The following is a 42,942-nucleotide window of genomic DNA, read 5'->3' as shown; positions in this document are numbered from 1 at the left end:
AAAATATAGTGATAAAATATAAAAAACACTCGAATGATCGATTTTCTTTTGTTGAAATTTCTCAAAAGTTAGCTTATAATTGATTTAATACAAAAACGCAAGAAAAGTCCAGAAATGATTTCGCCGTCATTGGACTTTTCAAAGGGTTCTTTGGATTCTTTTAATATGCATTTTTCAATTAAATATATAATAACACAACACATGTATTGTGTTCAAGTATTTTAATAGAAAATTTATTGTATATTCTTGGAATCCACCTGCGTAAATCAAGGGGGATTTTAAAATGTCAAAAGATAATATTTATAACAATCCAGAAATATTGCAATTTTTATTGTGGGAGCAATCAACCAAAGACACCATTGATTTTAAAAAGATATATGTAGATGTGGCTGGCGATCTAATAGCAGGGTTGTTATTAAGCCAATTAATTTATTGGTATCTGCCGAGCAAAGAAGGTACAACAAAGCTACGCGTTAAAAAAGATGGAGAATTGTGGCTTGCGAAAAGCAGGACCGATTGGTATGAAGAAATAAGGATATCTCCAAAACAATATGATAGAGCGATTAAGATTCTAAAGGAAAAAAACATAGTTGAAACACAGCTTTTCAAGTTTAGTGGATCACCAATGATCCATATAAAATTAAAACTTGATAACTTGATAATACTTAAAAACGAGATATTCAAAAATCAAGCTGAAAGCATTGTAAATACCCAATTTACCCAAAAGGTAAAAACGGTAGAAGGATTGGAAACACCCATTTTACCCAAAGGTGAAAATGGATATTCCCCAAAGGGTAAAATGGATATTCCCCAAAGGGTAAAATCTTTAACAGAGAGTACTACAAAAATTACTACAGAGATTACTCAGTCAGTCCCAGAAAATAAAATAGACGAACAGACAGACATAGAAAATACATATAATACAGTTATAGGAAAAATAGAAATAAATCTTTACAAAGAAGATGTGAGCGATTTATTAAAGAATACAATTAAAAAGTTACTGGAGCTTAACCAGTTAAAAATAAAAAATACTACACTTAATAGCCAACAGATTCATAAGCAGTTATTAAAATTAAATGTTAATATTTGCGATTATGCCCTAAATAAATTTAAGCAAGTACAATCAGAGCGAGAGATTAAAAATAGATTCAACTATTTCATGATTCTTTTGTTAAATGCTATAGAGGAATATAGTGCTAATAATATGCTTTAAAAGTTGTACAAGCTACGCAAGGGAATAAAAATAATTAAAGTAATAGTATTCCTTATTTAAATAAAAAAATACGCTTAAAATCAAAATAAAACGGTTTTAATTTTAAGATATTGTAGAAATACAATGTCTATTTTTCATGTCCTAAATATAATTTTAGCGCATGATAAAGCTCCTGGTCTTATTGATCCAGGAGCCATTTGAAATTATTCTTCAATTTCATAACCACCAAACATTTTAGGTGAAGCCAATTTCTTTTTGTACGTATCATAATAATATACACTCACAGCGCTATCTTTTTTAACTTTTTCACAATTATAGAGAACTGTTTGTACAGTGTTTGCTATTTGTTCAGCAAACCTTTCCTGCTCATGCTTAGGTGAATAATACCATGAATCACTAACTGTCACATATACAATAGACCAATCGTTGATAGTAGCAGGTTTTATATCGATAATTACACCTTCACTTTTTGAGATCATTTCATTTAAAGTATCTATGAACAATTTATCTAATTTTTCTTTTACTGCTGCTTCACTTGGATATGCAATGGTTATATTTTCAAGTTTCCCATATTTAAAATCATCATGAGCATCTTCTATTTGTATCCCTTCTGCTTTTTCTCCTTTTTCGCCATAAAATTCAAGAATGTTTGGAGGTTGCGGATGATCTTTTAAATCAAATCGCATAGATGCTATTCCACCAATATATCCAGTTGGCCAATCAGAAACATTAAATGTATGAGTAGCTTTTCCATCTTTAACTTCAATAAATTCGCTTAATGATTTAAAGTTATTCATATCGGCATTCATTAGCGAAGTCTCTAATAAAGTACCATTAGGAGCATTTGTCTCAATTGTTGCAATTACATTTTTTTCTTCTACTTTCAAACTCATAGTTGCTTTAAATTCTTTTAATGATTCTTCTTTAGATTCTTTCTTTACTTCTTCAACTTGTTTATTCTCTGGTTTTTCATTTGCAATGGCAGCATCTGTTTTAGATGGAGAAGAATCCATTGAAACACCTAAAATAAATAGACAAAGACTTAGGCCTAAACCTATTACAATAGGTTTTTTAGGCTTTTTCTTTATAAACCTATAAATCAAAACTACTAAACAAACTAAAAAACCTAAGACACCAATCATACCAATGAATGCATCCATATTTATCACCCTTCTTTACATTTTAGGTAGATTATAACACTTAAAACATACTAATTATGTAAAATATTGTCGATCATCTATTTTTTACTGCTTTTAATGTTTAAAATAATCCACATTTAAAAAACTTAAATTGGAATATTTTACATAAAGGAGATAGGAATATTTTGTCGAAACATGACCAAAAGTAAAAAGTGAGGTTGCTGATGGAAAAAATAAAAGTGCTAATTATAGATGATAATAAAGAGGCCTGTGAAATTTTAAAAGAGATAATATCCAGACAAGAGGATATGGAAGTAGTTGGTATAGCTAATAATGGAAAAGAAGCTATACAAATGATAATAGAAGTTGAACCAGATATCATGCTGCTTGACATAATAATGCCACACCTTGATGGCTTAGGAGTTTTGGGTAAATTAAATAAATCAAGACCAAAAATAATGGTGATTTCTTCATCAGGACAAGATAACGTTACCAGAGAAGCAATTAGGTTAGGAGCAGATTACTTTTTGATCAAACCTATAGATATTAATGAAACTGTTAATAGAATTAGGCAAATAATGAAATCTTCTGAATGTTCACTTAATGTTGAAGATAGTAGTATGCATAGATACAGAAATAATCAAAATGAATTTTTTGAAATAGAAATAAAAAAAATCTTTTTTGAATTAGGTATCCCAAGCCATTTAAAAGGTTTTTTGTATTTAAAAGAATCAATAGAAATGATTTTTATAAGAAAAGAACTAGACATCGAAATGAAAACAATATATGCATACCTGGCAAAAAAACATAGTTCAAACGCAGACAGAATTAGAAAAGATATTAGACATGCAATAGAATCAACATGGCTTCGAGGAAATAAAGATAATATTATCAAATACTTTTCTGAAAAACCTACAAACAAAGAATTTATATCAATAATAGTTCAAAAATTATATTTATAATCGAATAAAGTCGAATATAATAAATTTCAAAAGACCTTTTGGGGTCTTTTTTGTCGATATATGTATATATTTAGACAAAAAAGTACACTTTAGTACATTTTCAACATTATTATTAAAATTTTGTTTATAATAAAGGCATAGCAAAACACATGTGCATTTTAAAAAATCTGTATAATAAAAAAAGAATTGATTCTTAACGTAAAGAAATGTAAAATATTATCAAGAACATATGTTCGAAAATAAAACTCGAGTTTTCGCCACTACAACTTTGAGGGGGAAAAGGGAATGATCAAGGTAAAAAATGAAATGCTGAAAAAAATTAATCTAGATGATGATGAACAAGACTTATACGAAAAAATTTCTAAAATGATTGATAAATTTAAAAAAGCATCCTAAAATTATTCTTTAGGATGCTTTTTTGCTAACCGCGTTATTTCTAATGCTTGATCGACCATATCTAATATCCATTTTCTTTTCTCATCTGTAAGATCTTCATTTTCTTTAACAAATCCCTTATCAATAAATTTTTGCAAAATATTATCTGCCATTCTCTCTTTTTTAGATATTCCGTCTTCAATATGTCCAGCTGCTATCATAAGATCTTCATAAGTTATATTACTATGCGATGCATCAGCGAGCTTTTTTATAATTTCAGCAGAGGGGGCTTTATCTCTTTTAGCATTGATATAGTTTGATATATAAGCTCTACTGACTCCACAATCTTGATAATAATCTTCATTTGTTCTATTTCCTTTGGCTTTCAACAACATTTCACTAAATTTATGCTTATCAAACATAATATCTCTCCTACTCATTTTCAAATTCCATACATACTTTTAAAATATTAATTATAGTTTATCGTAAAAATATTTAACAATCAAATAAAATTAAATAAATTTTCGTAAATATATTGACGAGCCACCCAAGAAGTGGTAATCTATAAATGTAACGTAAATACATTTACGAAATACAGGAGGAATACATGAAACCTAATATACTTAAAATACAAAAATTAGTAGATGAAAAGTTTGAAGGAAACAAAACATCATTTGCCAGATCAATTGGTGTTAAACGCTCGCAAGTATCTGTTATTTTAAATGATGGAGTTGGTGCTGGAATAAAATTTTTTGGAGGTTTAATAAAGTATTGTGACGAACATAATTTGAATTTTAGAGAATATATTTTTTTGCAATAACAGTAAATAAATTTACGTTGCTTACTTTTAGTTTAACGTAGGTCATTGGGTAATACCATATATTGGTTAACCAAAATTAACATAAGGAGGGAATAAAGGTGAAAAGTAGAGTACCAGATTTGATGAAAGAATTCAGAGTAAAATCCGGATTATCTCAAACTCAAATGGCTCAAATAGGTGGGGTAAGCCAGTCGACTTATGCAAGGTATGAATCAAAACAAGCTAATATACCCACGGATGTAGTTCGACGAATTGCAGATCAATTGAATTTTCCTAGATTGGCAATAGAACACAATAATGAAAATAATTTAGGATTTTTCAAAACCTTGTATTTGGACAAAGTTGACGACCATTATTTAATAGTCCTGTATAGAATGGTCAAGGAGCTTAAAGAAGCAATAACAGCTACAGAAAAGATCATTGAACTTCTGTTAAATAAACAAGGAGAATTAACTGAAGAAGAACTTGAAGAACTCTATAAACAAGAACTTCAAGTAGCAGATGTTAGAACATGCATGAACATGCACTGGGCTTCATTAGCAAAATATTTTAGTCAGTTCAAAATAAAGGTGCTTGAAAAACTACAAGCTGCACGAATGAAAAAAAAGAAGTACTGCTCCTAGAGAGGATGATCCAATTTGAAAAAAACATAAAAAAATCTTTGAAGAGCTGGAGACTCAACAAAGATTACTTGTTAAAAACTTATATCTAAATTATACCACAAAGGAGGCGGTTTTAAAAGGTGAATCTAATTAAATTAGAACGATTTGGATACAGAAAAAGAACAAATTTCAAAATCGCAATAATTTTTCTAGTATTAGTATTTACAACTTTCTTAATAATTATACAAAAATTTTACCAGAGGTGATTATATGGCAAAAAAATATTATTGGCTAAAGCTTAAGGATAATTTTTTCGATAGAGAAGAAATTAAATTGGTTGAGAATATGCCTAATGGAGAAAAATACATTAATTTTTATTTAAAATTGTTGTTGAAGAGCATAGGAACAGAAGGGAAATTGATGTTTAGAAATACAATACCCTATACACCCGAAATGTTGTCAAGTATTACAAATACAGATATAGACACAGTTAAAGTCGCAACAGATTTATTTGTAAAACTAGGCTTAATGGACATTTTGGATGATGGAGCGTTATTCATGCTAGAAACTAAAAACATGATTGGTCATGAAACAGAATGGGCGAAGAAAAAAAGAGAGTACAGAGAAAAAAAAGAGGACAATGTCCTTAAATTGTCCGAGCCTAGTCCTCGCGATGTCCGACAAGAGATAGATATAGATATAGATATAGAGTTAGATAAAGATAAAGATAAAAACAATAAAAAAATAAAATATCATGATTTTGTTTTTATGACTGCAATCGAATACAAAAAATTAATTGAAGAATTTGGAGAAGAACTTATAAGCGAAAAAATAGAAGATCTCAATAACTGGAAAGGTGGGAAAGGAAAGAAAACAAAAAGTGATTATCTCACTATTAGATCATGGATTAAAAAAGATAAAAAGAAAGAAAAAGAAAAGCAGTTAGATCCATATGCTCAGTATCAAGTAACTAGTTAAGAGGTGAGGCTATGATTCAAAATTTAAATCTAGAACAATCAATACTTAGCTGTATGATACAAGATTATAATTGCGCTAAGGAAGGATTCATATTAACAGAAAATGATTTTGTTAGTAATACACACAAAGCAATATTTGAAGCAATCAAAGAAATGGTACAAGACAATAAACAAATTGATCACCTAACATTAGCTGAACATATGAACCAGAAAATCAATATCACGGAGCTAATAGCATTATCTAATGCAGAACCGACAACAACAAATTTTTTAAACTACATGAAACAGCTTAAAGGAGTTACAAATCGAAGGAGTTATTATTATCTGGCACAAGAAATAATGGAAAAAGCTAAAGCAGGAGAAGATGTTTCAGAATTTACGGAACAGGAAGTATTTAAGCTTAATGAAACGGTTGAATCAGCAGAGTTTACAGAAACAAAAGATATTGTCTTTGAAGTGCTGGATGGGATAGAAGAAAGATATAAAATCAATGGAATTAGTGGTGTTACAACAGGGTATAAGGCGCTAGATAGAATGACAGATGGACTGCAAAAGCAAGATTTGATTTACTTGGCAGCAAGACCAAGTATGGGTAAAACAGCATTAGCAGTTAATATTGGACAGAATGCAGCAGAAAAAGGAAACAAAGTTGCGATATTCAGTTTTGAAATGTCAAAAGAAGCATTAATAAAACGCATGGTAATGAGTGAAGCAATAGTAAGCGATGAAAAGATTCGCGGGAAATCCATGGGAGATAATGACTGGGGAAGATTAGCAAAAGCTACCAACATATTATACCGAAGAAATATCTTTATAAGCGATAAAGCAAATAGCACAGTAGCAGAAATGAAAAGCATGGCAAGAAAACTGAAAAGAAGAAAAGGATTAGATCTTATCATAATAGACTACCTACAAATGGTACGAGCAATAGAAGGCAGTAGCAGAAGAGAACAAGTTGAAAGCATATCAAGAAATCTTAAAAATTTAGCAAAAGAAATAGATGTACCAGTAATAGTTATAAGTTCTTTAAGCAGAGCAAACACACAAAGATCAAATAACAAACCAATCCTTTCTGATTTGAGAGAAACAGGACAAATTGAATATGATGCAGACATAGTAATGTTCATACATAGGGAAGAGTATTATGATCCATCTTCCGAGAACAGAGGTGAAGCTGAAATCATAATTGCAAAACAACGGAATGGCCCGGTAGGAATTGTAAAACTAGGTTGGGTGGCACCATGTACAAAGTTTATTGATTATGAGTCGTTAGAAAAGCATAGGAGGTCGTAATATGAACAAATGGCATATATATTCTGCTTTGAAAAATGGTTCGGATATAGTTTTAGGAGACTTAGAAAAAATGAGTGCTGAAGAAGTCAAAGAAGGTGTAATTGAGTACTTTCTAATGAGCAACAGGAGCGGATCGGAATGTGCGTAGAAGATTTTATAAGAGGAGGAACAGATGATGAAAGAAACAAGTGAAAATATAGAAAAAAGAGTTAGTAAAATTGAAAAAAAAATAGCTGAACTTGAAGGACGAGTTCAAGTTCAACCGAAAGAATTTGATACTGAAAGTTTTATACAGACTGTAAAAGTTAACCTACCACCATTTTTAAATAACATTGATGTTAGTGAAGGTTCTATAACAAATGATATTTTAAGAACTATTGCATATGCTCTTCAACAAGCTTCAAAGGAACTTTAATTGTAGATGTTTCATTAAGACCTGTAGCTGATGCTTCTACAATCAAGTAGTTAATATCATTTAGAACTTCTTTAGAAATACTATAAATTTTTTCAACAGTATGACCTAATCCGTTAGGATTTTCAAAAGTAGAATCAGAAAATTGATGTGAAACGATAGCATATGCTAGTTTCCCACATTCTTTTTCAAATTCAGTTTGATTTTTAGATGTAGGTAATAACTCAAATAACCCATATTTAATAATTGGTGTTTCATCTGTAAGTAAAACTTTGATGAACTTTTGATTAAAACATTCAAAACCTTCAACAGTTTCATTTAAAACTAAATCGCCTTCTAAAAAGTCAAATTTAATATCTTTTTTATAATCAGAGACTGCTAATCTTGGTTGAATATTTGAACAAATTGGATTTGTTGGGTTCCATTTCATATATATCACCTCCCTTTTAAAAGATTTTACCATATTAGGGATAAAAAGAAAAAATATAAACAAATAGGTGAGTTAGATGTGCGAGAAACGAGAATTAGAAAATCAAATATGCGTTAATGATTTCTTTAGCACGAATGAATGTTTAGAAATGATATCAGATTTATATTTTGATGGATACAAGCTTTTAGAAATGCTAGAAGCAGTAAAAGAAAATCTAGGGGGGAAGCACAATGGCAAGATTGCAAATAGGTAAAAATTATAGAGTTAAATCAAGTAGTAAGAAAAAAGAATTTGCAGGGCAATTGATCGGGAAGTATGAAAGATTCTATTTGTTTCAGACAGAACATTACAGAGAAGCTGTTTTAAAGTCAATGATAACAACAGGCGAATACACAGTTGAAGCGGTTAAAAGCAAAAAAACAAGAGCAGGGAAGAAGAAAGAATGTGCTTAAAAAATGAGAAAGCTAATCATTATTGGTAAAGATCAAGCGAGTGAATTAAGCTTTGAAGAAGTATATGAACGATATGAAAATCTAGTATATAAAAGAGCACAAACATATAGAAATTTTTACGATATTGATGATTTGAAGCAGACAGCAAGAATCGGTTTATGGAATGCATATAAAAAATATGATGTATCAACTGGAACTGCATTTGGAGCATTTGCAGATAAGGTAATTACAAATGAGTTACGGATGTTCAATAGAGTAAGGAACGTAAGATTTACAAGGAAAACAGCAAAAGTGAAAGGCTTAAGTAGCTTAGAAGAAAAACTTGATAATAGCGAAGTACAAACAGTAAGTGATTTGATAGTAGATCAAACTGATTTCACAGAGAAAATTATAGAAAAAGATATTGTTGTAAGAGCAATAGATAGAATTCAAAAGCTTTCTCCAAAGGAGCAATACATAATATTTAGCTACATAAAAGGGGTAAAGCAAAGAGTTATAGCAGAAAAAATCGGTGTAACACAAACAGCAGTAGCAAAAGTGATAAGCAGAAAATTGAAAGGGGCAAGTTAAAAAATGAAACTTAATGATTATCAAAAGAAAGCAATGAGAACAGATGTAAAACTAGAGGATGAAAAACAAAATATTCTTAATGCGGCAATGGGCATGAGCGGAGAAGCTGCGGAAACATTAGAACACATGAAAAAAGTATTGTTCCAAGGACATAAACTAGATAAAGCAAAGCTAATAGAAGAAACAGGAGACGTGTTCTGGTATGTAGCAAAAATGGCAGAAGCATTGGGCATAGATCTAAGTTGTATAGCATCTTATAACATAGCAAAGCTAGAAGCAAGGTATCCAAAAGGTTTTGAAGCTAAAAGATCTATAGACAGAGATGAAGAAAAATGAAGAAAATAATAAGTAGACAATGCTACAACTGCATTAATTTTGTAAAGAAAAAATGCGAAGGGAAAGAGAGCGTGATCCCATGTCTGCTATACAAGAAAATATAGAGTTTGATTGTTGCAGAAGAATGAAATACAACCCAATTTTCCATGAAAAGCATGGGAAGACACTAACAGATGAAGAACTTGAATATTTATGTAAGTTTTGGGAGTTTGATGAATTGAGTACAATGTCAATGGCCCTAGGGAAAACGGAAAGTACATTAGCAGCTAAAGTACATCAATTGAGGAAGTCGGGAAGATTCGAATATTATAAAAATCGTGGAAAGTATTACTAAAGTTAAGCACAAAAGTTGTAGTTAGCGACAATGAAAGAAGGTGAGGACATAATTCAAATATTAGAATTATTTGGCGGAATTGGAGCACCAAGAAAAGCCTTGATCAATTTAGGAATACCAATCAGATCGATAGATTATGTAGAAATAGATGAAAAAGCAGTAAGGAGCTACAATGCAATATTTAACAAAGATCTAAAATACAAAACGCAATCTGTGGTTGGTTGGAATCTTAAACCAGATATCCTTATTCACGGTTCTCCGTGTCAAGATTTTAGTATAGCAGGAAAACAAAAAGGAGCGGATCTAGGGAAAAGAACAAGATCTTCTTTGATGTGGGAAACTATAAATATTATAAAGCAGATGGGGGTTTGGAAACCTAAATTTGTTATATGGGAAAATGTTAAAAATGTACTATCGAAACATATGAGGCATAACTTCAATAAATACTTAGATGAAATGAATAATATGGGTTATACAAGTAATTTTGAAATATTAAACGCAATAGATTTTGGATTGCCGCAAAAAAGAGAAAGGGTATTTACAGTAAGTTGTTTGAGCGGAACGTTTTTTAACTTCAACATACTTGAAAAACAAAAAACACCTAACATAAGTGAGCTTTTAGAAGATACAGAAGAAGAAAAGTATATAGTGACTCAACCGAGTATGCTTAAAAAAATTAATATTAAAGATGGAGTTTTTGGTGGAAGGGTAGAAATTATAAAAGATTTCTGCAAGACAATTACTACAAAACAAATGAGATGCCCTAATAGTGGTGTAATTGATTTAGGGGATGGTAGATACAGATATCTAACTGAACTAGAGTGTTGGAGGTTACAAGGTTATTCGGATGAAGATTTTTATAATGCATTAAGTGTTCATCCAGGCAGAAAAGGTAAATTAAACGGAGCGTTATATAAGCAAGCAGGTAATTCAATTCCAATACCCATACTTGAATCAATATTTAAAGAATTAATTCAAAGTGAAATACATTTAAAAACCAAGTGTGGTTAAGGGTTAAGTTTGTGCAAAAGGAGAGATTGGAAATATGAAAATTGATATATTAGAAATTAATAATTTGCTAGATAAAGAAATTGAATTTGCTAAACAAGTAAATCCGCAAATGGCAATGGGGATGGCTCAAATTAAAAAAATAATTAATAAGTTAAATGCTGAAAAAGAAACAGGTAACGAAAAACAAGAGTTTGAGCTTGGTGATACTGCTTACATGATAGATGAAGATTACAAATGTTTTGAATCTACAGTATTTAGGATAACTCTTAATAGAAAAGGTATATATGATTATGACACGTATGATGCAGATTTTGGAGCAAGAGATATCGGGGAATGGGTGTTCAAATCTGAACAAGAAAGAGAAATGTATTTAAGGACAATGTTTAGTCATTAAGGGATTATTTAACGAATAGAGAGGAGAATTTACATGAGTGCAAATCCTTATAAAATTTTAGATAAAGTTGATGGAGATACAATAATTTATTGTGAATCAACAAAAGTCATGTTAGACCAGAATCTTGATTTAAAATTAATTTGGGAAACGAATGAAGGACAGTATTATCTGACATTAGACAGTATCTATGAGCAAGTAAAAAAGAAAATAGAAAGCAAAATGAAAGAAGCAGGATTGTCATTATCAAAGAAATATATTCCTTTTATTCGAGTGTCTTACGAAACTGGATTATGGGGTGTGATTTTTGAAATAGGCAACTACGGAGAATCACAATGGATAGTACATGGCATTACAAAAGGGTATGCATAAAATAGAATGTTAGGTTAAGTGAAAGGGGATAAAAATGAGTACAAAACTTTATGATATATCGAATTGGTGCAGGCAAGGGTCAGAATTAAAAAGCTACCCATATATAGGAGAAATAGATATTGATTTAAACATAGGTAAAGTTGTAAAAGTGGGAGAAAGTTATTTTTCTATAGGAGTTTTAAGCCACGTTGAGAAAAATGCAGGAGCAAGAGAAATTGAAATAGATTTTGAGCCAGAAGATAAAGACTACGAAAACAATCTTATTTGCCCTTATTGTGGATATGAGGATAAAGATTCTTGGGAGTTATCAGATGATGATGAAAAACATAGATGTGGCAGATGTGGTGCTATCGTATCATACGAGAGGGTGGTTACAGTAGAATACAATGCTTCTCCTGTAGAACCACCTGGCATTGTAACGGCAAATTGGATTTAAGATTAGTCGCTAAAATAAGATTTAGAGCGAAAGGATTGAGAAAATGTTGAATAATATTGTTGAAGGAATTGTGAAAAAAAATTCAAATAATCCTTTTTCAAAAAAACTTGAAGGATTAAAGATAGTAGCATCGTTAGATTATTGGGAAAATAAAAGCTTTATAGTGTATGGAACAAATGAAAACAAAGAATCTCAACCAGAATTTTTAAAATTAACACAGGCAATATATGAATTTAACAAAGAGGATATGGGACTAGAAAGTTTAGAAACTTTTAGAAAAGATTGGAAAGATGGATTAATTGATGGACATTATGTTATACCAAAAGAAGATCTAGAAATTACTGAGATATTAGTAAGGAGAGGTAAGGATGGAAATATTGACAAGGGCAGAAATAGATCAACTTAAAAAAGAAGATTTGACATGGGTTACTGGATATTTAAAAGAGAAAACTGTATTTGATGCAGATGCTATTCAAAAAAAATGGGAAAGAATGATTTTAACTTGCGATGAATTAGAGACTGAAAATGAATGGCTTAAAAAAACAAACAAAGCAGTAGATGATATGTACCAGAAACAACATGCACTAAATCGTGAGTTAATGCAAATATTGAGAAGAGTCTTGGATACAAAAGATAATATCACATATGAGGAAATTATGATGTTTTTAGACAAAGCAGAAAAGGCAAAGAAGGTGATGAAGTAATGGCTATAAATATGATGTGTATGAATAGCGAATGTAAATATTATTGGGAAGACATGTGTACAAGAAATGTAAATGAGGAAAGAATTTTTATTAATGCAGATGGTAAATGTGTAAGTTTTGAAAAAGGGAAAAGCGATTGGTACGAAGATGAAGAAAAAGCAGAGAAAGTGGAGAAAACGAGTGATAAAAAATTTAATTGTTATGATTGTATTTGGGCGACAGATAAATGCAAAATGAGTGGGAGCGATCAATACAATAAATTTTTAAAAGATATTGAAAAATGTAATTTTGTAGGAGAAGTTGATAATTCGTTAGGTTGTTCGTTTAACAAATTAAGTGATGATAATATTTAAATATACGCAAAATTGAGGGTTAGGAGGAAAAGAATGAAAGAAATAAATTTAGAAGAACGAATTGAAAAATTAGAAAAAAAGGTGGCTGAATTAGAGAAAAAAACTCAGCCAAAAGAAATATCAGAAGTAAGTACAAAAATTATTGATTGTCTGAAAGAAGCTTCTTTAAACTCGCTACTGTAATTTTTAAACTTAAATCCATAGATAATGTTGTTGTAAAAGCTGCTAAAGAGGTAATAAGTTCAATGGTATCAATTTTATTATTTTCGTTAGCATGCTTTTTCAATGCATTTAAAATAGATTCATTTAATTTTGGAGCTTCTTCTTTAAGAATTTCTTTTTTAACTTCATTAAAAACTTTTTCTATAGCTTCGTTGCTAATTGACATATTTTTACACCACCTTTCAAAATATTAATTCGATAAAAAGAAGAAGAATCCTTTAATAATACTTACATAAGAGAATTATAGGAGGTTAAATTGAAGATTTGTTTTCATAAATGGGAAGTGATCGAAGAGCAAAGATTATATAAATACTTAGAGTGTAAGAAATGCGGAAAAAGGGAAATAAAAGATTATAGCTTTGAAAATGGGTATCAGCCTATGAGGTATCCTAATTGGGAAAAGAAAAAACGTAACTAAATATAAGATTTGGGAGGAAAAATAAAATGGATATAATGCTTCAAAAATTGCAAATGGAAATGGCTATTAAAGAAATGGTTAAAATGATGCCAGAGCAGATACAACTTTGTAAATTAGTCGCAGAACAACAGAAAATTTATTTTGATGAGTTAGTGAAACAAGGATTTACAGAAAATCAAGCATTGGAAATAGTCAAAGTACATGGAATAGATACAGGTAGAATTTCAAAAATGAATGGGACACAAAATGAATAATTAAGCTAAAGCTTTACGACAAAAAAGAAAGGAGAATTTAATATGGATTATAAAAATGTTTTAGAAAATCAAATAAAAGAGTTAGAAAAATTAAATAGTAGATTGGTTGAAAGCTGTGAGAAGGAAGAAAAAGTTTGTGAAGTGGCCCGAACGATCATGGAGATAGCAAAAACTGCAAAGGACTTAATTTAAAAAAGTGAATAATGGGTAAAGGCAAAGGTTTAGGAGGAAAAACAAAATGAGATTAACTTTGAAAAAAGGCTTATGTGATAAAGACTATAAACTAAAAGATGGAATTGGATTAGATCCATTTAAGATAGCAGTTAATGCATTAGGAGAATATGAGGATAAAAATGAGGAAGAAGCAAAGAAAGCAATAATCGGATGTGGAAGTCGTGATAATTCGAATTTAGAAGTATTAAGAAATAAAGGAATAGGAACGAATCCACCACCAAATACACCTAGTCCAGGAGCACCAGGAAGTAGAAAAAGTGGAATGACTATAAAAGTAAGTGTAACAGATACTAAACCATTTGAACAAATACTAGATATTATAGGACAAATAATGCAAGACGAGAGAATAGACAAGAATATCAAACAAGAATACAAAAATAAGATTACGGAAATTATCCGTTAAAGCTTGAATTTGTTTGTCGGCTGGGGATCAAATACGTACTACATAAATACAAGGCTCTAGTGTATAACCCAGGTACACTAGGAGCCAAGGGAGGATTTTTAAGAATGAATTTACATATAGCAATTGGCAGATTAACAAAACCGGTAGAGTTGAGGTTTACACAAAGCGGAAAAGCAAAAGCAACAGGAACCATCGCAGTAGATAGAAGATTTCAAAAAGATAAAACAGATTTTATACCTGTAGAAGTTTGGGGAAACCCAGCTGAAAAATATTTTGCTCCATATGGACACAAAGGCAGATTAACAAGAGTTACAGGAGAATTACATATAGACAAATGGAAAGATGAAGAAGGGAACTGGAAAGAAAGATCATATATTGCAGCAAGCGAAGTGAAATTTTTAGATAAAGTTGAAGGGCAAGATGCATCGCCGATAGATCCAGATGGATTTCAAGTAGATGATGACGATTCAGATATTCCATTTTAAACCAATTGAAGTTGGAAATTGTGCATAAAACATGTGGAAATTAAATATTTATGCACGATTGAAACATAATTTCAAAACCATAATTACAAAAAACCCATAAAAACGTTGGAAATAAAAAGATAGAGCAATATTAGGGTTAAGTACCACAATAAGCATTTTGTTACATTCAACATAAAAAAGGGGGATTTCAGATGATTTGTGAAATGGGGGAAATTAGTAAAAAAAGCAAGGCAGATATAGTATATGAAATTTTGATTGCAGTTTTGGCATTAGTGGCTGTTATCACAAATATTATAGATTTTTCAAAAAACATAAATATGGAAGTGTTAAACAATGGAATTTTAATAGTATTTGCTACAGATTATTTTAGCAGAATGTTTTTTTCGAGAAATAAAAAAAAGTTTTTCAAAGAAAACATTTTAGATTTAATAGCAATAATACCTTTCAATTCATTATTTCGAGCGTTTAGAATTGTAAGATTAGTTAAAGTGGTAAGATTAACAAAAGCTATCAAAATTCTAAGAGTGTTTACATTTTCGAAAAAGTTTCACAACACTATAAAAAAATTTCTAAGAACAAATGGATTTATTTACATGATATATATAACAATATTTATCATATTTTTAGGATCAATTTTGTTATATATAGTTGAGAAAAACAACGTAGTAACAACTTATGAGGATGCAGTATGGCTTAGCTTTTGTTCAGCTTCATTGTTCGGTTACGAAGGAATTGAAACATTAAGTCTAGCAGGGAAAATAATAACAGGAACTTTAGTAATATCGGGTATATTTTTTACAGGAATGTTTACTGCAACATCGGCAACGTTTTTCATTAGAAAACAAAAAAATGCAAAAATCGAAGCAATTGAAAATAGAATAATAGATCTTTCAGATTTAAATATTCAACAATTTGATGAAGCTATGAATTATATAAAATACGTTAGAAGTAGATAAGTTCAACAGAGGGGGAAGCATATGACAGAAATACGTTGCAAAAAGTGCGGTAGAGTATTGTGCGAAGCAAATGGGAAAGTCAAAATAAGATGCAGGAAATGTGGAGAATGGAATTACATAGATACAGATACAGCGGACCAAGCGTCCCAGGGTAAATAAATCCCTGGGACTTTCTGCTTTGGGGTAGTACCAGCGAAGCTGTCATGAAGGGCAAAGTATATTACAAATAATGTAAATGAAATTTCCTTAGATGTATCACAAACACACTTCTGTTACTTTGATTTTAATTGAATGTATATGAGTATTTGCAATTATTTAAGGTGTTTTTTCTTAAATTAAAGTATGTATTTATATACACGATTAATAGATTTATACACCTTTCGACATGAAAACAGGATTCTCAATCCTAATAAAATTTAATGCATTTTCGATTGATTTGAATGATTTTTCATAGGAAATAGCTTAATTTGATTGATATTTCCAAAAAATTTCAAAATACTTTGCCCCTGGTGACAGCTTCGCTGGTATTACCCCGCTTTTTAAATTAAAAAAATGAGGAGATGAATACAATGAAAAATGAATATATAAGAAAAACAATAATTTGGTTAAAAATGTATAGTTCCTTAAAAATGTCAGTAGAAATTTTGGAAGAAGAATTAGAAGCACAAGAAGGAATCAAAAGAGGAGAAATATCAGCAATTGATTTTGGAAAAGAAAAAATTAGTCAATCGTATAAATTTAATAGTGTAGTGGAAGATGAAGCGATAGAAAATATAGATAGGATATATTTACTCATTAAACAAATAGAAACCACAAAGTTTACACTAAAAAAAATAGAAAAATCTATTTCTGTGTTATCAGAAAAAGAAAGGCAACTGATTGAATTAAAATACATCGATGATCAAAGACTGAGTTGGGGAGAAATTTCTAAAAAAATAGGATACTCAATAGATCATTGTCAAGGATACTTAAAAAAGCACACACTTGAAAAAATCAGTGTGGCAATATATGGATTGGATGCTTTAAGTGCAATAGAAAATGCAAGTTAACAGTTTTTTAACAGTTTTCTAAAGAAAAAGCATGTTATTATAGTAATATAGAAAAATACTTAAGACACCTATAAGCTTTGCAGGTGTCTTTTTTTATGCAAAAGAAAAGAGGTGAGAGTGTGATGGGAAAATATAAATTTAATACTAGATGGAATGAGGATGAACTTAAATGCGCATGCCTATTTGGAAATCCTGGTTGTGACAGATTCAAAACATGCGAGACATTAGAACTCACACTTAATCCATATGGAGACATAGAAGAATGCATGAAGGCTAGGAAATACAAAAGGAAAAAAGGTGCATTAAGGCAGATGAACAAAGATGGGTAAAAAAAGACCTGCTAATCCGATCAAAGACATAGAAAGAGTATTTGATATTCAAGATTACTTAAAATATAAAAATGAAAGGGACTACACATTATTTGCTTTAGGAATTGGAACAGGTTATAGGGCAGGAGATCTGATAGAGTTAAGAGTAAGAGATGTGAAAAAAGCATTAAGGATAGGATATTTTTTAATATTAGAAAATAAGAAAAAGAATACACAGAATATAAGAAAAGAAAACATTAAACCACGCGAAGCAAAAATACCAAAGAAGTTAGAGAAAATATTAAAAGACTACACAAAGGATAAAAAAGATTATGAGTTTATGTTTAAGTCTAGGAAAGGCACTGGATCTATTCAGGTTAAGCAAGTAAGCAGGATATTAAGTGAAGCAGGTGAAAAATTTGGATTATACAACATTACTGCTCATAGTATGAGAAAAACATATGCTTATACAATTTACCGAGAAAGTGGATTTGATATAGTTGCAGTGAAAGAAATGCTAGGTCATGCAACTATCGAAATAACAAAAAGATATCTAGGCTTGGATAGAGAATTATATGACAAATATAGTAACACACTAAATCAATTATTTAATTGATTTATTTTTTTTTAGGCAATGAATGTCTTATTTTAAGGGTACTAGACATTGATGGACAAGAAAATAAGAACTTATATAGTAGAAAAAAAATAAAGTGAATGTCTGATTCTATATATAAATAGGACATTCAAAGAGGAAAAAACGAACAATATAATTAATTAAATAAATAATATTCGTGTAAAAATAAGCAATTTTTAAGGTGGGTTTTTATGGCTAAGGAATTCGCAAAATCATTTTATAAAAGTAAAGCATGGAAGAAATGTAGAGAAGGATATATCAAAAGTGTATTTGGATTATGTGAAAGATGTAAGAGACCAGGGTATATAGTTCATCATAAAACAAAGTTAACACCAAACAACATTAATGATCTCTATTTAACTCTTAGCTGGGAGAACTTAGAATACTTGTGCCAAGATTGTCACAACAAGGAACACCATAGTAACCATAAAGAAATAACCAGAGAAGGATTAATGTTTGATGAAAAAGGTAATCTTATACAGTCCCCCCTATAAAAATTCAAGGGGTATAATCCCAAGAGACCGAAGTGGAACAACAAAAACACTGCGTGAGAAAAATTTGAAAAGGGGAGGGGGTACAAAAAATGCAGAAACCGAACAATAATTTAAGAGAAAATACAGTCAAGGTTTTGAAAGAAAAAGAAATTAAATCAGAAATAGCAAGAGTAAAAAAATTATATAAGAAATTACCAAAAGAAAAAACTAAGGTTTTAGAAGGGCTGATTAATGAAGCTGCATTTATGAAAATTACTCTCCAGGAGCTTAGAGAAAATATTCTTGAAAAAGGTACAACAGAATTATTTGAGCAAGGAGAACAGAAGTTCATAAGAAAAAATCCAATGGTAGAAATATATACAACTATGATCAGTAGATACTCAAATGTGATGAAGCAACTAATTGATTTATTTCCAGAAGAAGAAAAAAAACCAGAAGTTGATGCTCTAATGGATTTTGTGAAGAAGGGCATAAACAAATGACTTTCTTAGAAGAATACGGTACTAAAATTTTGGATAATAAAATAGTTTCTTGTCATAGGATTAAACAAGTTTATGAGATGTTACTTAATAAACTTTACAAAAAAACAGGTCCTTGGGTATTCGATGAAGAGTTAGCAAATAGACCTATTGATTTTATACAAACATTTTGCAAACAAGCGCAAGGACAATTGGGAGCTAGTTTAGAATTGCAATTATTTCAAAAAGCTAAATTTCAAGCGATCTTTGGATTTGTGCATCAAGACACTATGCTTAGACAATACAATGAAGTTTTAACAGTTGAAGGGCGTAAAAATGGAAAAACAACTGAAATGTCTGCAACAGAGATTCATTTATTAGTAGGAGATAACGAAGGTTCACCAGAAATATATAATATTGCTACTAAATTAGAACAGGCTAAAAAAGGGTTTAATGAAGCACATAAGATGATTAAGCAAAGTCCAAATTTAAATAAGCATATCAGAAAAAGACAATCTGATTTATATTTTGAATACAACATGGGCACAATTCAGTCGCTAGCAAGCAATAGTAACAGCCTTGACGGACTGAATGGGCATGGAATAATTATTGACGAGTTAGCAGCTATAAAAAATAGAGATATCTATGACTTGATGAAACAGTCAATGAGTGCTAGAAGGCAACCACTTTTATTTTGCATAACTACCAATGGATTTGTAAGAGATAATATTTTTGATGCACAATATGAATATGCTTGTGATATTTTAGATGGCAAAATAAAAAATGAACACTTTTTACCATTTATTTACGAATTAGATAATAAGGATGAATGGGACAAAGAAGATTGCTGGATAAAAGCAAACCCAGGACTTGGAACCATTAAGAATATAGATTTCTTAAGAGAGTGTGTAGCAAAAGCTAAAGATGATCCTAGTTTTAAGCCAACTGTGATGGTAAAAGATTTCAACATGAAAGAAAATTCAGCTAGTGCATGGTTAACATGGGATGAAGTTGAAAACAAACAGAAATTCAAATTTGAAGAAATGGGTTTTAGATATGGAATAGGCGGATTTGATGCTGCTGATACAATAGATTTAAATTCAGCTAAAGCTCTTTGTATGCGACCAGGAGATAATAAAATCTATTTAAAATCTATGTATTGGATGCCTGAAGAAGTTTTAGAAAAGATATCTCAAGATGGCAATAGGAAAGAAAGAGATAATGTTCCTTATTTATTATGGGAAAGACAAGGAATATTAAGAACTTATTCAGGAAACAAAGTAGACAAAATAGTATTCCTTGATTGGTTTAAAGAGTTAAGAGATGAAGAAGATTTATATATTTTGTATATAGGGTATGATCCTTGGCACATAGATGATTCATTATTAAGAGCATTCAAAGATGAATTTGGTAAAGATACAATGATTCCTGTAAGGCAAGGGGTTCATACTTTATCTGCTCCAATGAAAGAATTAAAAGCAGACTTAAAAGCCAATAAAATAGTTCACAATTGTAATCCGATAGATATGTGGTGTTTAAGTAATACTGAAATCAAAACAGATATTAATGGAAATATTCAGCCTATAAAAGGGGGAGATAATCGAAAGCGAATAGATGGTACTATCTCTTTAATAAATGGTTATATTGTTCTAAAGGATCACTATGACGAGTATTTTAACGTCATTTAAAGGAGGTGAAAATTTGGCAAAAAAAAAACGTAGTTTATTTAATTTGATTTTTGGAAATAACCATATACAACCAGGTGGGGAAGCTACACAACTCAAAATGCTTAACGGATATATGCCAGTGTTCAGTCAGTTTGGTAATGAAGCATATTCAAGTGATATAGTTAGAGCTGCGGTAGATGCTATTGCAAGAAATGGAGCCAAATTAGTTCCTAAACACATTAGGAAAACTAATGAAAATGTAACAGCAGTACATGACAATATAGAAAACTTACTTCAAATTCAACCGAATCCATTTATGGATGCTTATACATTTTATTATAAAGTCATTACTCAACTATACATACAGAATAACAGCTTTATTTATATTGATTATGGTGATTTAGGAAACATCAGAGGATTTTATCCAATAAATGCAAGCACAACTGAATTACTTGAGTATCAAGGTGAAATTTATGCAAAGTTTCATTTTCTTGGGGGACAAAAGATAACATTGGCTTATACAGAATTAATTCATTTAAGAAGGTTTTTTTATAAAAATGACTTTTATGGAGAACCCAACGATCATGCTTTATATCCAACCTTAGAATTAATCAATACCACAGATCAAGGTATTATAAATGCTGTAAAATCATCTGCGTTTTTAAGAGGTCTTTTAAAATTTACGACAACATTAAGACAAGAAGATATGACAAAGCAAAAAAACAAATTCATGGAAGAATACATGAATATTAACAATAGTGGTGGTGTTGCTGCTACAGACGCTAAAGCTGATTACATACCACTTAATAGTGAACCCAAACTAATAAATAGTCCACAAATGGATTTAATAGAACAGAAGGTTTATAAGTATTTTGGGGTTAGTAAAGAAATTGTTATGAGCAATTATGATGAAAACCAATGGAATGCTTTTTATGAATCAGTAATAGAACCTATTGCAATACAAATGAGTTTGCAATTCACTTCAAAAATATTTTCTCCAAGAGAGAAAGGGTTTGGAAATGAAATAATTTTTGAATCCAATAGACTTGCGTATGCTTCAAATAGAACTAAAACATTATTGATACAGCAGTTAATGCCGATGGGTGTTTTAAGTATTAATGAAGCAAGAGAAATACTTAATATGGCTCCTGTTGAAGATGGCGATAAACGAATTGTAAGTCTTAATTATGTATCAGCAGATAAAGCTGATAAATATCAAGGTGTGGAAGGAGATGATAACAATGACAATTGAAATAGTGAAGAATGATAAACTAAAAAGAGAAAACAGGGAATTTAGACAGTTTAAAGAATTTGAAATTAGAGCTTCTGATAGCAAAGGCGAAGGTGGTCAATCAAAAGAATTATATGTAGAAGGATATGCAGCAACATATAATGAACCTACTGTTCTTTGGGAGTACGATGGCATTGAATATAAAGAACAAATTGATGATAAAGCTTTTAATGAAGCTGATATGTCAGATGTAATATTTAATTATAATCATTCTGGCAAAGTAATGGCAAGAACAAGAAATAAGACCTTAGAATTAAAAACAGATTCTAAAGGTCTTTTTATTCGCGCAAAATTAGATGGAACAGAAGAAGGAAGAAAACTTTATGAAGAAATTAAAGGCGGTTATATAGATCGTATGAGTTTTGCTTTTACTGTACAAGAATCAAGTTATGATTCTGATAACCATATAAGGACCATTAGAAAAATTAAAAAAATATATGATGTTTCAGCGGTGGATATTCCCGCATATGATACAACTTCAATTTCTGCAAGGAGTTTCTTTGAACTGGAGAGAGAGAAGGAGCACAAGGTGTTGGAGAATGCTGAATTGCGTAAGAAATTGATACTCAAAACTTACTTATAATTTAAAGGAGGAAATAGTTATGTTTGAAAAAAGATTAAAAGAAATACAAAAAAGAAAGTTGGAAATTAGAGGGTTGCTTGAAAGCGGAGATACTGCAGTAAAGCTTGATGAATTAGAAACAGAGCTTAGAAATCTTGATTCAGAGGTAAAAGATATTGAAAGAAGAAAGGCTATTGCAGATGGAATCAACGCAGGAAATATTGATGCAAATCCAATTGTTCAACCAGTTATTCCACAACAAAGGAATTTTGGTGAAATGGAAAAAGACACTTTACTAGCTACGCCTGAATATAGAAGTGCATATTTAAAAAGACTGCAAGGAAAAGATTTGAATGAAGTTGAACAGAGAGCATTAACAACTAGTGTTGGTAGTGCTGGTGCAGCGGTTCCAACAACTACAATGAATATGATCATTGATAAGCTACGACAAACATCAGCTTTGTTTGATAAGATTAATGTATCGTATATGCCAGGTAATCTATCGTTAGTAATTTCAAATGCAAAAAATGCTGCTTCATGGAAGACAGAAGGTGCTGATGGTACTCCAGCCGATGATACAGTAGTAACTGTAAATCTAGCTGGTTATGAATTAATCAAATTGGTTGAAATATCAGCAGCGGCTGATGCTATGGCTATTGATGCTTTCGAAACTTATATAGCGGGCGAAATCGGCAGACAACTTTCAATTGCTATTGAAAATGCTATTGTGAATGGTAGTGGATCTGGAGAACCTACCGGAATACTTGGAGGAATTACTTGGGATACAACAAATTCTACTACTTGGGTTAATGGTGGCGCAGTAGGATATGACAATTTTATGGATGCGCTAGCACTATTACCAACCATGTATCACAACAACGCGGTATTTGTAATGAATAGAAAAATGTTATTTGGTGGAGTAAGAAAAATCAAAGATGATACCAAACAACCTATTTTCACTTACAACGCACAAGACAAAGCAGCCATGACAATATTAGGTTACCCAATCATTCTCGATGATTATGTTCCAGATGATACGATCGTGTTAGGAGATATGAATTACTATTACATGAACTTTAGCAAATCTCCTGAGATTGATTCAGACCGTTCAGCAGGATTTAGAAGTGGCAAAATAACTTATAGAGGGCTTGCTGTTGCAGACGGTAAACCAGCATTAGATGAAGCATTTGTTAAGATCAATGAAGCTGTAGCTTAAAAAAGAAGGGAATTTATTTCCTTCTTTTTTACATAAGAAAGGAAGTGAATAAATGCTACTAGATAAGATCAAAAATTCTTTAAGAGCAGATGGAACTGATCTAGATGAAGAGATACAAGATCTGATTGATGCAGCAAAAGCAGATTTGAAATTAAGTGGTGTATTAGAAAGTAAAATAATAGATACTGATCCATTGATAATTAGGGCAGTAACAGTTTATTGCAAAGCAAATTATAGTACTGATGGTAAAGAAGCTGAAAGATTCCAAGAAAGTTATGAGATGATTAAGACACATATGACTTTATCATGTGATTATACAGACACCATTACTGATGAAACGGTGGAGTAGAATATGAAAATTGGAGATTTAAGACATAGAATAGAGGTTTTCGGAAGAGGAAAAATAGAGAATGAACTAGGCGAAGTAGATTATATAGATATTAATATTAAAACTATTTGGGCAGCTATAATCCCACAAACTGCTAAACTTCAAACGCAACAAGCTGATACTATTCTTTCTAATACTACTCACAAAATTATAGTAAGATATGAATCAGGAAAAGATATTACACAGGATATGTATATTATGTTTAGAAAAAAAAGATTTGATATCAAGTATATATTAAATCCACATTTCAAGAATGAGCAGCTTGAGATATTCGCAGAAGAGGTGGCGGAGTAATGGCTGTAGAAGATGGGTTTAACCTAAAAGAATTAGATAGTTTTCAAAAGAAGTTACTCCAGAAAGCTCAAAAAGAATTCCCTAGAGAAACATATCAGTTTCTTAGAAAAGCAGGAACAAAAGGAAGGACTTGTGTAGCAAGAAAAGCAAGGAAGTTAGTTAAAAAGGATACAGGGAATTATCAAAAAGGCTGGAAACGCGGTAAAGCATATAAAAGACGTGGAGAAGGCTCTTATGAAGTACAGATAAGAAATTCAGCTCCCCATGCGCATTTAATTGAATATGGTCATGTTCAGGTAAGTGGTGGAAAAAAAGGAAAAGGTGGTAAAGAAGTAGGCTATACACATGGGAAGCATGTATTGGAAAAAGGGATAAAAGAATTTGAGAGCCAATATTTTGACATGTTAGAGAATTGGCTTGATGAGATGATGGAGAAAGGGTTGTGATATAATTGATAACCTTAAAAGATATAAAAATAGCTATCAATAGTCTTATATCTGCTAATTTTACAGCAGAAATAAATAGTAGGGATATTGAAGAAGGTTTTAAGAGACCTTCTTTTTTTGTTGAATTTGATAATTCTAAAAGGTCTCCTACTGGAGAAGAACAGATAAATAGAAAATTAACAGTGAGAACATACTTTTTTCCTTCTAATAGGTACAAACATAGTATTGAGATATTAGAAATACAAGAAAAATTAGAAGAAGTATTTGATATTAAATTAAAAGTGCTAGATAGATATTTCAATATTGACGAGGTTGAAACCGTTGTATCTGATGGGGTGTTACAGTTTTACTTTGACATTCAATATGAAGAAGGAAGAGATATTCCAGATGCAGATCTTATGGAAAATCTTTATATTAAGGAGGAATAATGATGGGTTTACCACAAATAAATATTGAATTTAGCGGTAAGGCAGTAACAGCTGTAGAAAGAAGTGCTAGGGGAATTGTGGCTATTATTCTTAAAGATGATACTGGAACATTTGAAACCAAAGAATATACAAGCATTGATGAAATAGAAGCAACTGATTGGATAGCTGATAACCTAGATTATATTAAGAAGACTTTTATGGGAACGCCTTCAAAAGTTATTTGCGAAAGATTAGACACTACAGCAGAAGATTACAATGTAGCACTCACAAGACTTGGGAGTAGAAAGTGGAATTATCTTACTATACCTGATTTAGCCAATGCAACAGATATAGAAACATGGATTAAAAGCAAGAGAGACAATGATAAAAAGACTTTCAAAGCTGTATTACCGAATGCATCAACAGCAGATCATGAAGGCATTATTAATTTTACAACATCTAATATCAAGGTAGGAGATAAGACTTATACAACGGCTGAATATTGTTGTAGAATAGCTGGCATATTGGCTGGATTACCGTTTACAAGGTCAGCTACTTACTATGCTCTACCTGAAATTGAAAGTATTACTGAAAGTGCTACGCCTGATGCAGATATTGATGCAGGACAATTAATTTTAGTTAATGATGGAGAGAAGATTAAGATAGGTAGAGGTGTCAATTCACTTGTATCTACTACAGTTAAAAAAACAGAAGACTTCCAAAAAATTAAAATTATTGAAGTCATGGATATGATTAAGGATGATATTAGAGATACTTTCAATAACTATTATGTAGGCAAGGTAAATAATATCTATGATAATCAAGTCTTATTCTTCACATCTGTTAATGCTTATTGCAAAGGGCTTGCAGGAGATGAAATACTTGATCCTAATTTCCAAAATAAAGCTGATGTTGATGTGGAAGCACAAAGGCTTGCGTGGGAAGGCGTAGGAACAGATACAAGTGGATTAAAAGACCAAGAAGTTAAAGAAAATTCTTTTAGATCTAATGTATATGCAAAGGCAAACATTAAAATTGTGGATGCTATGGAAGATCTAGAATTTAGTATTTCAATCTAGGAGGAATATAGATGGCTAAAATAAAAAGCAACAAACAGATAAATGGTACATTTGGAGCAGTATGGCTAGATGGTGAAAAACTTGCCGATATAGATAGCTTTGAAGCTAAAGTAACTATAAATTATGAAGATGTAAATATGGCTGAGGACCTTGCAACTCATAAAAAAATGACTGGATGGGCAGGAGAAGGAACTTTGGCACTTAAAAAAGTATATTCAACAGGTGCAAGTTTAGTAGGAGAAAAGTTAAAAGATGGACAAATGCCTACTTTTATTCTAGTAGGGAAGTTGGCTGATCCTGATGCATATGGTAGCGAGCGCGTGTCTTTAAGTGAAGTTACATTTAATGAATTTACACTTATGAAATTTGGACAAAAAGAACTGCAAACAGAAGAACTACCTTTTGCTTTCGCTGATTATGACTTGGTTGATCTAATAGAAAGGAGATAATTATGTCAAAGAAACTTCAAATCAAAGACCTTATAGAACAAAGAGAAAAATATGAGGTTAAAAAAGATATTAGAGAAGATATAATTCTTGAAAGAGATGGAGAGGAATTTACTATAACCATTAAAAAACCTACTAGAACTCTTTGTGTAGAGTGCATAAGCCTTGCACAAGATAAAAACCAGCAAGAACAAGCTGATATAAACATGGTATACAACATAGTAGTAGAGCCAAATCTTAAAGATACTAGCCTACACAAAGCTTATAATTGTGTAGAACCTATTGATATTGTAGAAAAGTTATTTGAAACTGGAGAAATTGCTCAAATAAGTGGATATGGCATGGAATTGGCTGGATACAATAACGAGGTAAAGGTGGTTAAAGACATAAAAAACTAATTAGTAGTGATGGAGAAATGTATTTTCTTCATTACTACTTACAAAAAGGTTTTAAATTAGAATATTTACTAAATTTAAATTGGTTAGAGAAAAAATTTATGATGGCAAGTAAGGAAAAATATATTGATGAAATCAAGGCGGGGACATAGTCCTTGCCTTTTTAGGTGGTGGAAAAGTGGCATCTAAAAGCATAAAAGCAATATTAACTCTAAAAGATAAAAATTTTACTTCAAACATGAAGAAAGCATCTGGTGGAGTTAATGGATTCAACAGAAGATTAAAACATAGTAGTAATCAAGTCAGAAGGTTTAAAAGAAACGTAACTTCAAGCTTTTCTAGTATTGCTAAAAGTGCAATAGGTTTAGCTGGTGTATATATAGGATTTAGAGCATTATCCAATGGTATTAGCGAGAGTGTTGAAGCTGCAAAGGCTCAGATAGATGCTGAAACAAAATTGATTGCAGTTATGAAAAACACTAAAGGCATGACAGAAAAAAATGCTAGAAGTGTCATGAAATATGCTAGCGAATTGCAAAATGTAGGAGTTATAGGTGATGAAGTAGCAATATCAGGAGTACAGCAATTAGCAACCTATCAATTGCAAGAAGCAACACTTAAAAAGTTGATGCCAGGCATGAATGATTTAATTGCTCAACAAAAAGGACTTAATGCTACACAGCAAGATTCAGTGACTATAGGTAATATGATCGGCAAAGTTATGAATGGTCAGGTAGGAGCATTAAGTAGGGCTGGTATTAATTTCACGAAAGCTCAAGAGAAAATTTTGAAGTATGGTACTGAAACACAAAAGGCGGCAACATTAGCCGAAGTTTTAGAAATGAATGTAGGTGGAGTAAACAAAGCCATTGCAGAAACAGATCAAGGGAAGATTCAACAGATGAAAAATGCATGGGGTGACTACAAGGAAGAAGTAGGAAAGAAAATTCTTCCACTACAAGCTAAATTAGCAAATTGGTTTTTTAAAAAGATACCTGGAATACAAGCCTTTGTTACAAGAGCTATAGATAAAGGAATACAGGCGTTTGGGAAAATCGGTAGTATCATAGATACTGTAAAAGAAAAAATGAAAGGCATAAAGCAATGGGGCGTAGATGCATGGACTAAAATCAAAGGGGTTATAGATGAAAATAGACCGACTTTAGACAAGGTGAAAGGCGTACTCAATGATATAGGTAAAAAGTTAACTGGTTTAAAAGAAAAATTTGTGAGTGCTTTTCAAAATGAAGGTATTAGTTGGTTTAAAGATACAGCACTTCCAGCTATAACCGAAGGAATATTGGGTGTAGTTGACAAAGCTACTGATTTATATAATTTTGTGAATGATAATTGGGGTACTTTAGAACCATTGATACTTGGTATAGCAGGAGCGATTGGAACATACAAATTGGCAATGCTTGCTTTAAAAGTACCAACATTGATTGCTACAGGATTAACTAATGGACTTGCTTTAGCACAAGGGGCATTGAATACAGTAATGGCTATAAGCCCTATTGGCTGGTTAGCTATTGGTATTGGAGCATTAATCGCAATTGGTGTGGCTCTATATAAAAATTGGGATACTATAAAAGAAAAGGCTGGGCAACTTTGGGAAGGAATTAAAGCTGCACTTAGTCCTATTGGTGATTTTTTTATAGGCATATGGGAGGGTGTAAAGACAGGGTTTAAGTCATTCATAAACTTTTTTATAGGTGGAATTAATAAAGTAATAAGTGGAGTAAATTCTATCAAAGTTGAAATTCCTGACTGGGTTCCTGAATTTGGCGGTAAAGAATTTGGTATAAGTATTCCTAAAATACCTAAGTTTGCACTTGGAACTTCATATTTTGATGGGGGTCTAGCAAGGATCAATGAGCGTGGAGGAGAAATTGTGAATCTTCCAAACGGCTCACAAGTTATACCAGCTGATAAATCAGAGAAAATAATCAATAACACACAAAATATATCTGGACTAGAAGGTTTGTTAAAATTGTTACAAGAAATTATTCAAGTATTAAGAGAAATAAAAAATAGAAAAAGTGGTGACATTGTTATAAACATAAACGGATCTAATATGACAGTAGATGAAGTGGCAAATCAATTAGTACCTAAAATTAAGCTAGCATTAGCAAATAGTTAAGGAGTGGTATGGTGGATATATTTCTAAGCATTAACAACAGGGAACAGGTCATTCAGCTTCCTATAATACCAGCATCTTTTCAGATTGAGTTTTCAAATAATAACGAAACCTTTAACACTGTATCTCAAGGTGATCTGAATATAATTGGAAATAAAGGACTTAAATCATTTACTTTAGAAACCTTCTTCCCTAACAAAGAATATGAGTTTGCTAAATCTAAAAAATATACTGGTGATGAATTTGTAGAGATAATATTGCAATGGGTTGACAGGAGAGTGCCTATAAGAGTTGTAATAATAAATAAAGATGGTGGAGAAATTGTTAATCTTGCTATGACGATTGATAGTTTTAATTATGGATATGACAAAGCAGGAGATGTTGTATATTCACTAACACTTAAGGAATTTAGGTTTGTGGGGGTGAATTAAGTGCATGAGGTAGTATTATATAATGTTGATGGCACAGTCAAGAATATCTCAGGTATGGTAGGTTCTCTTAGTTGGTCCAGCAGTGAGGATACTCTCGGAGTTCAATTAGACTTTGATATAGCTTATAATGATATAATTTATTTCCCTAAGGATGTATTAGATATTGGAAATATAGTAGTGCTTATAAATAATGGTTTAGAAATATTTAGAGGCGTTATAATTACAGAAGAAATAAATGGGGAATTTTCAAGACATTACATAGCTTTTGATTATGCCTTCTATCTTAACAAATCTAAGGGCATATATCAGTTTAATAAAGTTTCAGCTTCTAATGCCATTACTCAGCTTCTAAATGATTTTAGTGTACCAATAGGAAATATAACAAGTATGTCAACTGTAGTTAGTTACATATATCATGATAAAGTTATAAGTGACATTATAAAAGACATACTGCAACAGGCAATCAATGAAACTGGACAAAAATATCGACTTGAAATGAGAGCAGGAAAGTTGTATATAGAAAAGCAAACAGATTTAGTTATCCAGGCTACTTTTAAATTAGCTGATAATCTTTCTACTAACGATATTACAAGTGCTATAAGCAATCCTACAAGGCGAAGGTCAATAGAAGAAATGAAAAATAGCATAATCGTAGTGGCTAACAATAAAGATTCAATGAGAGTTGCAGGTGAAGAAAAAGACGATAATTCTGTAAAACAATACGGACTTCTCCAAGATGTACAAAGTATCGATGAAAAAGATATTGCTCAGGCAAGGAGCATTGCTCAAACACTTCTAAAAGATTTAAATAGAATATTTGAAGATAATAGTATAGAAACAATAGGAAATGATGAAGTAAGATCTGGAAGGATACTTAATATTGTGGAACCTATCACAGGCATGAACGGTCAATATAGAATTAAATCCTGTACCCATAGTCTTAGCAATGGTATCCATAAAATGACACTAAATTTAGGGGGAATATAGTTGGATGGAGTAACCGAACTGGCTAAATTGTTTAAAGATAGGGAGAATAAAATCTATATGGGGCCACAAGTAGGAGAAGTAATATCTCCACCACCTAATATACAAGTTAAATTAGGAGAAAAAATAATACTTACAAAAGATAATCTTGTGATAGCAGCTCATGTTTTGTATGAATACAGCAGAGAGATTAACATCAATGGCAATATATCCACTACTGATGAAAGTGGATCCATTACATTGAAATTGAGCACACCACAAACATACACAGTAGTTACTGGGAAAGAAAACGCAAAAACAACCATTACAGGAACTATGACATATACAGACACATTGAAAAAAGGCGATAAAGTTATATTAATACCTGCTACAAATGAACAATTGTATTTCCTTGTAGATAAGGCGGTGGTATTATAATGTTTCCAGATATAGCTAATACAGAAATTGATACGCAAAAAAGTGCAGAGACTACAAATTTAGGTAAGTCTTTTTTATTTGACTTTGATAAGGGAGATTTCATACTCCAGGATGGCAGATTAGTTAATGTAGAGGATATTGAAGCTCTAAAGGTATGGATAGAGAAAGTTTTAAGGACTGAAAAATTTAGGTTTGAGATATACAAAAATGTAGATTATGGTGTGGCATTAGAGGACCTAATAGGGCAAACATTGCCTAGACAGTTCGTAGAAAGTGAATTAAAGCGAGAAATCAGAGAATCAGTAATTAAACATCCAATGGTAAGTGATATATCAAACTTAATTGCAGAACAAGATGGTTCAAAGCTAAAGATAAGCTTCAAAGTTAATCTGGTTGATGGAAATACTGTCAATACGGAGGTGAATATATAGATGTCAGACGATAGAGATACGATACAAAATAGGATGCTTCAAAAGATAGATGCTTCTTACGATAAATCGGAAGGATCTTTTTTTTATGATGCGACCAAACCAGTTTCAATAGAATTAGAAGATGCATACAAAGAGCAAGAATCAATACTAAACAAAGGTTTTGTTGAAACTGCTACAGATGAATATTTAGATTTAAAGGTAGCAGAGCAGGGGCTAAATAGAAAGTCAGCTACAAAAGCTACTACAACGGTAACGATAACAGGGTCAGAAGGTGCAATAATAACAGAAGGAAATTTGGTAGCAAGTGATACAGTTAATTTTACTGTGAAAGAAACTAAGACAATAGATGTATCAGGAATATTAGATGTATTAGTTGAATGTGAACAATCTGGGACAATAGGGAATGTACCAGCTAATACTATCATATATTTTCCCGTTACAATTGCAGGTTTAACAAGTGTCACTAATGCTAATACAGTCACAAATGGATATGCTGGAGAAACTGACGAAGAACTAAAACAGAGATATTTTGATAAAATAAGAACTCCAGCAACTTCAGGTAATAAGTATCACTACAGAAATTGGGCTAAAGAAGTTACAGGGGTAGGGGATGCAAAAATATTTTCACTTGCGAGTGGCCCTGGCACAGTGAAAGCTGTAATTATAGACAGTAATAAAACTGGAGTAGATAGTCAACTTGTAACAGATGTATTTGACTATATAGAAGAAGTACGACCTATTGGTGCTACTGTGACTGTTGAATCAGCTACAGAGTTACCAATTAATATTAGTGTTACATTGACTATTGATACTAACAACTACACAGAATCAGATGTAATAATAAATATAGAAAACAACGTAACAGCGTATCTGAAAGAAATAGCATTTGTAGAAACTTATGTATCTTATGCAAAAGTTGGAAGTATTATTTTAGATAGTCAAGGCGTACTAGACTATTCAAATATGACTTTGAATGGTGGGAATAGTAACATAACTATAGCTGATACAGAGGTTGCTATTTTAGGTGGTGTATCAAATGTCTAATGAATTATTAAATCATCTTCCGAAGTATTATCGCACTAGTACAGTAATGGCTAATATAACAAATGCAGAAAATCAAGAACTACAATTATTCAAAGACAAGTTAAATAATACATTAAATCAATTCTTTGTAGATTTAGCTGATACAAGCCTTGATAGATGGGAAAAAGATCTTGGTATTCCTATTAACAATACTAAGCCTGATGAATATAGAAGGTCGGTCATAAAATCAAAATTAAGAGGTCAAGGAACAATTACAGTAGAGCTTATGAAAAACGTTGCTGAGAGTTATATAAACGGAGCAATTGAGGTTACAGAGGATAATCCTAACTATAGTTTTGTAGTTCGATTTGTAGATGTTAATGGTATACCCCCAAACCTTGATGATCTTAAAGCAGCAATAGAAGAAATTAAACCAGCTCATCTGCAATCACTATACAGATTCAAATATCTTGTTATATCTGAAATGGAGAAGATTAGAATTGCAGATTTAGACACTATGACACTCAATGACTTTGAAAATTATCAATAGGAGGTGGTTATATGGCAAGAGAGAATACACCAAATATAAGTTTGACATATGAAACAGATAAAAATAATAATTTTAGTTATGACAATGATATAAAAAATAATATGATTGCAGTAGATCAAGCTATCAAAGAAGATAGAGATAGACTCGATAATATTGAGAATCCTGATTTTACTACAGTAGGATCTACTACAGATTCAATCATTTCAGTTCCAGAATCATCCGTTAAAGGGCAAGTTAGCGTTGGATTAAAAGGGAAAATTTGTACCAATTTATTTGAGTCACAAAATACAAAAGACTCATTATTAAATATTGCTTCTGGAATAAATATTCCAATTGATTTAAACGGTGGTATATCTACAATTGGTTCTGTAGCAACGATTGTAAAAAAAGTTAATTTAGTATCAGGCAGAAAATATTTGATTAAAACAGACTGGTTATCTCCAACAACAAACAATGCTACTTTGTTGAGATTTTATGGTGGTAACATAATATCAGATACTACTATAATAGGAACACCTACTAACAATAATTTATCTTCATACCTTGTTTTTACTGCACCAGAAACAGACTTAGTAGGTATGGCTTGGAGAAATAATGTGTCTGATTCTAATTATTACCACGACAAAACATTTATCTATGATATTACAAATGAAACTGAAACAAATTTAGAAAAATTAATACAGAAATATTCTTATGTGAACAACACTAAATCTACAGTTAGTACGAGAATTAAAAGTATTTGGAAGAATTTGTTTGATAAGAATGCTTCACGAATAAGTGGGTTTTTAGCCCAAGATGGAAACGTGCTTGGTTCTACAGGTTGGTTTACGTTTGATTTCATAAGAGTGAAAAGTAATACATCTTACAGATTATCAAATCAAGCATCTTCAAGTACTGCGCATGTTAATTTTTATGATAACCATAAAAATTTAATAGGAGGGGTAACTAATAGTATTGCAGTTTCTGTTTTTGACACACCTAATAATTGTGCTTATATAAGATTTTCTACTACATTCACAACGCTTGATTTAGTACAACTGGAAGAAGGCACAACTGCAACCGAATATGAACCCTACACAGATTCAAATTTATACATTCAAAAAATCAATCCCAAAACTGGTGAAATCGAAACAATGAACTCATTGCTGAATGGTGTTAAAGATGAAGTTTTTGTGGGTGGGGATGGAAAGCATTATTTACGAAAAGAGACAGAAAAATATATTTTACAAGCAAGCGACATACTAACTTTAGACACATCCTTCTCTTCTAATTTTGACATAATACAAATAAATAAAAAAAATGATAGTAATGATTATAATAATTCTACCATTCAATCTGGTCAAACATTATTAGACGGGTATTCGTATGGTGCTTATGTAGACAATATTAGTATGATTGGGAAATTATTTACTTCAACTACATCTCGATATGGTATTGCTATACAAAAAGGAAAGTACACAACTTTAGCAGATGCACAAGCAGATAAATATTTAGGTGGTCTAGCAGGACTCGAACTAATTTATCAGTTAGCGGAGCCTATCATCTACGAAAATGGTGAAAATGGCTTTAGAGTAGATGGTCAATTAGTTTCTTATGGCCCAGGTACAACCATACAAATTGAACCATTCCACAAGAAAGTCCACGAATATAAAGATGGAATTAAATTTCCGTTCGCTATAGCGAACATAGAAAAAGTGTATAGGATCCATGGCGAGGTATTTGAACCTATTAGCTTTAATGATATAACCATAGCTTCAGATAGTCTTTCTATTACTATTGCTGGGGAAGTAGAGGGAGAAAACTTCGAAGTATATGCCCCATACAAACTAGAAAACCATGGGGGCCAAGAGATAGAGTTGAAAGTACCTAACAATGCAGCAGAACAAAGGGACGGCAATACTAGAATGGCATTAGCAAATAGCGAAAGATTAACAAGGCATGAAAGCATGATCCTTTCAAATGCATTAGATATTATTTCATTAGAACTACAACTTAAACAATTAGGAGGTAATTAGAGATGCTAGACCCTTATAAAATTGTAGATGATTTAGGTCCTAAATCAAAACTTCTTCAAGCTTTTGGAACTGAAATGGGAAGATTAAAAGAAGAAAATGAACAGCTAAAAATTGAAAAAGAGCAAGATAAAAAATCATTTGCACAAAGCGTTTTGGACTTGACTACTGTTGTTGAAGCACTTATACAAGGAGGTATCCAGGAATAATGACAATGACAAAAGCTGATGCATTAGCAATATTAGAGCGTATCAAGAATCAAGTAAAGGAGGTGTTAGCAGATGGCAGCACTACTGGAAATGTTGAAGAAAATCAAGAACAACATGCTTAAGATGCTAGGTTTACAATCAGAAGAAACAGTAACAGAAAAAGTATATGAGGAAGATAAGTAGACACCATGAAGGGTGTTTTTTTAATGCCCTTCTTCACAAAAATAATGTTTAGTGCGTAAAGGAGGAAATCGAATGAATGAAGCTCTGTGTAAAGAGAAACATAAACAGATTGCAGAAACATTAGAAATGCACAATAATAGGCTTAATGCACATGCCAAGCAGTTAGACATATTAAGCGAGGACAGCAGGGAATATAAGGTTCAAATACAAAATCTTTGTAAACAAATAGAGGACCTTACCAAAACAATTAAATGGGCGATTGGAGTAGCTGGAACCAGCTTTGTTGGTTTCTTTTTTTATGCAGCACAAAAATTAATCTAGTCTAAGGAGATGCTTAAATGAAAACTATAGTTGTGGATCCAGGTCACGGAGGAAACGATCGTGCCAACCGAGGTTATTCTGGAAAGTATATTGAAGCAGATGGGAATTTGCAATTTGCTTTATTTCTTCACTATTATCTAAAAGATTATTTCAATGTAATTTTAACCAGAAAGGAAGATAAAACATTATCTCTTACAGAGCGTGGGAAAATGGCAAAAGGAGCGGATATGTTCTTATCTGCACATTCAGATGCATGGGAAAAAGAAAGTAATGGTGTAACCATATTTGATAGCGTAGACTTATCTAACGAGACTTTAGGTGCAGAAATAGGGAAAGCTATTGCTGATTCCATGGGAATAAAATTTAAGGGTGTTAGAGAACGCGAAAGTCAAAAGAACAAAGGCGAGGACTATTATACTGTAATTGATGTAGCACAAGACATTGGATGCCCTGTAGTCCTTCTATTGGAAAGAGGATTCCATAGCAACCCTCATGAGGAGCAGTTGCTTCTTAATAACAATATTGTAAGAGAGAGTGCAAAAGCAGTAGCCGAGAAAATCAAAGCATACTATGGCGTGTCAGAATCGGCTGAGACGAAAGAAATTACTCAACCCATATGGAAATATCAAGGGCTTGAATATTTAGCCAAAAATGGCTTATTGAATGATTTAGAAAACTGGAAAAAGAAGATTGATGAACCAATGCCTGTATGGGCATCTGGAATTTTACTTGCAGAAATACATAAAAATTTGAAAGGGGAATAATTATGAATACAAAAAGATTGAAAAACTATGGATTATGGGTTGCAGTAGCAGCATTTATTCCAATGCTTTTAGAAGCATTTGGATTAGATGTACTACCAGAAAATTATAATGAGGTTGTAAAAGCATTGTTAGGGATCTTGGTACTCTTAGGAATTATCAATAATCCTACCACAAACAATCCAGGACTTTTAGATGATCAGAAAGTGGATGCAGGGGCTTAGCTCCTGCTCTTTTTTCATTTTTTGGATAAAAACTTTAGTTAGCGCAATATAACTTTAAATAACTCAATTGAATAGAGTTTGATTTTCAAAAATGGCCTATGTCAATTTTAGGGAAATAATGGTTATTCTAGTATTATTTAATTCTATTTTATTGAACTTTTGTTATATTTAAGTTAAAATTAATGCAAAAGTGAAAATTTTAGCATAACACGAGGGAGAAAAAATGATAAAAGGAAAACTATTGGAGAAATCAAAAGAAGCGTTTGTTATGGCAATAGAGATTTATAATAAGCCTACAATAAAGTATAGGGTGGAAGGATTTAGCTTTTTCATATGTAATGCTTGGGAACTAATGCTTAAGGCATATATGATTAAAAAATTCGGTGAGAAAAGCATATATTATAAAGATAACCCAAATAGGACAATCACATTGGAAAATTGCATAAAAAAAATATTTACGAATGAAAAGGCTCCATTACGTTTAAATATAGAAAAGATTATAGATCTTCGTAATACTAGTACTCATTTTGTTACAGAAGAATATGAAATGGTCTATATTCCCTTATTCCAAGCATGTTTATTTAATTTTATTGAAAAAATGCAAGAGTTTCACAATATTGACATGACAGAAGTTGTCCCTCAAAATTTTCTAACATTAGCAGTTAGTATGAAATCGCTAAATGAATCTGAAATAAGAGCTAAGTATCCAGAAGAAATAGTAGCAAAACTGATAGCAACAAATGAAAGCCTATCATCAATGGTGGAAGAAAATAATCATGGATTTGCAATAAAAATAGAACATCACCACTACATAACAAAGGATAAGCATAAAGCAACATCATTTGTACATATTGACAAAGATGCTAAGATTGGAGTTAAAATAATTAAAGAATTGAAAGATCCTAATGATACACATAAATATACAACTAAAGCCTGTATTAAGGAAATAAATAAACGTTTAAAAAGAGAGGATATTGACATCGAAGTTAATAAATATCACTTTACATTATTTTGTAAATATTACGAGATAAAAGAAAATGCTAAATTATGTTATGTACACAAAATACACGCACAACCTACATATAGCTATTCTATGCAAACAACGGATTTTATTTTCGAGGAAATAAAAAAAGACCCTGAAAATATAATCCAGAATATCAAAAGTAAAGCAAAAAAATAAGTCAACCTCAGGGGCAAAGGAATTCTTGGTATTAATACCTACTCCCATTCGGGAACCCAGCCTTTATCCTTCACAAGTTAACTTATTTATAGTATATCATATACAGAAAGAAAGTCAATTATACATTGAAAACCTTAAATCTAGAAATTTTATTTCAGGACAAACTGTTAGCTTTATGAATACTAAATTGGGGAGTGGGATAGAATGGGGATTAACAAGATACTTACAGGGATGAATAAAGTGGCCCGTACACTTAATACGGCTGCTAAAAATGGAAGAGATATAAGAGATGTAGCAACAGGCAATGTAGATAATTTGATTAAGCGAAAAGTGAAATCTAAGGGTCTTAAAGAAGCAAATAAAATGATCAATAAGTTTTTGAAATAGAGGGTCTTTAAATCAAAAGGAGGTTTTTTCTGTGGATGTTGAAGTAGATGAACTGGGTAATATTATTATAGGGAAACCGAAACTTTTTAAAGATATGACAGCGGAAGAGAAAAAGGAATACATGGAATACCTGGATCAAATGGAAAAAGAATTCAATTCGTAGAGCAGGGCATATGCCTTGCTTTTTTACAATCTAAAACCTTAAGCTTTTATTTCATAAATTAATTATTGAAAACAACTATACATATATGATACAATCTGTTCATAAATTAATTTATGAAAGAAGGGCTGACGGTGGCAAAAGAAACTCAAAAAGAAAAAATAGCTAGATTAGAAGAAGAATTAAAAGAATGGAAAGAACTTGCTAAGAAACTAAATAATGAAATTACTGAAATGACAGAGAAAATGGATAGAGGTTTTGAAGCAAGTGGAGCATACAAGCAGATGAAAGATAAGATTTTTCGACTAGAGCATAAAAATAAGCAGTTTGAAAAAGAACATCATAACGATCGAGGAGCTGGAAGAAAAGCTAAATTTACAGACAGAGAAAAAGAAACAATACGAATGTATCGAATTCAAGGGAAAACAATAAATGAATTAGCCAAAATGTATAAATGCAGTACAGGACTCATTCACAAAATAATTAATTGAAATATATTCGATATTAATATAACATATACTAAAAAACATTACCTTAGAAAGGATGCTCTCTATGAAAAATAAACTAGAACCTAATTGGCACCCGATCAGTATGCTTCCTATAATTGTTGATCTGATAGATAATCAATTCAAAGACATGAAAGGACAATATGAAAATCTATTGCAAGTCCGTAGCAAACCATACGTTTTAGATGATGCAACGATATTGCGAACCATCAAAGCTTATACAGAGCAACTTGATTTCCTTTGGGTATTTGAAAAGCAGATAGCAAAATGGCAAGAGGAAAGTTCATTGACATGCATCCAAGAAAGTGAACTTGATCGAGTAGAAAATGATTTAAAACAATTCCGAAAAACTTTAGTCAATCTTTTAGATTTAACAGATGAATTGAAAGAAGGAACGATTGAAAAAGTTATGGCAAAAAGTGATATTGACCTTGGATTAGAATTTTTAAAATCAAAATAACTTGGTTCAGGAGCGTAATGCTCCTATTTTTTTTAGGCAAAAACCGAGTGGTTAGCGTAGGTATATTTTCAAGATGCATTCTTAGATAGGATATACATGTAGTAGTTACGCTGATTAATCCCCTTGTAATTTACTATTTTCTTAAACATAATACTTGTTGGTATTTGAATATCTTATCGTGTCGCTTGCTAGTTTCGCTTTATAGTGTCGTTTGGATAGTCGTATAAAACGACACCTATGAACGACACATCAAAGCGACATGCTAAAACGACATTACATAGCGCCATGCATTAGCGACACGAGGAATAAAAATAAAATTGATATAGCAGCTAACCAAATTAGTAAATCTATCTTAATAAATTCTTTTTCATTTTTAAAATTCATTTTATCACGCTCCTACTATCAATATTTCCACACAAGGGAAAATAATACATCAAAGTAGATTTTTGTCGAGCGACGTGCTATAATCTATTTAACGATTATTATTTTTATTAAGGGAGTAGCAAAAGCGAAACCGATTCATTAGAAGTCTCATAAGAGCATATGAATTTAAGCTACATAAATGAATTTTAAGTAGCTGAGTGTGTAATTATTTAATTTATTAAAATTTAAAATGAGTGCGTAATCAAGATCCTAGAGAGAGTAATTTTTGTATTACTTTTTTGGGGATTTTTTTTGTTTTTAAAATAAGAAAATGGGGGGGTGATAAGAAGAAATAAAAAAGAAGTAAGATAACTTGTCCTTATCTTACTTCTACATAGCTATACGAACACTTAAACGCAAGAGGTATAGCCTATGCTTATTATATCATAGGTTTATACCTTCTAAATTAAAATATTTAGGGGGGAAGACATATGTTTGCAGAACAAATGGATATTTTCAGCATTCCAAAACCAATAGCACAAAAACAAGAAAACAATAATATTACAGACAATCAAAGAACTTTAAAAAGATATAGAATGCATTGTAAAAGCAAAGGATTGACCCCAGAATCTTTGAAAGCTATCATTGATAATGATTTAAGGCTTTTTGTTTCTTATATAGGAGAAAAAGCATTGGATCAAGTTACTCACATTGATGTACAAGATTTCATGCTTTATTGTTCCGATGACAGAGAAAATGGTGATGAAGCTCTTGGAAGAAAATTCACAAGCATCAATATGTTTTACAAGACATTAATAAAACAAGAAGTTTTGACTATCAAAAATCCCTGCGATAAGTTAGACAAACCTAAAAAAAGAAAAAAACAACGTGGTCATATTACTGTAGAAGAGTATAAAAAAATCATGGAGCATTTAGACAAAATTAAAGATTTACGTGGAGCAGCTATAATGAGTTTATTTTTCACGAGTGGATGCAGACTATCTGAGATTTGGCAGCTTAACCGAACTAGTCTTGATTTTCAGAGTCGTAGATTCAAAGTTGTTGGGAAAGGACTTAAAGAAAGAATATGTGTTTTTTCAGAAGATGCCAAAGAACGAATTTTAAAATATTTAAATTCCAGAACAGATGATCTACAGCCTTTATTTATTTCACGACAAAGAAATAGATTGGCAAAGAAATCTATTCAAGACTTTTTTAAAGTCACAGGGGAACGTGTTGTTCTTTCTAAACGAATATCCCCTCACTTAGCCAGGCATGGAGTGGCTATGGCTCTTATAAAAAAAGATATGCCATTAGAAGTAATACAAAGACTACTTGGTCATGCATCCATAGCTACAACACAGATTTATGCCCATATGGACATGGATACAGTACAAATCAAGATTGATTCAGTTAATATTTTAGAGTAGTGATAAAAGGGCTAGAAATAGTCCTTTTTCTTTATTAATATTTTATACAAAAACATCAATAAATTTTTATATAAAATATTAATAAAGAATTTTATAAAATGTTAATAAATAAATCTATAAAAATAATGGAGTTATCAAGAATCACTCCATTATTTTTTACTTTTGAAGTTTACTTTGTCATTTCATAAAATTTATCAATCATGAATCTTACAAATACATTTTCTTTCATTTGAGCCTTTTCAGCCATTTCTTTAACATGTTTATTATGATCTGTACTTATATAATAACTAACTCTCATCATTTCAGGCTTAGTAGTTTTTAAAGCTTCTAAGTTAATGATAGGGCCTTTACCTGCTCCTAAAATTTCCCCAGCTGCTTTACTAGAATCTTGTCCTTTTACCTTGTCAAATCTATTTGCCATACATTACACCCTTTCTATTAATTCCTTAACAAAATTTTTAAAAGCTATAGCTCCAGTAGAGTTTTTAGAATATGCACTGATTGGCGTACTTTCAGTTTCTGCTTCTGCGACTTTAACATTAATAGGGATAATTGTATTAAATAAAATATCGTTTATTCTAGCGTGGGTCTTACAGTGCGATACAAATTCATTAGATATCTTAGTTTTTCTAAAGCGATTAATGAGAAACCCTTTAATATTATTTTTAATCCTTAACCTTTTAGTTATGCCTTCCCATAGATCCATAAAGAGTAAACTTCCAGTCAGTGAATGTGCTCCTGCTTCATTAACCAATATTATAGCATCAGAAGATATGAACGCGTTTTGATTAAGAATACTCATACTAGGATTTGTGTCTATCAGTACATAGTCGTACTGGTTAAAAAAATCATGATGATCTTCAATGAAATTTTTCAATATATACTCACGCCCTGGGTAGTTCACCAATTGCATTTCTGTACCCGTCAATTTTATTGTTGATGGAATTAAGTCAATTCCGTCACAATGTTGGACTACTTTTACAGGTAAAGTTTCATCATCTTCAAACACGTCAAGTAAAGTTTTAGTATCTTCATCAACATTTATTCCAAAGTTGTAAGTTAGATTTGCCTGAGGATCTAGGTCACAACAAAGTACTTTTTTCCCCATCTCTTGGAGTATGCCAGCAGTAGAGAATGTAGTCGTAGTCTTTCCTGTACCACCTTTTAGTGTGCCGAAACTAATAACTTTCATTTTTTATCCCCCTTGTTATATAAAACATTATTAATTTAATTATATCGTTTTTTATATAACAAGTAAATAACTTTTTATATAAAAAACGATATAAAAAAGTAATAAAAAAAGAACCGATCATTTAATCAGTTCTCGCTAAGGGTAGTAACCACAATTCGTGCAAAATTCTCGTTAAGAGAATTCGATTTACATTTATGTAAAATATAGTGATAAAATATAAAAAACACTCGAATGATCGATTTTCTTTTGTTGAAATTTCTCAAAAGTTAGCTTATAATTGATTTAATACAAAA

At 31.3% G+C, this 42,942-nt stretch carries 69 protein-coding genes; 63 read left to right on the top strand and 6 right to left on the bottom strand.

The window, feature by feature from the left end; all coding sequences use genetic code 11:
* Positions 1 to 283: 283 nt before the first annotated feature.
* Positions 284 to 1,213, top strand: a complete 930-nt coding sequence (locus EV214_RS16025; RefSeq protein ID WP_132247571.1) for a hypothetical protein — start codon at positions 284 to 286, stop codon at positions 1,211 to 1,213.
* A 203-nt stretch (positions 1,214 to 1,416) separates the two neighbouring features.
* Here the strand turns inward: EV214_RS16025 and EV214_RS16020 are convergent, their stop codons facing one another.
* Positions 1,417 to 2,373, bottom strand: coding sequence for a hypothetical protein (locus EV214_RS16020; protein WP_132247569.1), 957 nt, complete (start codon positions 2,371 to 2,373; stop codon positions 1,417 to 1,419).
* A gap of 203 nt (positions 2,374 to 2,576) precedes the next feature.
* Between EV214_RS16020 and spo0A the strand changes: the two genes are divergently transcribed.
* On the top strand, positions 2,577 to 3,314 hold the full coding sequence (gene spo0A / locus EV214_RS16015) for a sporulation transcription factor Spo0A (RefSeq protein ID WP_132247567.1): 738 nt from the start codon (positions 2,577 to 2,579) through the stop codon (positions 3,312 to 3,314).
* 398 nt (positions 3,315 to 3,712) lie between these two features.
* Here spo0A and EV214_RS16010 read toward each other — a convergent pair whose 3' ends face one another.
* Positions 3,713 to 4,111 carry a helix-turn-helix domain-containing protein gene (locus tag EV214_RS16010; protein ID WP_165916423.1) on the bottom strand — a complete coding sequence of 133 codons (399 nt, stop codon included), beginning with the start codon at positions 4,109 to 4,111 and terminating at the stop codon, positions 3,713 to 3,715.
* Positions 4,112 to 4,296: 185 nt separating this feature from the next.
* Between EV214_RS16010 and EV214_RS16005 the strand changes: the two genes are divergently transcribed.
* The 6 genes from EV214_RS16005 (at position 4,297) to EV214_RS15985 (ending at position 7,796) form a co-directional block, all read left to right on the top strand.
* On the top strand, positions 4,297 to 4,509 hold the full coding sequence (locus EV214_RS16005; RefSeq protein WP_132247563.1) for a hypothetical protein: 213 nt from the start codon (positions 4,297 to 4,299) through the stop codon (positions 4,507 to 4,509).
* Between the two features lie 98 nt (positions 4,510 to 4,607).
* Positions 4,608 to 5,132 (top strand): helix-turn-helix domain-containing protein, encoded by a 525-nt coding sequence (locus tag EV214_RS16000; protein ID WP_132247561.1) that lies wholly within the window; start codon positions 4,608 to 4,610, stop codon positions 5,130 to 5,132.
* Positions 5,133 to 5,381: 249 nt separating this feature from the next.
* Complete coding sequence (locus EV214_RS15995; protein WP_132247559.1) at positions 5,382 to 6,089, top strand: phage replisome organizer N-terminal domain-containing protein; 708 nt, start codon at positions 5,382 to 5,384, stop codon at positions 6,087 to 6,089.
* Positions 6,090 to 6,100: 11 nt separating this feature from the next.
* The gene (gene dnaB, locus EV214_RS15990) at positions 6,101 to 7,381 is read left to right on the top strand and encodes a replicative DNA helicase (RefSeq protein ID WP_132247557.1); all 1,281 of its coding nucleotides are present in this window, start codon (positions 6,101 to 6,103) and stop codon (positions 7,379 to 7,381) included.
* 1 nt (position 7,382) lies between these two features.
* Positions 7,383 to 7,529, top strand: coding sequence for a hypothetical protein (locus EV214_RS18865; RefSeq protein ID WP_165916422.1), 147 nt, complete (start codon positions 7,383 to 7,385; stop codon positions 7,527 to 7,529).
* Positions 7,530 to 7,556: 27 nt separating this feature from the next.
* A complete protein-coding gene (locus EV214_RS15985) occupies positions 7,557 to 7,796 on the top strand; it encodes a hypothetical protein (RefSeq protein ID WP_132247555.1) in 240 nt (79 codons plus the stop codon).
* Here the strand turns inward: EV214_RS15985 and EV214_RS15980 are convergent.
* Positions 7,756 to 8,223 (bottom strand): hypothetical protein, encoded by a 468-nt coding sequence (locus EV214_RS15980; RefSeq protein ID WP_132247553.1) that lies wholly within the window; start codon positions 8,221 to 8,223, stop codon positions 7,756 to 7,758. The genes EV214_RS15985 and EV214_RS15980 overlap by 41 nt on opposite strands.
* Positions 8,224 to 8,299: 76 nt before the next feature.
* Between EV214_RS15980 and EV214_RS18860 the strand changes: the two genes are divergently transcribed.
* The 13 genes from EV214_RS18860 to EV214_RS18855 all read left to right on the top strand — a co-directional run bounded on the left by EV214_RS18860 (position 8,300) and on the right by EV214_RS18855 (position 13,365).
* Complete coding sequence (locus EV214_RS18860; protein ID WP_165916421.1) at positions 8,300 to 8,476, top strand: hypothetical protein; 177 nt, start codon at positions 8,300 to 8,302, stop codon at positions 8,474 to 8,476.
* Positions 8,454 to 8,675 (top strand): hypothetical protein, encoded by a 222-nt coding sequence (locus tag EV214_RS15975; RefSeq protein WP_132247551.1) that lies wholly within the window; start codon positions 8,454 to 8,456, stop codon positions 8,673 to 8,675. Before EV214_RS18860 ends, EV214_RS15975 begins: the two co-directional genes overlap by 23 nt.
* Before the next feature lie 3 nt (positions 8,676 to 8,678).
* Entirely contained in the window at positions 8,679 to 9,245 is a 567-nt protein-coding gene (locus EV214_RS15970; protein ID WP_132247549.1) for a sigma-70 family RNA polymerase sigma factor, read from the top strand.
* A gap of 3 nt (positions 9,246 to 9,248) precedes the next feature.
* A complete protein-coding gene (locus tag EV214_RS15965) occupies positions 9,249 to 9,581 on the top strand; it encodes a nucleoside triphosphate pyrophosphohydrolase family protein (protein WP_132247547.1) in 333 nt (110 codons plus the stop codon).
* 79 nt (positions 9,582 to 9,660) lie between these two features.
* On the top strand, positions 9,661 to 9,915 hold the full coding sequence (locus EV214_RS15960) for a DNA-entry nuclease (protein ID WP_132247545.1): 255 nt from the start codon (positions 9,661 to 9,663) through the stop codon (positions 9,913 to 9,915).
* Positions 9,916 to 9,945: 30 nt separating this feature from the next.
* On the top strand, positions 9,946 to 10,926 hold the full coding sequence (locus EV214_RS15955; RefSeq protein WP_165916420.1) for a DNA cytosine methyltransferase: 981 nt from the start codon (positions 9,946 to 9,948) through the stop codon (positions 10,924 to 10,926).
* 34 nt (positions 10,927 to 10,960) lie between these two features.
* Positions 10,961 to 11,320 carry a regulator gene (locus EV214_RS15950; protein WP_132247543.1) on the top strand — a complete coding sequence of 120 codons (360 nt, stop codon included), beginning with the start codon at positions 10,961 to 10,963 and terminating at the stop codon, positions 11,318 to 11,320.
* Positions 11,321 to 11,353: 33 nt separating this feature from the next.
* Positions 11,354 to 11,689: a hypothetical protein gene (locus EV214_RS15945; RefSeq protein ID WP_132247541.1), complete on the top strand. Its 336-nt coding sequence runs from the start codon at positions 11,354 to 11,356 to the stop codon at positions 11,687 to 11,689.
* Positions 11,690 to 11,723: 34 nt separating this feature from the next.
* Entirely contained in the window at positions 11,724 to 12,125 is a 402-nt protein-coding gene (locus tag EV214_RS15940; protein ID WP_132247539.1) for a hypothetical protein, read from the top strand.
* 46 nt (positions 12,126 to 12,171) lie between these two features.
* Positions 12,172 to 12,531 (top strand): hypothetical protein, encoded by a 360-nt coding sequence (locus EV214_RS15935; protein ID WP_132247537.1) that lies wholly within the window; start codon positions 12,172 to 12,174, stop codon positions 12,529 to 12,531.
* Positions 12,494 to 12,829, top strand: a complete 336-nt coding sequence (locus EV214_RS15930) for a hypothetical protein (RefSeq protein WP_132247535.1) — start codon at positions 12,494 to 12,496, stop codon at positions 12,827 to 12,829. The genes EV214_RS15935 and EV214_RS15930 overlap by 38 nt, the downstream gene beginning before the upstream one ends.
* Positions 12,829 to 13,182 (top strand): hypothetical protein, encoded by a 354-nt coding sequence (locus tag EV214_RS15925; RefSeq protein WP_132247533.1) that lies wholly within the window; start codon positions 12,829 to 12,831, stop codon positions 13,180 to 13,182. The genes EV214_RS15930 and EV214_RS15925 overlap by 1 nt, the downstream gene beginning before the upstream one ends.
* 33 nt (positions 13,183 to 13,215) lie before the next feature.
* A complete protein-coding gene (locus EV214_RS18855; RefSeq protein WP_165916419.1) occupies positions 13,216 to 13,365 on the top strand; it encodes a hypothetical protein in 150 nt (49 codons plus the stop codon).
* Here EV214_RS18855 and EV214_RS15920 read toward each other — a convergent pair.
* The gene (locus tag EV214_RS15920) at positions 13,322 to 13,570 is read right to left on the bottom strand and encodes a hypothetical protein (protein ID WP_132247531.1); all 249 of its coding nucleotides are present in this window, start codon (positions 13,568 to 13,570) and stop codon (positions 13,322 to 13,324) included. The two genes, EV214_RS18855 and EV214_RS15920, sit on opposite strands and share 44 nt — an antisense overlap.
* A gap of 90 nt (positions 13,571 to 13,660) precedes the next feature.
* Between EV214_RS15920 and EV214_RS18850 the strand changes: the two genes are divergently transcribed.
* The 42 genes from EV214_RS18850 to EV214_RS15730 all read left to right on the top strand — a co-directional run bounded on the left by EV214_RS18850 (position 13,661) and on the right by EV214_RS15730 (position 41,457).
* A complete protein-coding gene (locus EV214_RS18850; RefSeq protein ID WP_165916418.1) occupies positions 13,661 to 13,822 on the top strand; it encodes a hypothetical protein in 162 nt (53 codons plus the stop codon).
* A 26-nt stretch (positions 13,823 to 13,848) separates the two neighbouring features.
* Positions 13,849 to 14,076 carry a hypothetical protein gene (locus EV214_RS15915; RefSeq protein WP_132247529.1) on the top strand — a complete coding sequence of 76 codons (228 nt, stop codon included), beginning with the start codon at positions 13,849 to 13,851 and terminating at the stop codon, positions 14,074 to 14,076.
* Between the two features lie 42 nt (positions 14,077 to 14,118).
* A complete protein-coding gene (locus EV214_RS18845) occupies positions 14,119 to 14,268 on the top strand; it encodes a hypothetical protein (RefSeq protein ID WP_165916417.1) in 150 nt (49 codons plus the stop codon).
* A gap of 46 nt (positions 14,269 to 14,314) precedes the next feature.
* Entirely contained in the window at positions 14,315 to 14,713 is a 399-nt protein-coding gene (locus tag EV214_RS15910) for a hypothetical protein (protein ID WP_132247527.1), read from the top strand.
* 104 nt (positions 14,714 to 14,817) lie between these two features.
* Entirely contained in the window at positions 14,818 to 15,198 is a 381-nt protein-coding gene (locus EV214_RS15905; protein ID WP_132247525.1) for a single-stranded DNA-binding protein, read from the top strand.
* A 191-nt stretch (positions 15,199 to 15,389) separates the two neighbouring features.
* Positions 15,390 to 16,154: an ion transporter gene (locus EV214_RS15900; RefSeq protein WP_132247522.1), complete on the top strand. Its 765-nt coding sequence runs from the start codon at positions 15,390 to 15,392 to the stop codon at positions 16,152 to 16,154.
* A gap of 21 nt (positions 16,155 to 16,175) precedes the next feature.
* On the top strand, positions 16,176 to 16,313 hold the full coding sequence (locus tag EV214_RS15895; protein WP_132247520.1) for a Com family DNA-binding transcriptional regulator: 138 nt from the start codon (positions 16,176 to 16,178) through the stop codon (positions 16,311 to 16,313).
* Positions 16,314 to 16,723: 410 nt separating this feature from the next.
* Positions 16,724 to 17,203: a sigma-70 RNA polymerase sigma factor region 4 domain-containing protein gene (locus EV214_RS15890; RefSeq protein WP_132247518.1), complete on the top strand. Its 480-nt coding sequence runs from the start codon at positions 16,724 to 16,726 to the stop codon at positions 17,201 to 17,203.
* 95 nt (positions 17,204 to 17,298) lie between these two features.
* Positions 17,299 to 17,532 (top strand): hypothetical protein, encoded by a 234-nt coding sequence (locus tag EV214_RS15885; protein WP_243116695.1) that lies wholly within the window; start codon positions 17,299 to 17,301, stop codon positions 17,530 to 17,532.
* Positions 17,525 to 18,127 carry a tyrosine-type recombinase/integrase gene (locus tag EV214_RS15880; RefSeq protein WP_132247516.1) on the top strand — a complete coding sequence of 201 codons (603 nt, stop codon included), beginning with the start codon at positions 17,525 to 17,527 and terminating at the stop codon, positions 18,125 to 18,127. The genes EV214_RS15885 and EV214_RS15880 overlap by 8 nt, the downstream gene beginning before the upstream one ends.
* Positions 18,128 to 18,336: 209 nt before the next feature.
* Positions 18,337 to 18,639: an HNH endonuclease gene (locus EV214_RS15875; RefSeq protein WP_132247514.1), complete on the top strand. Its 303-nt coding sequence runs from the start codon at positions 18,337 to 18,339 to the stop codon at positions 18,637 to 18,639.
* An 89-nt stretch (positions 18,640 to 18,728) separates the two neighbouring features.
* Positions 18,729 to 19,121, top strand: coding sequence for a hypothetical protein (locus tag EV214_RS15870; protein WP_132247512.1), 393 nt, complete (start codon positions 18,729 to 18,731; stop codon positions 19,119 to 19,121).
* Positions 19,118 to 20,785 (top strand): terminase large subunit, encoded by a 1,668-nt coding sequence (locus tag EV214_RS15865; protein ID WP_132247510.1) that lies wholly within the window; start codon positions 19,118 to 19,120, stop codon positions 20,783 to 20,785. The genes EV214_RS15870 and EV214_RS15865 overlap by 4 nt, the downstream gene beginning before the upstream one ends.
* Positions 20,786 to 20,798: 13 nt before the next feature.
* Positions 20,799 to 22,016 (top strand): phage portal protein, encoded by a 1,218-nt coding sequence (locus EV214_RS15860; protein ID WP_165916416.1) that lies wholly within the window; start codon positions 20,799 to 20,801, stop codon positions 22,014 to 22,016.
* Positions 22,006 to 22,638: an HK97 family phage prohead protease gene (locus EV214_RS15855; RefSeq protein ID WP_207669714.1), complete on the top strand. Its 633-nt coding sequence runs from the start codon at positions 22,006 to 22,008 to the stop codon at positions 22,636 to 22,638. Before EV214_RS15860 ends, EV214_RS15855 begins: the two co-directional genes overlap by 11 nt.
* Before the next feature lie 19 nt (positions 22,639 to 22,657).
* Positions 22,658 to 23,833 carry a phage major capsid protein gene (locus EV214_RS15850; protein WP_132247504.1) on the top strand — a complete coding sequence of 392 codons (1,176 nt, stop codon included), beginning with the start codon at positions 22,658 to 22,660 and terminating at the stop codon, positions 23,831 to 23,833.
* 52 nt (positions 23,834 to 23,885) lie between these two features.
* The gene (locus EV214_RS15845; RefSeq protein ID WP_132247502.1) at positions 23,886 to 24,182 is read left to right on the top strand and encodes a head-tail connector protein; all 297 of its coding nucleotides are present in this window, start codon (positions 23,886 to 23,888) and stop codon (positions 24,180 to 24,182) included.
* A 3-nt stretch (positions 24,183 to 24,185) separates the two neighbouring features.
* The gene (locus tag EV214_RS15840; RefSeq protein WP_132247500.1) at positions 24,186 to 24,515 is read left to right on the top strand and encodes a phage head closure protein; all 330 of its coding nucleotides are present in this window, start codon (positions 24,186 to 24,188) and stop codon (positions 24,513 to 24,515) included.
* Positions 24,515 to 24,961: an HK97 gp10 family phage protein gene (locus EV214_RS15835; protein WP_132247498.1), complete on the top strand. Its 447-nt coding sequence runs from the start codon at positions 24,515 to 24,517 to the stop codon at positions 24,959 to 24,961. The genes EV214_RS15840 and EV214_RS15835 overlap by 1 nt, the downstream gene beginning before the upstream one ends.
* 5 nt (positions 24,962 to 24,966) lie before the next feature.
* Positions 24,967 to 25,389: a phage tail terminator family protein gene (locus EV214_RS15830; RefSeq protein WP_132247496.1), complete on the top strand. Its 423-nt coding sequence runs from the start codon at positions 24,967 to 24,969 to the stop codon at positions 25,387 to 25,389.
* Positions 25,390 to 25,391: 2 nt separating this feature from the next.
* A complete protein-coding gene (locus EV214_RS15825) occupies positions 25,392 to 26,447 on the top strand; it encodes a phage tail sheath C-terminal domain-containing protein (RefSeq protein WP_132247494.1) in 1,056 nt (351 codons plus the stop codon).
* Positions 26,448 to 26,458: 11 nt separating this feature from the next.
* Positions 26,459 to 26,896, top strand: coding sequence for a phage tail tube protein (locus EV214_RS15820; RefSeq protein ID WP_132247491.1), 438 nt, complete (start codon positions 26,459 to 26,461; stop codon positions 26,894 to 26,896).
* 2 nt (positions 26,897 to 26,898) lie between these two features.
* A complete protein-coding gene (locus EV214_RS15815) occupies positions 26,899 to 27,291 on the top strand; it encodes a phage tail assembly chaperone (protein ID WP_132247489.1) in 393 nt (130 codons plus the stop codon).
* A 175-nt stretch (positions 27,292 to 27,466) separates the two neighbouring features.
* Positions 27,467 to 29,428, top strand: a complete 1,962-nt coding sequence (locus EV214_RS15810; RefSeq protein ID WP_132247487.1) for a hypothetical protein — start codon at positions 27,467 to 27,469, stop codon at positions 29,426 to 29,428.
* Between the two features lie 11 nt (positions 29,429 to 29,439).
* Positions 29,440 to 29,856: a phage portal protein gene (locus EV214_RS15805; protein WP_132247485.1), complete on the top strand. Its 417-nt coding sequence runs from the start codon at positions 29,440 to 29,442 to the stop codon at positions 29,854 to 29,856.
* A complete protein-coding gene (locus EV214_RS15800) occupies positions 29,857 to 30,843 on the top strand; it encodes an XkdQ/YqbQ family protein (RefSeq protein WP_132247483.1) in 987 nt (328 codons plus the stop codon).
* On the top strand, positions 30,844 to 31,257 hold the full coding sequence (locus tag EV214_RS15795; RefSeq protein WP_132247481.1) for a DUF2577 domain-containing protein: 414 nt from the start codon (positions 30,844 to 30,846) through the stop codon (positions 31,255 to 31,257).
* Positions 31,257 to 31,688, top strand: a complete 432-nt coding sequence (locus EV214_RS15790; protein WP_132247479.1) for a DUF2634 domain-containing protein — start codon at positions 31,257 to 31,259, stop codon at positions 31,686 to 31,688. The genes EV214_RS15795 and EV214_RS15790 overlap by 1 nt, the downstream gene beginning before the upstream one ends.
* A complete protein-coding gene (locus tag EV214_RS15785; protein WP_132247477.1) occupies positions 31,689 to 32,732 on the top strand; it encodes a baseplate J/gp47 family protein in 1,044 nt (347 codons plus the stop codon).
* Positions 32,725 to 33,261: a YmfQ family protein gene (locus tag EV214_RS15780; protein WP_132247475.1), complete on the top strand. Its 537-nt coding sequence runs from the start codon at positions 32,725 to 32,727 to the stop codon at positions 33,259 to 33,261. Before EV214_RS15785 ends, EV214_RS15780 begins: the two co-directional genes overlap by 8 nt.
* Positions 33,262 to 33,272: 11 nt before the next feature.
* Positions 33,273 to 35,276, top strand: a complete 2,004-nt coding sequence (locus EV214_RS15775) for a hypothetical protein (RefSeq protein ID WP_132247473.1) — start codon at positions 33,273 to 33,275, stop codon at positions 35,274 to 35,276.
* Between the two features lie 2 nt (positions 35,277 to 35,278).
* Positions 35,279 to 35,482: a hypothetical protein gene (locus tag EV214_RS15770; protein WP_132247471.1), complete on the top strand. Its 204-nt coding sequence runs from the start codon at positions 35,279 to 35,281 to the stop codon at positions 35,480 to 35,482.
* A complete protein-coding gene (locus tag EV214_RS19425; RefSeq protein ID WP_279233143.1) occupies positions 35,482 to 35,604 on the top strand; it encodes a hypothetical protein in 123 nt (40 codons plus the stop codon). Before EV214_RS15770 ends, EV214_RS19425 begins: the two co-directional genes overlap by 1 nt.
* A gap of 133 nt (positions 35,605 to 35,737) precedes the next feature.
* Positions 35,738 to 35,986 (top strand): hemolysin XhlA family protein, encoded by a 249-nt coding sequence (locus EV214_RS15765; RefSeq protein ID WP_132247469.1) that lies wholly within the window; start codon positions 35,738 to 35,740, stop codon positions 35,984 to 35,986.
* 17 nt (positions 35,987 to 36,003) lie between these two features.
* Positions 36,004 to 36,750, top strand: coding sequence for an N-acetylmuramoyl-L-alanine amidase family protein (locus EV214_RS15760; RefSeq protein WP_132247467.1), 747 nt, complete (start codon positions 36,004 to 36,006; stop codon positions 36,748 to 36,750).
* Positions 36,751 to 36,752: 2 nt separating this feature from the next.
* A complete protein-coding gene (locus EV214_RS15755) occupies positions 36,753 to 36,971 on the top strand; it encodes a phage holin (protein WP_132247465.1) in 219 nt (72 codons plus the stop codon).
* 223 nt (positions 36,972 to 37,194) lie between these two features.
* Entirely contained in the window at positions 37,195 to 38,151 is a 957-nt protein-coding gene (locus EV214_RS15750; protein WP_132247463.1) for a DUF3644 domain-containing protein, read from the top strand.
* A gap of 204 nt (positions 38,152 to 38,355) precedes the next feature.
* Positions 38,356 to 38,538, top strand: coding sequence for a hypothetical protein (locus tag EV214_RS15745; protein WP_132247461.1), 183 nt, complete (start codon positions 38,356 to 38,358; stop codon positions 38,536 to 38,538).
* A 31-nt stretch (positions 38,539 to 38,569) separates the two neighbouring features.
* Entirely contained in the window at positions 38,570 to 38,701 is a 132-nt protein-coding gene (locus EV214_RS19420; RefSeq protein ID WP_279233142.1) for a hypothetical protein, read from the top strand.
* 131 nt (positions 38,702 to 38,832) lie between these two features.
* Complete coding sequence (locus EV214_RS15740; protein ID WP_132247459.1) at positions 38,833 to 39,189, top strand: Hin recombinase; 357 nt, start codon at positions 38,833 to 38,835, stop codon at positions 39,187 to 39,189.
* 61 nt (positions 39,190 to 39,250) lie between these two features.
* Positions 39,251 to 39,664, top strand: a complete 414-nt coding sequence (locus tag EV214_RS15735; protein ID WP_132247457.1) for a hypothetical protein — start codon at positions 39,251 to 39,253, stop codon at positions 39,662 to 39,664.
* Between the two features lie 854 nt (positions 39,665 to 40,518).
* Positions 40,519 to 41,457, top strand: a complete 939-nt coding sequence (locus tag EV214_RS15730; RefSeq protein ID WP_132247455.1) for a tyrosine-type recombinase/integrase — start codon at positions 40,519 to 40,521, stop codon at positions 41,455 to 41,457.
* 169 nt (positions 41,458 to 41,626) lie between these two features.
* Here the strand turns inward: EV214_RS15730 and EV214_RS15725 are convergent, their stop codons facing one another.
* Positions 41,627 to 41,878, bottom strand: a complete 252-nt coding sequence (locus EV214_RS15725) for a hypothetical protein (RefSeq protein WP_132247453.1) — start codon at positions 41,876 to 41,878, stop codon at positions 41,627 to 41,629.
* A 3-nt stretch (positions 41,879 to 41,881) separates the two neighbouring features.
* On the bottom strand, positions 41,882 to 42,649 hold the full coding sequence (locus EV214_RS15720; RefSeq protein WP_243116694.1) for a ParA family protein: 768 nt from the start codon (positions 42,647 to 42,649) through the stop codon (positions 41,882 to 41,884).
* Between the last annotated feature and the right edge of the window lie 293 nt (positions 42,650 to 42,942).

The organism is Marinisporobacter balticus (genome assembly GCF_004345705.1).
GTDB lineage: Bacteria > Bacillota > Clostridia > Peptostreptococcales > Thermotaleaceae > Marinisporobacter > Marinisporobacter balticus.
This window is presented reverse-complemented; position numbering and strand designations above follow the sequence as displayed.

Bases quoted from the DNA above. Each gene is read 5' to 3' on its own strand.
- EV214_RS16025 (WP_132247571.1), top strand. From the start codon at position 284: ATGTCAAAAGATAATATTTATAACAATCCAGAAATATTGCAATTTTTA.
- EV214_RS16020 (WP_132247569.1), bottom strand. From the start codon at position 2,373: ATGGATGCATTCATTGGTATGATTGGTGTCTTAGGTTTTTTAGTTTGT.
- spo0A (WP_132247567.1), top strand. From the start codon at position 2,577: ATGGAAAAAATAAAAGTGCTAATTATAGATGATAATAAAGAGGCCTGT.
- EV214_RS16010 (WP_165916423.1), bottom strand. From the start codon at position 4,111: ATGTTTGATAAGCATAAATTTAGTGAAATGTTGTTGAAAGCCAAAGGA.
- EV214_RS16005 (WP_132247563.1), top strand. From the start codon at position 4,297: ATGAAACCTAATATACTTAAAATACAAAAATTAGTAGATGAAAAGTTT.
- EV214_RS15995 (WP_132247559.1), top strand. From the start codon at position 5,382: ATGGCAAAAAAATATTATTGGCTAAAGCTTAAGGATAATTTTTTCGAT.
- dnaB (WP_132247557.1), top strand. From the start codon at position 6,101: ATGATTCAAAATTTAAATCTAGAACAATCAATACTTAGCTGTATGATA.
- EV214_RS18865 (WP_165916422.1), top strand. From the start codon at position 7,383: ATGAACAAATGGCATATATATTCTGCTTTGAAAAATGGTTCGGATATA.
- EV214_RS15985 (WP_132247555.1), top strand. From the start codon at position 7,557: ATGAAAGAAACAAGTGAAAATATAGAAAAAAGAGTTAGTAAAATTGAA.
- EV214_RS15980 (WP_132247553.1), bottom strand. From the start codon at position 8,223: ATGAAATGGAACCCAACAAATCCAATTTGTTCAAATATTCAACCAAGA.
- EV214_RS18860 (WP_165916421.1), top strand. From the start codon at position 8,300: ATGTGCGAGAAACGAGAATTAGAAAATCAAATATGCGTTAATGATTTC.
- EV214_RS15975 (WP_132247551.1), top strand. From the start codon at position 8,454: ATGGCAAGATTGCAAATAGGTAAAAATTATAGAGTTAAATCAAGTAGT.
- EV214_RS15970 (WP_132247549.1), top strand. From the start codon at position 8,679: ATGAGAAAGCTAATCATTATTGGTAAAGATCAAGCGAGTGAATTAAGC.
- EV214_RS15965 (WP_132247547.1), top strand. From the start codon at position 9,249: ATGAAACTTAATGATTATCAAAAGAAAGCAATGAGAACAGATGTAAAA.
- EV214_RS15960 (WP_132247545.1), top strand. From the start codon at position 9,661: ATGTCTGCTATACAAGAAAATATAGAGTTTGATTGTTGCAGAAGAATG.
- EV214_RS15955 (WP_165916420.1), top strand. From the start codon at position 9,946: ATGAAAGAAGGTGAGGACATAATTCAAATATTAGAATTATTTGGCGGA.
- EV214_RS15950 (WP_132247543.1), top strand. From the start codon at position 10,961: ATGAAAATTGATATATTAGAAATTAATAATTTGCTAGATAAAGAAATT.
- EV214_RS15945 (WP_132247541.1), top strand. From the start codon at position 11,354: ATGAGTGCAAATCCTTATAAAATTTTAGATAAAGTTGATGGAGATACA.
- EV214_RS15940 (WP_132247539.1), top strand. From the start codon at position 11,724: ATGAGTACAAAACTTTATGATATATCGAATTGGTGCAGGCAAGGGTCA.
- EV214_RS15930 (WP_132247535.1), top strand. From the start codon at position 12,494: ATGGAAATATTGACAAGGGCAGAAATAGATCAACTTAAAAAAGAAGAT.
- EV214_RS15925 (WP_132247533.1), top strand. From the start codon at position 12,829: ATGGCTATAAATATGATGTGTATGAATAGCGAATGTAAATATTATTGG.
- EV214_RS18855 (WP_165916419.1), top strand. From the start codon at position 13,216: ATGAAAGAAATAAATTTAGAAGAACGAATTGAAAAATTAGAAAAAAAG.
- EV214_RS15920 (WP_132247531.1), bottom strand. From the start codon at position 13,570: ATGTCAATTAGCAACGAAGCTATAGAAAAAGTTTTTAATGAAGTTAAA.
- EV214_RS15915 (WP_132247529.1), top strand. From the start codon at position 13,849: ATGGATATAATGCTTCAAAAATTGCAAATGGAAATGGCTATTAAAGAA.
- EV214_RS18845 (WP_165916417.1), top strand. From the start codon at position 14,119: ATGGATTATAAAAATGTTTTAGAAAATCAAATAAAAGAGTTAGAAAAA.
- EV214_RS15910 (WP_132247527.1), top strand. From the start codon at position 14,315: ATGAGATTAACTTTGAAAAAAGGCTTATGTGATAAAGACTATAAACTA.
- EV214_RS15905 (WP_132247525.1), top strand. From the start codon at position 14,818: ATGAATTTACATATAGCAATTGGCAGATTAACAAAACCGGTAGAGTTG.
- EV214_RS15900 (WP_132247522.1), top strand. From the start codon at position 15,390: ATGATTTGTGAAATGGGGGAAATTAGTAAAAAAAGCAAGGCAGATATA.
- EV214_RS15895 (WP_132247520.1), top strand. From the start codon at position 16,176: ATGACAGAAATACGTTGCAAAAAGTGCGGTAGAGTATTGTGCGAAGCA.
- EV214_RS15890 (WP_132247518.1), top strand. From the start codon at position 16,724: ATGAAAAATGAATATATAAGAAAAACAATAATTTGGTTAAAAATGTAT.
- EV214_RS15885 (WP_243116695.1), top strand. From the start codon at position 17,299: ATGCAAAAGAAAAGAGGTGAGAGTGTGATGGGAAAATATAAATTTAAT.
- EV214_RS15880 (WP_132247516.1), top strand. From the start codon at position 17,525: ATGGGTAAAAAAAGACCTGCTAATCCGATCAAAGACATAGAAAGAGTA.
- EV214_RS15875 (WP_132247514.1), top strand. From the start codon at position 18,337: ATGGCTAAGGAATTCGCAAAATCATTTTATAAAAGTAAAGCATGGAAG.
- EV214_RS15870 (WP_132247512.1), top strand. From the start codon at position 18,729: ATGCAGAAACCGAACAATAATTTAAGAGAAAATACAGTCAAGGTTTTG.
- EV214_RS15865 (WP_132247510.1), top strand. From the start codon at position 19,118: ATGACTTTCTTAGAAGAATACGGTACTAAAATTTTGGATAATAAAATA.
- EV214_RS15855 (WP_207669714.1), top strand. From the start codon at position 22,006: ATGACAATTGAAATAGTGAAGAATGATAAACTAAAAAGAGAAAACAGG.
- EV214_RS15850 (WP_132247504.1), top strand. From the start codon at position 22,658: ATGTTTGAAAAAAGATTAAAAGAAATACAAAAAAGAAAGTTGGAAATT.
- EV214_RS15845 (WP_132247502.1), top strand. From the start codon at position 23,886: ATGCTACTAGATAAGATCAAAAATTCTTTAAGAGCAGATGGAACTGAT.
- EV214_RS15840 (WP_132247500.1), top strand. From the start codon at position 24,186: ATGAAAATTGGAGATTTAAGACATAGAATAGAGGTTTTCGGAAGAGGA.
- EV214_RS15835 (WP_132247498.1), top strand. From the start codon at position 24,515: ATGGCTGTAGAAGATGGGTTTAACCTAAAAGAATTAGATAGTTTTCAA.
- EV214_RS15825 (WP_132247494.1), top strand. From the start codon at position 25,392: ATGGGTTTACCACAAATAAATATTGAATTTAGCGGTAAGGCAGTAACA.
- EV214_RS15820 (WP_132247491.1), top strand. From the start codon at position 26,459: ATGGCTAAAATAAAAAGCAACAAACAGATAAATGGTACATTTGGAGCA.
- EV214_RS15815 (WP_132247489.1), top strand. From the start codon at position 26,899: ATGTCAAAGAAACTTCAAATCAAAGACCTTATAGAACAAAGAGAAAAA.
- EV214_RS15790 (WP_132247479.1), top strand. From the start codon at position 31,257: ATGTTTCCAGATATAGCTAATACAGAAATTGATACGCAAAAAAGTGCA.
- EV214_RS15785 (WP_132247477.1), top strand. From the start codon at position 31,689: ATGTCAGACGATAGAGATACGATACAAAATAGGATGCTTCAAAAGATA.
- EV214_RS15780 (WP_132247475.1), top strand. From the start codon at position 32,725: ATGTCTAATGAATTATTAAATCATCTTCCGAAGTATTATCGCACTAGT.
- EV214_RS15775 (WP_132247473.1), top strand. From the start codon at position 33,273: ATGGCAAGAGAGAATACACCAAATATAAGTTTGACATATGAAACAGAT.
- EV214_RS15770 (WP_132247471.1), top strand. From the start codon at position 35,279: ATGCTAGACCCTTATAAAATTGTAGATGATTTAGGTCCTAAATCAAAA.
- EV214_RS19425 (WP_279233143.1), top strand. From the start codon at position 35,482: ATGACAATGACAAAAGCTGATGCATTAGCAATATTAGAGCGTATCAAG.
- EV214_RS15765 (WP_132247469.1), top strand. From the start codon at position 35,738: ATGAATGAAGCTCTGTGTAAAGAGAAACATAAACAGATTGCAGAAACA.
- EV214_RS15760 (WP_132247467.1), top strand. From the start codon at position 36,004: ATGAAAACTATAGTTGTGGATCCAGGTCACGGAGGAAACGATCGTGCC.
- EV214_RS15755 (WP_132247465.1), top strand. From the start codon at position 36,753: ATGAATACAAAAAGATTGAAAAACTATGGATTATGGGTTGCAGTAGCA.
- EV214_RS15750 (WP_132247463.1), top strand. From the start codon at position 37,195: ATGATAAAAGGAAAACTATTGGAGAAATCAAAAGAAGCGTTTGTTATG.
- EV214_RS15745 (WP_132247461.1), top strand. From the start codon at position 38,356: ATGGGGATTAACAAGATACTTACAGGGATGAATAAAGTGGCCCGTACA.
- EV214_RS15735 (WP_132247457.1), top strand. From the start codon at position 39,251: ATGAAAAATAAACTAGAACCTAATTGGCACCCGATCAGTATGCTTCCT.
- EV214_RS15730 (WP_132247455.1), top strand. From the start codon at position 40,519: ATGTTTGCAGAACAAATGGATATTTTCAGCATTCCAAAACCAATAGCA.
- EV214_RS15725 (WP_132247453.1), bottom strand. From the start codon at position 41,878: ATGGCAAATAGATTTGACAAGGTAAAAGGACAAGATTCTAGTAAAGCA.
- EV214_RS15720 (WP_243116694.1), bottom strand. From the start codon at position 42,649: ATGAAAGTTATTAGTTTCGGCACACTAAAAGGTGGTACAGGAAAGACT.